Origin of the sequence: Streptomyces sp. NPDC026673 (genome assembly GCF_040638135.1) — a bacterium.
GTDB lineage: Bacteria > Actinomycetota > Actinomycetes > Streptomycetales > Streptomycetaceae > Actinacidiphila.
In genome coordinates this window covers 66745-120959 of sequence record NZ_JBEZXR010000019.1, presented here as the reverse complement: position 1 = coordinate 120959, position 54215 = coordinate 66745, and the positions used below count along the sequence as shown (strand labels likewise).

General features: G+C 72.7%; 53 protein-coding genes and 1 riboswitch (1 of these 54 running past the window's edge). Of the genes, 30 read left to right on the top strand and 23 right to left on the bottom strand.

Translation table 11 applies throughout. The annotated features are described in order from the left end of the window. Positions 1-703: 703 nt before the first annotated feature. The 3 genes from AB0F62_RS16280 (at position 704) to AB0F62_RS16270 (ending at position 3108) form a co-directional block, all read left to right on the top strand. Positions 704-1180 (top strand): hypothetical protein, encoded by a 477-nt coding sequence (locus tag AB0F62_RS16280; protein ID WP_361798233.1) that lies wholly within the window; start codon positions 704-706, stop codon positions 1178-1180. 179 nt (positions 1181-1359) lie between these two features. Further along, complete coding sequence (locus tag AB0F62_RS16275; protein ID WP_361798230.1) at positions 1360-1725, top strand: YciI family protein; 366 nt, start codon at positions 1360-1362, stop codon at positions 1723-1725. 60 nt (positions 1726-1785) lie between these two features. Next, positions 1786-3108, top strand: a complete 1323-nt coding sequence (locus AB0F62_RS16270; RefSeq protein ID WP_361798227.1) for an RNA polymerase sigma factor — start codon at positions 1786-1788, stop codon at positions 3106-3108. A 75-nt stretch (positions 3109-3183) separates the two neighbouring features. On the opposite strand, the gene AB0F62_RS16265 is transcribed toward AB0F62_RS16270, so the two are convergent. Then, the gene (locus tag AB0F62_RS16265) at positions 3184-3501 is read right to left on the bottom strand and encodes a hypothetical protein (RefSeq protein ID WP_361798224.1); all 318 of its coding nucleotides are present in this window, start codon (positions 3499-3501) and stop codon (positions 3184-3186) included. 375 nt (positions 3502-3876) lie between these two features. Here AB0F62_RS16265 and AB0F62_RS16260 point away from each other — a divergent pair, with 375 nt between their 5' ends. Both AB0F62_RS16260 and AB0F62_RS16255 read left to right on the top strand, forming a co-directional pair. Next, positions 3877-4503 carry a histidine phosphatase family protein gene (locus AB0F62_RS16260; protein ID WP_361798221.1) on the top strand — a complete coding sequence of 209 codons (627 nt, stop codon included), beginning with the start codon at positions 3877-3879 and terminating at the stop codon, positions 4501-4503. 176 nt (positions 4504-4679) lie between these two features. Further along, positions 4680-7400: a SpoIIE family protein phosphatase gene (locus tag AB0F62_RS16255; protein WP_361798268.1), complete on the top strand. Its 2721-nt coding sequence runs from the start codon at positions 4680-4682 to the stop codon at positions 7398-7400. A gap of 66 nt (positions 7401-7466) precedes the next feature. Here AB0F62_RS16255 and AB0F62_RS16250 read toward each other — a convergent pair whose 3' ends face one another. Then, positions 7467-8447, bottom strand: coding sequence for an acyl-CoA dehydrogenase family protein (locus AB0F62_RS16250; RefSeq protein WP_361798218.1), 981 nt, complete (start codon positions 8445-8447; stop codon positions 7467-7469). Then, positions 8444-9592, bottom strand: a complete 1149-nt coding sequence (locus AB0F62_RS16245; RefSeq protein WP_361798215.1) for an acyl-CoA dehydrogenase family protein — start codon at positions 9590-9592, stop codon at positions 8444-8446. The genes AB0F62_RS16250 and AB0F62_RS16245 overlap by 4 nt, the downstream gene beginning before the upstream one ends. Before the next feature lie 47 nt (positions 9593-9639). Here AB0F62_RS16245 and AB0F62_RS16240 point away from each other — a divergent pair, with 47 nt between their 5' ends. From AB0F62_RS16240 to AB0F62_RS16230, 3 genes are all read left to right on the top strand, one after another. After that, a complete protein-coding gene (locus AB0F62_RS16240; protein WP_361798212.1) occupies positions 9640-10425 on the top strand; it encodes an SDR family oxidoreductase in 786 nt (261 codons plus the stop codon). A gap of 76 nt (positions 10426-10501) precedes the next feature. After that, complete coding sequence (locus AB0F62_RS16235) at positions 10502-11137, top strand: TetR/AcrR family transcriptional regulator (RefSeq protein WP_361798265.1); 636 nt, start codon at positions 10502-10504, stop codon at positions 11135-11137. A 34-nt stretch (positions 11138-11171) separates the two neighbouring features. After that, positions 11172-12329, top strand: coding sequence for an acetyl-CoA C-acetyltransferase (locus AB0F62_RS16230; RefSeq protein WP_361798209.1), 1158 nt, complete (start codon positions 11172-11174; stop codon positions 12327-12329). Between the two features lie 79 nt (positions 12330-12408). On the opposite strand, the gene AB0F62_RS16225 is transcribed toward AB0F62_RS16230, so the two are convergent. Beyond that, the gene (locus tag AB0F62_RS16225; RefSeq protein ID WP_361798206.1) at positions 12409-13374 is read right to left on the bottom strand and encodes an SDR family oxidoreductase; all 966 of its coding nucleotides are present in this window, start codon (positions 13372-13374) and stop codon (positions 12409-12411) included. 17 nt (positions 13375-13391) lie between these two features. Continuing rightward, a complete protein-coding gene (locus AB0F62_RS16220) occupies positions 13392-14168 on the bottom strand; it encodes an SDR family oxidoreductase (protein ID WP_361798203.1) in 777 nt (258 codons plus the stop codon). Between the two features lie 54 nt (positions 14169-14222). On the opposite strand from AB0F62_RS16220, the gene AB0F62_RS16215 reads away from it, so the two are divergent. The 9 genes from AB0F62_RS16215 to AB0F62_RS16175 all read left to right on the top strand — a co-directional run bounded on the left by AB0F62_RS16215 (position 14223) and on the right by AB0F62_RS16175 (position 22444). Further along, on the top strand, positions 14223-15020 hold the full coding sequence (locus AB0F62_RS16215; protein ID WP_361798200.1) for an enoyl-CoA hydratase family protein: 798 nt from the start codon (positions 14223-14225) through the stop codon (positions 15018-15020). After that, positions 15017-15847: a CoA-transferase gene (locus AB0F62_RS16210; protein WP_361798197.1), complete on the top strand. Its 831-nt coding sequence runs from the start codon at positions 15017-15019 to the stop codon at positions 15845-15847. Before AB0F62_RS16215 ends, AB0F62_RS16210 begins: the two co-directional genes overlap by 4 nt. Next, positions 15793-16575 (top strand): CoA-transferase, encoded by a 783-nt coding sequence (locus AB0F62_RS16205; RefSeq protein ID WP_361798194.1) that lies wholly within the window; start codon positions 15793-15795, stop codon positions 16573-16575. Before AB0F62_RS16210 ends, AB0F62_RS16205 begins: the two co-directional genes overlap by 55 nt. Next, positions 16575-17636, top strand: coding sequence for a nitronate monooxygenase (locus AB0F62_RS16200; RefSeq protein WP_361798191.1), 1062 nt, complete (start codon positions 16575-16577; stop codon positions 17634-17636). The genes AB0F62_RS16205 and AB0F62_RS16200 overlap by 1 nt, the downstream gene beginning before the upstream one ends. 253 nt (positions 17637-17889) lie before the next feature. After that, positions 17890-19407 carry a hypothetical protein gene (locus tag AB0F62_RS16195; RefSeq protein WP_361798188.1) on the top strand — a complete coding sequence of 506 codons (1518 nt, stop codon included), beginning with the start codon at positions 17890-17892 and terminating at the stop codon, positions 19405-19407. Positions 19408-19423: 16 nt separating this feature from the next. Next, the gene (locus AB0F62_RS16190) at positions 19424-20314 is read left to right on the top strand and encodes a pyridoxal-phosphate dependent enzyme (RefSeq protein ID WP_361798185.1); all 891 of its coding nucleotides are present in this window, start codon (positions 19424-19426) and stop codon (positions 20312-20314) included. Between the two features lie 10 nt (positions 20315-20324). Then, positions 20325-20834: a GNAT family N-acetyltransferase gene (locus AB0F62_RS16185; protein WP_361798182.1), complete on the top strand. Its 510-nt coding sequence runs from the start codon at positions 20325-20327 to the stop codon at positions 20832-20834. A gap of 205 nt (positions 20835-21039) precedes the next feature. After that, entirely contained in the window at positions 21040-21453 is a 414-nt protein-coding gene (locus tag AB0F62_RS16180) for an anti-sigma regulatory factor (RefSeq protein WP_319138557.1), read from the top strand. Positions 21454-21568: 115 nt separating this feature from the next. Continuing rightward, positions 21569-22444 (top strand): RNA polymerase sigma factor SigF, encoded by an 876-nt coding sequence (locus tag AB0F62_RS16175; RefSeq protein WP_361798262.1) that lies wholly within the window; start codon positions 21569-21571, stop codon positions 22442-22444. Positions 22445-22495: 51 nt separating this feature from the next. Here AB0F62_RS16175 and AB0F62_RS16170 read toward each other — a convergent pair whose 3' ends face one another. After that, positions 22496-22918, bottom strand: a complete 423-nt coding sequence (locus AB0F62_RS16170; RefSeq protein WP_361798177.1) for a hypothetical protein — start codon at positions 22916-22918, stop codon at positions 22496-22498. A 74-nt stretch (positions 22919-22992) separates the two neighbouring features. On the opposite strand from AB0F62_RS16170, the gene AB0F62_RS16165 reads away from it, so the two are divergent. Further along, a complete protein-coding gene (locus AB0F62_RS16165; RefSeq protein WP_361798174.1) occupies positions 22993-23961 on the top strand; it encodes a diacylglycerol kinase family protein in 969 nt (322 codons plus the stop codon). Positions 23962-24279: 318 nt separating this feature from the next. Beyond that, positions 24280-24537 (top strand): WhiB family transcriptional regulator, encoded by a 258-nt coding sequence (locus tag AB0F62_RS16160; protein ID WP_018563321.1) that lies wholly within the window; start codon positions 24280-24282, stop codon positions 24535-24537. Between the two features lie 147 nt (positions 24538-24684). Here the strand turns inward: AB0F62_RS16160 and AB0F62_RS16155 are convergent, their stop codons facing one another. The 6 genes from AB0F62_RS16155 to AB0F62_RS16130 all read right to left on the bottom strand — a co-directional run bounded on the left by AB0F62_RS16155 (position 24685) and on the right by AB0F62_RS16130 (position 32402). Continuing rightward, complete coding sequence (locus AB0F62_RS16155; protein WP_361798259.1) at positions 24685-26133, bottom strand: histidine kinase N-terminal domain-containing protein; 1449 nt, start codon at positions 26131-26133, stop codon at positions 24685-24687. 396 nt (positions 26134-26529) lie between these two features. Continuing rightward, positions 26530-27600, bottom strand: a complete 1071-nt coding sequence (locus tag AB0F62_RS16150; RefSeq protein ID WP_361798171.1) for an SIS domain-containing protein — start codon at positions 27598-27600, stop codon at positions 26530-26532. A gap of 47 nt (positions 27601-27647) precedes the next feature. Beyond that, a complete protein-coding gene (locus AB0F62_RS16145; protein WP_361798168.1) occupies positions 27648-29171 on the bottom strand; it encodes a glycoside hydrolase family 3 protein in 1524 nt (507 codons plus the stop codon). Further along, positions 29168-30055, bottom strand: coding sequence for a carbohydrate ABC transporter permease (locus AB0F62_RS16140; RefSeq protein ID WP_361798165.1), 888 nt, complete (start codon positions 30053-30055; stop codon positions 29168-29170). The genes AB0F62_RS16145 and AB0F62_RS16140 overlap by 4 nt, the downstream gene beginning before the upstream one ends. Positions 30056-30060: 5 nt before the next feature. Beyond that, a complete protein-coding gene (locus AB0F62_RS16135; RefSeq protein ID WP_361798162.1) occupies positions 30061-31026 on the bottom strand; it encodes a sugar ABC transporter permease in 966 nt (321 codons plus the stop codon). Between the two features lie 98 nt (positions 31027-31124). Beyond that, positions 31125-32402, bottom strand: a complete 1278-nt coding sequence (locus AB0F62_RS16130) for an extracellular solute-binding protein (protein ID WP_361798159.1) — start codon at positions 32400-32402, stop codon at positions 31125-31127. A gap of 224 nt (positions 32403-32626) precedes the next feature. Between AB0F62_RS16130 and AB0F62_RS16125 the strand changes: the two genes are divergently transcribed. From AB0F62_RS16125 to AB0F62_RS16105, 5 genes are all read left to right on the top strand, one after another. Beyond that, positions 32627-33406: a GntR family transcriptional regulator gene (locus AB0F62_RS16125; protein ID WP_361798256.1), complete on the top strand. Its 780-nt coding sequence runs from the start codon at positions 32627-32629 to the stop codon at positions 33404-33406. 131 nt (positions 33407-33537) lie between these two features. After that, entirely contained in the window at positions 33538-33795 is a 258-nt protein-coding gene (locus AB0F62_RS16120; protein ID WP_361798156.1) for a DUF3311 domain-containing protein, read from the top strand. After that, the gene (gene mctP, locus AB0F62_RS16115) at positions 33792-35423 is read left to right on the top strand and encodes a monocarboxylate uptake permease MctP (RefSeq protein WP_361798153.1); all 1632 of its coding nucleotides are present in this window, start codon (positions 33792-33794) and stop codon (positions 35421-35423) included. Before AB0F62_RS16120 ends, mctP begins: the two co-directional genes overlap by 4 nt. 214 nt (positions 35424-35637) lie before the next feature. Further along, a riboswitch (cobalamin riboswitch) is annotated at positions 35638-35807 on the top strand. Positions 35808-35936: 129 nt separating this feature from the next. Beyond that, on the top strand, positions 35937-38318 hold the full coding sequence (locus AB0F62_RS16110; protein ID WP_361798150.1) for a ribonucleoside-diphosphate reductase subunit alpha: 2382 nt from the start codon (positions 35937-35939) through the stop codon (positions 38316-38318). After that, entirely contained in the window at positions 38318-39328 is a 1011-nt protein-coding gene (locus AB0F62_RS16105; RefSeq protein ID WP_361798147.1) for a ribonucleotide-diphosphate reductase subunit beta, read from the top strand. Before AB0F62_RS16110 ends, AB0F62_RS16105 begins: the two co-directional genes overlap by 1 nt. A 60-nt stretch (positions 39329-39388) precedes the next feature. Here the strand turns inward: AB0F62_RS16105 and AB0F62_RS16100 are convergent, their stop codons facing one another. From AB0F62_RS16100 to AB0F62_RS16060, 9 genes are all read right to left on the bottom strand, one after another. Then, positions 39389-40177 carry a hypothetical protein gene (locus tag AB0F62_RS16100; protein ID WP_361798144.1) on the bottom strand — a complete coding sequence of 263 codons (789 nt, stop codon included), beginning with the start codon at positions 40175-40177 and terminating at the stop codon, positions 39389-39391. Positions 40178-40240: 63 nt separating this feature from the next. Beyond that, the gene (gene def / locus AB0F62_RS16095) at positions 40241-40861 is read right to left on the bottom strand and encodes a peptide deformylase (RefSeq protein WP_361798141.1); all 621 of its coding nucleotides are present in this window, start codon (positions 40859-40861) and stop codon (positions 40241-40243) included. A gap of 73 nt (positions 40862-40934) precedes the next feature. Further along, on the bottom strand, positions 40935-41906 hold the full coding sequence (locus tag AB0F62_RS16090; RefSeq protein ID WP_361798138.1) for a tetratricopeptide repeat protein: 972 nt from the start codon (positions 41904-41906) through the stop codon (positions 40935-40937). A gap of 232 nt (positions 41907-42138) precedes the next feature. Further along, entirely contained in the window at positions 42139-43347 is a 1209-nt protein-coding gene (locus AB0F62_RS16085; RefSeq protein ID WP_361798135.1) for an HD domain-containing phosphohydrolase, read from the bottom strand. Continuing rightward, a complete protein-coding gene (locus AB0F62_RS16080) occupies positions 43344-44660 on the bottom strand; it encodes an HD-GYP domain-containing protein (protein ID WP_361798253.1) in 1317 nt (438 codons plus the stop codon). The genes AB0F62_RS16085 and AB0F62_RS16080 overlap by 4 nt, the downstream gene beginning before the upstream one ends. Before the next feature lie 105 nt (positions 44661-44765). Further along, positions 44766-45086, bottom strand: a complete 321-nt coding sequence (gene rsrA, locus AB0F62_RS16075; RefSeq protein WP_361798132.1) for a mycothiol system anti-sigma-R factor — start codon at positions 45084-45086, stop codon at positions 44766-44768. After that, the gene (locus tag AB0F62_RS16070; RefSeq protein WP_361798250.1) at positions 45083-45742 is read right to left on the bottom strand and encodes a sigma-70 family RNA polymerase sigma factor; all 660 of its coding nucleotides are present in this window, start codon (positions 45740-45742) and stop codon (positions 45083-45085) included. Before AB0F62_RS16070 ends, rsrA begins: the two co-directional genes overlap by 4 nt. Positions 45743-45974: 232 nt before the next feature. After that, positions 45975-46607 (bottom strand): alpha/beta family hydrolase, encoded by a 633-nt coding sequence (locus tag AB0F62_RS16065; protein ID WP_361798247.1) that lies wholly within the window; start codon positions 46605-46607, stop codon positions 45975-45977. Positions 46608-46645: 38 nt separating this feature from the next. Further along, positions 46646-47461, bottom strand: coding sequence for an SOS response-associated peptidase (locus AB0F62_RS16060; protein WP_361798129.1), 816 nt, complete (start codon positions 47459-47461; stop codon positions 46646-46648). Between the two features lie 54 nt (positions 47462-47515). On the opposite strand from AB0F62_RS16060, the gene AB0F62_RS16055 reads away from it, so the two are divergent. From AB0F62_RS16055 to AB0F62_RS16040, 4 genes are all read left to right on the top strand, one after another. Further along, on the top strand, positions 47516-48211 hold the full coding sequence (locus tag AB0F62_RS16055) for a M50 family metallopeptidase (protein ID WP_361798126.1): 696 nt from the start codon (positions 47516-47518) through the stop codon (positions 48209-48211). An 86-nt stretch (positions 48212-48297) separates the two neighbouring features. Further along, positions 48298-49644, top strand: a complete 1347-nt coding sequence (aroA, locus tag AB0F62_RS16050; RefSeq protein WP_361798123.1) for a 3-phosphoshikimate 1-carboxyvinyltransferase — start codon at positions 48298-48300, stop codon at positions 49642-49644. A 3-nt stretch (positions 49645-49647) separates the two neighbouring features. Then, on the top strand, positions 49648-50649 hold the full coding sequence (gene rsgA, locus AB0F62_RS16045; RefSeq protein ID WP_361798120.1) for a ribosome small subunit-dependent GTPase A: 1002 nt from the start codon (positions 49648-49650) through the stop codon (positions 50647-50649). A 64-nt stretch (positions 50650-50713) separates the two neighbouring features. Further along, positions 50714-51037: a multidrug efflux SMR transporter gene (locus AB0F62_RS16040; protein ID WP_361798116.1), complete on the top strand. Its 324-nt coding sequence runs from the start codon at positions 50714-50716 to the stop codon at positions 51035-51037. Between the two features lie 74 nt (positions 51038-51111). Here AB0F62_RS16040 and AB0F62_RS16035 read toward each other — a convergent pair whose 3' ends face one another. After that, the gene (locus AB0F62_RS16035) at positions 51112-51753 is read right to left on the bottom strand and encodes a TetR family transcriptional regulator (RefSeq protein ID WP_361798113.1); all 642 of its coding nucleotides are present in this window, start codon (positions 51751-51753) and stop codon (positions 51112-51114) included. A 161-nt stretch (positions 51754-51914) separates the two neighbouring features. Here AB0F62_RS16035 and hisN point away from each other — a divergent pair, with 161 nt between their 5' ends. After that, positions 51915-52712 (top strand): histidinol-phosphatase, encoded by a 798-nt coding sequence (gene hisN / locus AB0F62_RS16030; protein WP_361798110.1) that lies wholly within the window; start codon positions 51915-51917, stop codon positions 52710-52712. 142 nt (positions 52713-52854) lie between these two features. Then, a complete protein-coding gene (locus AB0F62_RS16025) occupies positions 52855-53244 on the top strand; it encodes a CBS domain-containing protein (protein ID WP_361798107.1) in 390 nt (129 codons plus the stop codon). Between the two features lie 92 nt (positions 53245-53336). Here the strand turns inward: AB0F62_RS16025 and AB0F62_RS16020 are convergent, their stop codons facing one another. Then, positions 53337-54215, bottom strand: the 3' portion of a protein-coding gene (locus AB0F62_RS16020; protein ID WP_361798104.1) for a catalase. 582 nt of this gene lie beyond the right edge of the window; only the last 879 of its 1461 coding nucleotides appear in the window; its start codon lies off the right edge, out of view; its stop codon occupies positions 53337-53339.

The window sequence follows — 54215 nt, the reverse complement described above, 5'->3', positions numbered from 1 at the left end:
GACACCACCCCGCCGCGCCACCTCACCGTACGACCAGCCCCGCTGCTCCAGCCGGCGCTTGATCAGTTCCTGCAGTGCGTTCACCACGGGATGGATTCTTCCTGCTAGCACGTCGGTTGACCCGTCCGAGTGAGATCGAGTCTACAGCGGTCCCACCCGCCCGACCCGGACCCACACCCCCTCACCTGCACCTTCACCTCGACGCAACGCGCCGGGCGGACCGAACTGCCGCGAAGTGCTTGCCGCGAGGCGCCCCAGGGGCTAGCGTCCAATGTCATCAGACAACTCGTCCGATGGCCATGGACGACGCGGCGCGGACCCGCTTCCGCCCACCCGCCCCACCGGGTTCTCCCGTGAAGGCGGTCCGCATCCCGGAATCCTGACAGTGATTCTGCGCTTCCCGGGGCGGTTTTATCCAGCCTCGACAAAACTGCCCTCCCTCCTCCGAAACCCGTACCTTCAACGCGCCGGGACGCGGCGCGTCACGCCCGGCGCCGGTCACATCGGACGGAATCTAGAGGTGATCATCGCCACCGAAACCCGGTTGCCCAAAACTGGCCGCTTTTGCCCCATCCGATCAAGTGATTCAACGTCATGGGCCTTGCTCTCCGCACATGCCGACAGCAGATATATGCATCGCCGGCGGCCCCGAACCGGACACCGTCCGAACACCGATCACTTGCAGCAGAACCCCGGGAGTGCCATGTGCGACGAATTCTGCGGGCCCGCCCTCGCGGCATGGCTCGCCCGTGCGGCCGGTGAGCCACAGCGGTGCCTCGACGAGTGGGAGCTCGCCAAGAACAGGGTGATGCTGTTGCCGGCCGGCGCGGACTGGGACGCCGTCCGGATCCCCGAACGGCCCGGCCACGAGGTGCTCGCGCGCCTGCGGGACGGCTCCGCACCCGTCGGGCCGGTCATGTGGGACCGGCGCTGCGGCTTCCTCTACTTCCTGGTGCCGCCCGGCTCCGAGGACGTCTGGTCCCCGCTGGGACTGCGCTTCCTCACCCGCGGCGGATGGCTGGCGGCCGCCGACCCCCGCCGGCCGGTCCGGCATCCGGCGCAGTGGCTCTACTCCAGGGACGCCGTGCGGCTCACCGCCCCGGCATATCTCTACATCGCCTGCCTGGGAGTGCTCACCACCGGCGCCCGCCCCCTGCCGCGCGTTCCCGCCCCCCTCTGACGCGGCCGCGGGCCGCCCGGTTCGGCGTCCGGTCCGGGGCGCGGGGCGGACCCCGGCGCGACGTGCGAGAAATTCTTCGGCCGACGTGTCGATCCTCGCGCCGCCCGTTCGACGCGTAGGCAGGAGCGGGGAGGATCCCCGCCGCGAGAAGCACGAAGAACGTCGAGTAGGAGAGCGCGATGCGTTTCATGTCCCTGATCCGGATCAACGAGGACAACGTTCCCGAGGGCGGCCCCGACGAGCGGCTGATGGAGGAGATGGGCCGGCTCATCGAGGAGATGTCCAAGGCCGGCGTCCTGCTGGACACGGCCGGCCTGCGGCCGACGTCCGAGGGGACGCGGCTCCACTGGGACCACGGGAAGCTCTCCGTCGTCGACGGGCCCTTCACCGAGTCCAAGGAGTTCATCGGCGGCTACGCGATCATCCAGGCGAAGTCGAAGGAGGAGGCCGTGGAGTGGACCAAGCGCTTCCTGCGGATCCACGGCGACGCCTGGGAGATCACCTGTGAACTGCGGCAGGTCGAGGAGGCGCCGGAGCTCTCCTGAGCCCCGCCACCCCCGGAGGCCGGTTGCCCCCGCCGGGAGCGGCTGCTCTGATGGGTGGCTGTGACGGCTTCTGCTTCGGCCAGGGACGACGCCCGCCGGACGATCGAGGCGGTGTGGCGGATCGAGTCGGCCCGGGTGATCGCCGGTGTCGCGCGCATCGTGCGCGACATCGGCGTCGCCGAGGAGCTCGCCCAGGACGCCCTGGTCGCCGCACTGGAGCAGTGGCCGGGGGCCGGCGTCCCGGACAACCCCGGCGCCTGGCTGACGGCCACGGCCAAGCACCGCGCGATCGACCTCGTCCGCCGCAGGGAGGTCTTCGCGCGCAAGCTCCGGGAACTGGGCCACAGCCTGGAGGACGGCGGGGCGTACGAACCGGACTTCGCGGCGGCGGAGGCCGCCGCCGACGGCGACATCGAGGACGACCTGCTGCGGCTGGTCTTCACCGCCTGCCACCCCGTGCTGTCCACCGAGGCTCGCGTGGCGCTCACGCTGCGGCTGCTCGGCGGCCTGACGACCTCCGAGATCGCACGCGCCTACCTGGTCCCGGAGGCGACGGTCGCGCAGCGCATCGTTCGTGCGAAGCGCACGCTGGCGAAGGCGGGTGTGCCCTTCGAGCAGCCGCACGGGCCCGAACGGGTCGAGCGGCTCTCGTCCGTCCTGGAGGTCATCTACCTGATCTTCAACGAGGGCTACTCGGCGACCGCGGGCGACGACTGGATGCGCCCGGCCCTGTGCGAGGACGCGCTCCGCCTCGCCCGGGTCCTGGCGGGGCTGATGCCCAAGGAACCCGAGGCCCACGGCCTGGCCGCGCTGCTGGAGATCCAGGCCTCCCGCGCGGCGGCCCGCACCGGCCCGGACGGGCGGCCCGTCCTGCTGGCCGACCAGGACCGGCGGCGCTGGGACCAGTTGCTGATCCGCCGCGGCTTCGCCGCCCTGGCACGCGCCGAGGCGACGGGCGGTCCGCCCGGGCCGTACGCGCTGCAGGCCGCCATCGCCGCCTGCCACGCCCGGGCCCCGCACGCCGCGGACACCGACTGGCGGCGGATCGCGGAGCTCTACGGAACACTGGCCCGGCGCACGCCGACACCGGTCGTGGAACTGAACCGCGCGGTGGCCGTCACCATGGCGTACGGACCGCGGGACGGACTGGCGCTCGTCGACCGGCTCACCGGCGAGCCCGCACTGCGCGGGTACCACCTGCTGCCGAGCGTCCGCGGTGATCTGCTGGAGCGGCTCGGCCGGTACACCGAGGCCCGGGCCGAGTTCCTGCGCGCCGCCTCCCTGACCCGTAACGAGCGTGAGCGCGCCCTCCTGCTGGAACGCGCCGCCCGGGCGAGCCTGGCCGCCCGGGACGACGGGGGAGCCCCCGCGTCCGGGAGCTAGGAGGAAGGCGGCGCGGAGCGCCGTTGACCGACGACGGGCAACGGCGGGCCGGGGACGCCAGGCCGCACGGACCCGTCAGCCGGGCCCCGGCTCCCGCGGTCCGGACGGATCGCCGGGTCCCCGGGGCACGACCGCGGAGCCGGACCCCCGGACGCGGACGGCACCGCCGGCGGCGGTGGTGGTGTGGAGGGCGCCGAAAACGGGGTGGCGATGGGCCTCGGAGCCCCGCAGCGCGTGCAGCATGACGAGCATCAGCAGGGGGCCCACCAGGGCCACGGCGAGGATGAAGACCGCGCCGATCGGCACACCGAGACCCACCGCGACCACCACGCCCGCTGCCACCACGAGCCCGTACATCCCGTAGTGGCGGCCGTTCGCCCTCGTCATGCCCATCGCGGCCTCCCGCGGTCTCCCGACGGCGTGGTCTTCATCGTACGACTCGTGGCGCACGCCGCATCCGCACGCCAACCGCCCGCGCCCGCGCGTCCGGTGAGGAACCGGGGCCGCGGCCGGCGTGCGCCCGCGGTGTCCCGCGCGGGCCTCCGCGCGCGCATGGCGAGCCGTCGTGGAACGGCCGTACACATGACCCGCTCATGGCATCATCCTGCCGGGGCGCGGCCCCCGTACCGCGGGAACCGCGACCGCCCGGAAGGCGTCGCCCCATGCGACCGCCGCGGGTCGCCGGCGTCCGGGGCACCCCTCCCGTACGGCCCCGTGCGAGGCGCGCGCAGCGCCACCATCGTCGTCGACACCCGAGAGGGGCCGTGCATGACCGGAACGGCGAGCCGCTACCTCTATCTCACCCGGCACGCGGAGACACTGCCCGACGGCTCCGGCCTGACCGAGCACGGGTTCCGGCAGGCCGGGCTCCTGGGCGAGCGGCTGGGGGCGTCGCCCGTCTCCGCCGTCCACCACAGTCCCCTGCCCGGGGCCGCGCAGTCCGCGGCGCTGATCGGCGAGCGGCTGGGAGGCGGGGTGCCCGTGGCGGCCGACGAACTCGCGGGGGACTACCCGCCCTACTTCCCGCCGGACTCCGAGCTGCCGCCGGACAGCGCCTACTACCTCTCCCGCTTCCTCGACCGCTTCGGTCCCGAGGAGCGGACGTGGGGGCCGCAACGGGCCCGTGAGGCGCTGACCCGGTACGCCGGGCCGATGGCGGCGGGCAAGGCGGTGCACGAGCTGGTGGTGACGCACGACTTCCTGATCGGCTGGCTGGTCTCGGCCGCGCTGGACGCGCCACGCTGGCACTGGCTCAGCATGAGCCACGCGAACGCGGCCCTGACGGTGATCCGCTACACGCCCGGCCGCCCGAACTCCGTGCTGCTCTTCAACGACATGCGGCATCTTCCGGAGGAGCTGCGCTGGACCGGTTTCCCCGCCGAGCTGCACTTCTGACGGCGCCCGCCGCGTTCCGCCCGGGCGGCGGGCCCCGGCGCCGGGACGGCCGCGCCGCCGGGGTCCCCCTTCCCGGGACCGCGTCCCTGTGGCCTATGGAACGTCCCGTGCGGCAGTGTTAGAAATGTCGGCATGGTCGACGTTTCCGACCGAATCGGGGCGTATCGGTGCGATCACTGACCGAGAAGAGCCCGCGGAGCGTCGCCGGACAGGTTTTCATCCTGCAGGTGGCGATCGTCGTGCTGCTTGTGGCCTGCGGCGTCATCGCCCTTGTGCTGCAGTCCCGGCACGACAGCGAGCGTGAGGCCGTCAACCGCTCGATCGCGGCGGCCGGCACCTTCGCGCGCTCCCCGGGCCTGGTCGACGTGCTGAAGGAACCGGATCCCTCCAAGACCCTCCAGCCCATCACCGAGCTGGCCCGCAAGGAGGCCGGGGTCGACTTCATCGTCGTGATGGACACCAACGGGATCCGCTACACGCACCCGATCCCCGACCGGATCGGCAAGAAGTTCGTGGGCACCATCGGGCCGTCCCTGGAAGGCAAGGTGTACACGGAGAGCGTGCACGGCCCACTCGGCCACGAGGTCCAGGCCGTCGTGCCCGTCTTCGACCCCGTCGACGACCCGCACGGCCAGGTCGTGGCCCTGGTGTCGGCGGGCATGAAGGTGAAGAGCGTGACCGGCCTGGTGTCCCGGCAGCTGCCGATCATCCTCGGCGCCGGGGCCGCCGCGCTCGCCCTGGCCATGGGCGGCACGGCCCTCGTCGCCAAACGGCTGCGGCGGCAGACCCACCGCCTGGACGCGGCCGAGATGACCCGGATGTACGAGCACCACGACACGGTGCTGCACTCGGTCAGGGAGGGCGTGCTCATCGTCGGGGACGACGGACGGCTGCTGCTCGCCAACGACGAGGCCAAGAGGCTCCTCGACCTCGCCCCCGACGCCGAGGGCCGGCGCGTCGGCGACCTGCCCGGACTCGATCCCGACACGGTCGAGCTGCTGACCTCCCGCCGGGTGGCCACCGACGAGGTGCTCCCGGCCGGGGAGCGCCTGCTGGCGGTGAACCAGCGCCCCACCAACAGCCACGGCGGCCCCAAGGGCTCGGTCATGACCCTGCGGGACTCCACCGAACTGCGCGCGCTCTCGGGTCGCGCCGAGGCCGCCAGGGAACGCCTGAAACTGCTCTACGACGCCGGCCTGGGCATCGGCACCACCCTCGACGTGGTGCGCACCGCCGAGGAGCTGGCCCAGGTCGCCGTGCCCCGCTTCGCCGACTTCGTCACCGTCGACCTGGCCGACCCCGTACTGCGCGGCGAGGAGCCCAGCGGCACCGCGGGCTCCGACATGCGCCGCACCGCCGTCAACGGCATCCGCACCGACGCCCCGCTCTACCCGCTCGGCAAGCTGATCGACTTCCTGCCCTCCACCCCGCAGGCGCGCGGCTTCGGCAGCGGCCGCTCGGAGGTCGTGGCCGATCTCTCCACCGATCACGGCTGGCTCGCGCAGGAGCCGGAGCGCACCCGCAAGATCATCGAGTACGGCATCCACTCGCTGATCGCCACCCCCCTCAAGGCCCGCGGCGTGGTGCTGGGCATCGCCAACTTCTGGCGGTCGGAGAAGCCGGAGCCGTTCGACGAGGAGGACCTCTCCCTCGCCGAGGAACTGGTCGCCCGCGCCGCGATCAACATCGACAACGCGCGCCGCTACACCCGCGAGCACGCCCTGGCCGTCACCCTGCAGCGCAGCCTGCTGCCGCGCGCGCTGCCCGAGCAGAGCGCCCTGGACGTGGCCCACCGCTACCTGCCGGCCCAGTCCGGGGTCAGCGGCGACTGGTTCGACGTGATCCCGCTCCCCGGCAACCGCGTGGCGCTGGTCGTCGGCGACGTCGTCGGCCACGGGCTGCACGCCGCCGCCACGATGGGACGGCTGCGTACCGCGGTGCACAACTTCTCCACCCTCGACCTGCCGCCCGACGAGCTCCTCGGCCACCTGGACGACCTGGTCGGCCGCATCGACCAGGACGAGTCCGGCACCGGCGTCGGGGCCGGGGTCATGGGCGCCACCTGCCTGTACGCGATCTACGACCCCGTCTCGCGGCGGTGCGCGATGGCGCGGGCCGGGCACCACCCGCCCGCCCTGGTCCGCCCCGACGGCAGCGTGGAGTTCCCGGACCTGCCCGCGGGACCGCCGCTGGGGCTGGGCGGCATGCCGTTCCAGACGGCGGAGCTGGAGGTGGCGGAGGGCACCCAGCTGGTCCTGTACACCGACGGGCTGATCGAGGACCGCACCCGGGACCTCGACGTCGGCATGGAGATGCTGAAGCAGGCCCTGGCCGCCCACCCCGACCGGCCGCCCGAGGAGAGCTGCCAGGCCGTGCTGCAGGCGCTGCTGCCGGGCCGGCCGAAGGACGACGTGGCGCTGCTGATCGCCCGCACCCGGGCCACCCCCGCCGACCACGTCGCGGAGTGGGACGTGCCCGTCGACCCCGCGGCCGTCTCCGGGATGCGGGCCGCCGTGGCGGAGAAGCTGGAGGAGTGGGGCCTGTCGGAGCTGGCCTTCGGCATGGAGCTGGTGCTCAGCGAGCTGATCACCAACGCGATCCGCTACGGCTCGGCGCCCATCGGGGTCCGGCTGCTGCTGGACCACACCCTGACCTGCGAGGTGTCCGACGGCAGCAGCACCTCGCCGCATCTGCGCTACGCGGCCACCACCGACGAGGGCGGCCGCGGGCTGTTCCTCGTCGCCCAGCTCGCCGAGCGCTGGGGCACCCGGTACACCGCCGAGGGCAAGGTCATCTGGGCGGAGCAGTCGCTGCCCCCCTGGACGGAGGGCGCGGAGGACGCCGAGGACGCGAACGGCGCGCGGCTGACGGACGCGGTCGACGCCGCGACGCGCTGAGCGCACGGTCCGCCGGGACCGCCGTTGGGACCGGTGGGCCCGGTGGGCCCGCCCTGACCGCCGTGCTCAGACGGGTGTCTCCGCCAGGACGCGGGCCCGGCACTGCGCCGGCGAGCCCCAGGCGGAGCGCAGCGCGCGGGCCTTGGTGAGCCACAGGGACAGCTCGTACTCGGCGGTGTAGCCGAGGGCGCCGTGCAGTTGCAGCGCGGTGCGCGCCGCGGTGTACGCGGCCTCGCCGCAGGCGGCCTTGGCGGCGGCGATGTCGGCCCCCGTACCGGTCACTGCGGCGCCGTGCAGCAGCGGCCGGGCGAACTCGAGCGCGATCAGGGTGTCGGCCAGCCGGTGCTTGACGGCCTGGAAGGAGCCGACCGGGACCCCGAACTGCCGGCGCCGCCGTACGTGCCCGACCGTACGCGTCAGCAGCGAGAGGCCGACACCGAGGGCCTGGGCGGCGGTGACGAGGGCGGCCCGGTCGGCGGCGAGGGCGGCCGCGGCCCGGACGGCGGGCCCGGCGGCGAGCACCGCCGCGGTGCCGGGCTCCGGGCGGGCCAGTCGCCGGGCGGGGTCGAGCGAGGCGCGGACGGGACCGTGACCGCGGGCCAGGAGCAGCCGGTCGCCGGCCACGAGCAGGGCGGCGTCGGCGGCGTCGGCGTCGAGGGCGTGGCCGCCCTCCGGCGCCGCGAGGGTCAGCACGGCCCGGCCGGTGGCGACACGGGGCAGCCACTCCTTGGCCGGACCGGGATCCGGGAGCGCGTCCAGGAGGGCGGCGGCGGCCACCGTCTCGGCGACGGGGCCGGGGACGGCGTGCCGGCCCAGTTCGACGAACGCGAGGGCGAGCTCGACGGGCCGCGGCCCGTAGCCGTCGTACGCCTCCGGGACGGCCAGCGCGAAGAGCCCGGCCTCCGCCAGCCGGTCCCACAGGCGACGCCCCGGGGCGTGCTCCCCCGCGGCCCAGGCCCGGGCGGTCTCCGGCGTGCCGGCGGCGCCGAGCATGCGGTCGAGGGTGCGGGTGAAGTCGGCCTGCTCGGCGGTCGGCAGGAACCTCATGGACGGCGTCCCTTCGGCAGCCCGAGCAGCCGCTCGGCGATGATGTCGCGCTGGATCTCGTTCGTGCCGGCGTAGACGGGCCCCGCGAGGGCGAAGACCCAGCCCTGCGCCCAGGGGCCGTCGGCGGCCTCCCCGAGCGGGCCGAGCAGGTCGAGCGCGGTCTCGTGCAGCGCGATGTCCAGCTCGGACCAGAAGACCTTGGTGAGGCTGGATCCGGCGCCGGGCGCCTCTCCCGCCGCCCCGCGCGCGGCGCCCTCGTAGGCCGCCAGCTGGTAGGCGCGCGCACCGATCAGCGCGTCCGCGACGCGGTCCCGGGCGGCCGGGTCGGCGTCCATGCCGCCCTCCCGCCACAGGGCTGCCAGACGCCGGGCGGCCGCGGTGAAGCGGCCGGGGCTGCGCAGGGTGAGACCTCGCTCGTCGCCCGCCGTGCTCATGGCGACCCGCCAGCCGTCGCCGGGGGCGCCGACGACGTCGGCGTCGGGAACGAAGACCTCGTCGAGGAAGAGTTCGGCGAAGGCCGGTTTGCCGTCCAGACGGCCGATGGGGCGCACCGTCACACCGGGCGCGTCGAGACCGAACATCAGATAGGTGAGGCCCTGGTGCGGGCGTGGTGCGTCGGGGTGGCTGCGGAACAGCCCGAAAGCGCGGTCGGCGAAGGCGGCACGGGAGGACCAGGTCTTCTGGCCGCGCAGCAGCCAGCCGCCGTCGGTGCGGGTGGCGGTGGAGCGCAGCGACGCCAGGTCGGAGCCCGCCTCCGGCTCGGACCAGGCCTGCGCCCAGACGACCTCGCCGCGCGCCATGGGCGGCAGGAGCCGTTCGCGCTGCTCCTGGGTGCCGTGTTCGAGGAGGGTCGGGCCGAGCAGGGCGACGCCGTTCTGGCCCACCCGCCCGGGGGCCCCCGCGGCGTGGTACTCCTCCTCGAACAGCAGCCACTGGACGAGCGAGGCGTCCCGTCCCCCGTAGGCGGCGGGCCAGGAGACCACCGACCAGCGGTCCGCGGCCAGCCGGCGCTCCCAGGCCCGATGGGCGGAGAAGCCCTCGGCGGTCTCCAGGGAGGGCAGCGGGACGGCGGGGACGTGCGCGGCGAGCCACTCCCCGGCCAGCTCCCGGAAGGACCGTTCCTCCGGGGTGAGGTCGAGATCCACCCGCTCCCCCTTCCCTAACAAGTGTTTGGTAGATTAACGTCGGTGGCGTGACTCCACCACCCCCGTACGAGCCGGGCCACGCGCTGCTGGCGGACCGCACCGCGGTCGTCACCGCCGCCGCGGGCGCCGGCATCGGCGGCGCGACCGCCCGGCGCCTGCTGGAGGAGGGCGCCCGGGTGGTGCTGGGCGACGCCCACGAGCGGCGGCTGAAGGAGTGCGCGGCGGCGCTCGCGGAGGAGTTCGGCGCGGACCGGGTCGCCGGGCTGCCCTGCGACGTCACGGACGAGGCCCAGATCGCGGCCCTCCTCGACCTCGCGGAGCGGCGGCACGGACGGCTGGACATCGTGGTCAACAACGCCGGTCTCGGCGGCACCGCCGAGCTGACCGAGATGACCGACGGCCAGTGGGCGAGGGTCCTGGACGTCACCTTGAACGGCACCTTCCGCTGCACCCGCGCCGCCCTGCGCCGCATGAAGGCCGCCGGGACCGGCGGGGTCATCGTCAACAACGCGTCCGTCGTGGGCTGGCGCGCCCAGGCCGGACAGGCGCACTACGCCGCGGCCAAGGCCGGGGTCATGGCGCTCACCCGCTGCGCGGCGGTGGAGGCGGCGGCGTACGGGGTGCGGGTCAACGCCGTCTCCCCCAGCCTCGCCATGCACCCGCACCTGGTGCGGGTCACCACCCCCGAACTGCTGGAGGAGCTGACCGCGCGCGAGGCCTTCGGGCGCCATGCCGAGCCATGGGAGGTGGCCAACGTGATCGTCTTCCTGGCCTCCGGCTACTCCTCCTACATGACCGGGGAGACCGTCCCCGTGAGCAGTCAGCACGCGTGAAGCGAGAATGATCCCCGTGCCGAAGACCACGCCGAAAACCACGCCGAAGACGACGTCGAAGACCCCGCCGAAGACCATGTCACCCACCACGCCGAAGAGCGCCAAGGGCCCCGCGGGCGCCGGGGCGCCCTCCGACGGGCGCCGTGCCGAACTCCTCGCGACCGCCGCCGGGGTGTTCGCCGCGCAGGGCTACAACGCCACCACCGTCCGGCGGATCGCGGACGAGGCGGGGATCCTCGCGGGCAGCCTCTACTACCACTTCGACTCCAAGGAGTCGATGCTGGACGAGATCCTGTCGGCCTTCCTCGACGAGCTGTGGGCCGGGTACGACAGCGTGCTCGCGGCCGGCCTCGGTCCCCGGGAGACCGTGGAGGCCCTGGTCACCGAGTCCTTCCGGGAGATCGACCGGCATCTGGACGCCGTCGCGATCTACCAGCGCGAGGCCCGCCAGCTGGCGGCGTCCCAGCCGCGCTTCGCCTATCTCGCCGAGTCGCAGCGCAGGTTCGAGCGGCTGTGGCTCGGAACGCTCGAACGCGGCGCCGCCGACGGGGTGTTCCGCACCGACCTCGACCCGCGGCTCGCGTACCGCTTCATCCGCGACACGGTCTGGGTCGCGGCGTCCTGGTACCGGCCGGGCGGGCAGCACAGCCCCGAGGAGATCGCCCGGCAGTACCTGTCGATGGTGCTGGACGGCGTCGCCGTCCGGGAATGACAGAGCGACACCCGGTCGACACGGAGGAGCAGTCATGACCGAGGCCTACATCGTCGAAGCGGTCCGCACCCCCGTCGGACGGCGCGGCGGCGGGCTGTCCGCGGTCCACCCGGCCGACCTCGGCGCCCACATCCTGACGGCGCTGATGGAGCGCTCGGGCGTCGACCCGGCCGCCGTCGAGGACGTCGTCTTCGGCTGCCTCGACCAGGTCGGCCCGCAGTCCGGCGACATCGCCCGCACCAGCTGGCTGGCGGCGGGACTACCCGAGGAGGTTCCCGGCGTCACCGTCGACCGCCAGTGCGGCTCCTCCCAGCAGGCCGTCCACTTCGCGGCCCAGGGCGTGCTGTCGGGCACCCAGGACCTCGTCGTGGCGGGCGGCGTCCAGAACATGTCGGCCATCCCCATCGGCTACGCCAACCACCGGGCCGTCGAGCCGCTCGGCATGACCGACGGCCCCTTCGCCGGCTCGGAGGGCTGGCGCGCCCGCTACGGGTCCACCCCGGTGAGCCAGTTCCACGGCGCGGAACTGATCGCCGGGAAGTGGGGCATCACCCGCGAGGCCATGGAGGAGTTCGCGCTGCGCTCCCACCGGCGCGCGGTCGCCGCCATCGACGGGGGCCGCTTCGACCGCGAACTCGCCCCGTACGCGGGCGTCGCCGTCGACGAGGGCCCGCGCCGTGACACCTCGGCGGAGAAGATGGCCGGCCTCAAACCCCTGGTCGAGGGCGGCCGGCTGACCGCGGCCGTCTCCTCCCAGGTCTCCGACGGGGCCTCGGCCATGCTCATCGCCTCCGAGCGCGCGCTCCGCGAGCACGGGCTCACCCCGCGGGCGCGCGTCCACCATCTGTCGGTACGCGGCGAGGACCCCATCCGCATGCTCTCCGCGCCCATCCCGGCGACCGCGTACGCCCTGAAGAAGACCGGCATGACCATCGACGACATCGACCTGGTCGAGATCAACGAGGCGTTCGCGCCCGTCGTCCTCGCCTGGCTGAAGGAGACCGGCGCCGACCCCGGCCGGGTGAACGTCAACGGCGGCGCCATCGCGCTGGGCCACCCGCTCGGCGCCACCGGCGTGAGGCTCATGACCACCCTGCTGCACGAACTGGAGCGCACCGGCGGGCGCTACGGCCTCCAGACCATGTGCGAGGGCGGCGGCCAGGCCAACGTCACGATCATCGAACGGCTCTGAGCGCCGCGGGACCGGGACGGCGGCCGATCCAGGGGCGGGGCGATCCGGGGAGGCGGGCGGGGCGCCTACCCCGCGGCGCCTACCCCGCCGCCGCCCGCGCCCCGTACACCGGCCCCGGGGGCTCCGCCGCCGCCAGCAGCTTCGCGGCGGCCTCCCCCGCCTCCATGGGCGTCCAGCGGGCGCCCCGGTCGGCGGTGGGGCCCGGCCGCCAGCCCTCCATGACCGTCAGGCGGCCGCCCTCGGCCTCGAAGACGCGCCCCGTCACACCGGCGGAGCCCGCGGACCCGAGCCAGACGACCAGCGGTGAGACGTTCTCCGGCGCCATGGCGTCGAAGGCCCCGGCGCCCGGCGCGGCCATGGCGTCGGCGAACACCGTCTCGGTCATCCGGGTCCGGGCCGCCGGGGCCACGGCGTTGACCCGCACCCCGTACCGCGCGAGTTCGGCGGCGGCCACCAGCGTCAGGCCGACGATGCCGGCCTTGGCCGCCGCGTAGTTGCCCTGCCCGACGCTGCCGAGCAGTCCGGCCCCGGACGTGGTGTTGACGACCCGCGCGTCAGGGGTGCGGCCCGCCCGCGCCTCCGCGCGCCAGTACGCGGCAGCCTGCCGGAGCGGCAGGAAATGCCCGGTCAGATGGACCCGCAGGACGGCGTCCCAGTCGTCCTCGTCCAGGTTGACGAGCATGCGGTCGCGCAGGAAGCCCGCGTTGTTGACCAGGGTGTCGAGCCGCCCGAACGCCTCCAGGGCGGTGGCGACCAGTGAGGCGGCGCCCGCGGGGGTCGCGATGTCGCCGTCGTGCACGACGGCCGCACCGCCCCCGGCGCGGATCTCGGCGGCGACCCCGTGCGCGGGGGCGGCCGATCCCCCGGCGCCGTCGGGACCGACGCCGAGGTCGTTCACCACGACCGCGGCGCCCTCGGCGGCGAAGGCGAGGGCGTGCGCCCGCCCCAGCCCGCGCCCCGCGCCGGTCACGGCGACCACCCGTCCGGCGCAGATGCCCCTCGTCCCGCCGTCCCCGCCGGTCGCCCCGCCGCCCTCTGTGGTCATCCCGTCTCGCTCTCCCGTCATCCCGCTCCGCCTACGTTCCGGGCCGCGGCGAGGAACGCCGGGGGCTCCCCTCCGCCGTGCAGATGCAGACTGGCGCCGCTGACGTAGCGGGCGCGCTCGGAGGCGAGGAAGACGCAGGCGTCGCCCACCTCCCCCGGCTCCGCGAGCCGTCCGAGCGGCACGGTCCGCTCCACCGCGGCGACGCCGTCCTCGTCGCCGTAGTGCAGATGCGCCGACTCGGTACGGACCATGCCGAGCACAAGGGTGTTGACCCGGATCAGCGGGGCCCACTCGACGGCCATGGAGCGCGCCAGGCTCTCCAGGCCGGCCTTGGCGGCTCCATACGCGGCGGTGCCCGGTGAGGGGCGGCCCCCGCTGACGCTGCCGATCATCACGATCGCGCCGCCCTCCGGTTGACGGCACATCACCCGGTACGCGGCAAGGGAGGCGTTGAGCGGCGCGAGCAGATTGAGCTCGACGACGCGCGCGTGCCGTTCGGGCCCCGCCTCGCCGAGCAGCCGGTACGGGGTCCCACCCGCGTTGTTGACCAGGACGTCGATGCGCCCGTATGCCTCCGCCACCGCGCCGAGGACCTCCGCGGTGGCGCCCGGATCGCGCAGGTCCACGGCGCGGAAGTCGGCTTCGCGAGGCGGTGGTTGGGGTGGCGGACGGCGGGCGCAGACCACGACGCGGGCACCGGCCTCGGCGAAGGCGCGGGCGATGCCGGCGCCGACACCGCGCGTCCCGCCGGTGACGACGGCGACCCGGTCCGACAGATCGACAGTCATGCTCACGCCGGAGTACCTTTCCCCTAACAAACGTTTGGTGGAAAGGTAGCTGATCCTCGCATGACTGTCTCCACCTCGCACCCCGAACCCGGCGTCACCGCCGTGACCGTGGACCACCCGCCGGTCAACGCCCTCCCCGTACAGGGCTGGTACGAACTGGCGGACAGCGTGCGCGCCGCCGGCCGCGACCCGGACACCCGTTGCGTCGTCCTGCGCGCCGAGGGCCGCGGCTTCAACGCGGGCGTCGACATCAAGGAGATGCAGCGCACCGCGGGGCACACGGCCCTGATCGGTGCCAACCGCGGCTGCTACGAGGCCTTCGCCGCCGTCTACGAATGCGAGGTGCCGGTCGTCGCCGCCGTGCAGGGGCACTGCCTGGGCGGCGGTGTCGGCCTGGTCGGCAACGCGGACGCCGTCGTCGCCGCCGAGGACGCCTCCTTCGGCCTGCCCGAGCTGGACCGCGGCGCCCTGGGCGCGGCCACCCACCTCGCGCGGCTGGTCCCCCAGCACTTGATGCGCACGCTCTACTTCACCTCCCGCACCGTCACCGCCGCGGAACTCCACCGCCACGGCTCGGTCTGGCAGGTCGTGCCGCGCGGCGAACTCGACACCGCGGCCCTCGCCCTCGCCGGCGAGATCGCGGCCAAGGACGGCGAGCTCCTCCGCCTCGCCAAAGCCGCCATCAACGGCATCGACCCCGTCGACGTCCGCCGGAGCTACCGCTTCGAGCAGGGCTTCACCTTCGAGGCCAACCTCAGCGGCGTCGCCGACCGCCACCGCGACACCTTCGTGTCCGGTTCCGGGTCCGGATCCGGGTCCGGATCCGCGGCCGCGTCCGCGTCCGGGGGGCGACGATGAGCGGCAAGGTCATGACCGCGGACGAGGCGGCCGCCGGGCTCCGCTCCGGCATGACCGTCGGCATCGGCGGCTGGGGCTCCCGCCGCAAGCCGATGGCCCTGGTCAAGGCCGTCCTCAGGTCCGGCGTCACGGACCTGACGGTCGTCTCCTATGGGGGACCCGACGTCGGTCTGCTCGCCGCGGCGGGCCGGATCCGCAGGCTGGTCACCCCGTTCGTCACGCTGGACTCGATCCCCCTCGAACCGCACTTCCGCGCCGCCCGGCAGAGCGGCGCCCTCGAGCTCACGGAGCTGGACGAGGCCATGATGATGTGGGGTCTGACGGCCGCCGCGCACCGGCTGCCCTTCCTGCCGGTCCGCGCGGGGCTCGGCTCCGACGTGATGCGGGTCAATCCCTCGCTTCGGACGGTCACCTCGCCGTACGACGACGCGGAGGAGCTGGTCGCCGTGCCCGCGCTGCGTCTGGACGCCGCCCTGGTCCACCTCAACCGCGCCGACGCCCGCGGCAACGGCCAGTACCTGGGCCCCGACCCGTACTTCGACGACCTGTTCTGCGAGGCGGCGGACGCCGCCTATGTGTCGTGCGAACGCGTCGTCGACACCGCCGAGCTGCTCAAGGCGGCCGGGCCGCAGTCCCTCCTGGTGAAGCGGCAGTTCGTCACCGGCGTCGTCGAGGTGCCGCACGGCGCGCATTTCACCTCCTGTGTGCCGGACTACGAGCGCGACGAGGCGTTCCAGCGGGAGTACGTCCGGGCCGCGGCCGACCCCTGCGCATGGGCGGCGTTCTCCGGGCCCCTGGTGTCCGGCGAGGCGGAGGAGCGGTCGTGAACCCCACCCGTGCCGAGTACGCCGTCGTCGCCTGCGCCGAGGCGTGGCGGGGCGACGGCGAGATCCTGGCCAGCCCCATGGGGCTGATCCCGTCCCTGGGCGCGCGGCTGGCCCGGCTGACCTTCTCGCCGGAACTGCTGCTCACCGACGGCGAGGCCCTCCTCCTGGACGCATCGGGCGAGGTGGAGGGCTGGCTCCCCTACCGGCAGCACCTGGCGCTGGTCACCGGCGGGCGGCGGCACGTGATGATGGGCGCGAGTCAGCTCGACCGCCACGGCAACCAGAACATCTCCTGCGTCGGCGACTGGCACCGCCCCGCCCGGCAGCTCCTGGGGGTGCGGGGCGCGCCCGTCAACACGCTGAACAACCCGACCAGCTACTGGGTGCCGCGGCACTCGCCCCGGGTCTTCGTGGAACGCGTCGACATGGTGTGCGGCGTCGGCCACGACCGGGCGGCGGCCGCCGGGCCGTCCGCCACCCGGTTCCACGACATCCGCCGCGTCGTCAGCGACCTCGGCGTCTTCGACTTCGAGACCGCCGACCGCACGATGCGCGTCCGTTCGCTGCACCCCGGGGTGAGCCCGGCGGCCCTCCAGGAGGCCACCGGCTTCCCCCTCCCGGTGCCCGCGGACCCGCCGCGCAGCCGCGAGCCCCGCCCCGAGGAACTCCGGCTGATCCGCACCGTCCTCGATCCGGACGGGCTGCGGGAAGGGGAGGTGCGGGCCTGATGGAGACCGCGCTGACCCGGCTCACCGGAGTCCGGCACCCCCTGGTGCAGACGGGCATGGGCTGGGTCGCGGGTCCCCGCCTGGTGTCGGCGGCGGCCAACGCCGGCGCGCTCGGCATCCTCGCCTCGGCCACGATGAGCCCCGAGCGGCTCCGTGAGGCCGTGCGGGAGGTGCGGGAGCGCACCATGGGCGCGCCTTTCGGGGTCAATCTGCGCGCGGACGCCGGCGACGCCGCCGAAAGGGTGCGCATCGTCATCGAGGAGGACGTCCGCGTCGCCTCCTTCGCGCTGGCCCCCTCCCGCGAGCTCATCGGCCGTCTCAAGGACGCCGGGGTCGTCGTCATCCCCTCCGTCGGCGCGCGGCGGCACGCCGAGAAGGTCGCCGCCTGGGGTGCGGACGCCGTCCTGGTGCAGGGCGGCGAGGGCGGCGGCCACACGGGGGACGTCGCCACCACGGTGCTGCTGCCCCAAGTGGTGGACGCCGTCGGCATCCCGGTGATCGCGGCGGGCGGCTTCTTCGACGGCCGCGGCCTGGCGGCCGCCCTCGCCTATGGTGCGGCGGGCGTCGGTATGGGCACCCGTTTCCTGCTCACCTCCGACAGCCCGGTGCCGGACGCGGTCAAGGCCCGCTATCTGGCCGCCTCGGTGCGGGACGTCGTCGTCACCGACCGCGTCGACGGGCTGCCCCACCGCATGCTCCGCACCGACCTGGTGGCCTCTCTGGAGCGCTCGGGCCGGGTCGCGGCCCTGCTGCGCGCGGTACGGCACGCGGCCGCCTTCCGGCGCGTCTTGGGGATGAGCCCGCGCGCCATGGTCCGCGACGGACTCGCGATGCGGCACGGCAGGAGGCTGACCTGGAGCCAGACGCTGCTCGCGGCCACCACGCCGATGATGCTGCGGTCCGCCATGGTCGACGGCCGCCCGGACCTGGGGGTGATGGCCGCCGGGCAGGTCGCGGGCGTGATCGCCGACCTGCCCTCCTGCGCGGAGCTCGTCGGTCGCGTGATGGCCGACGCCGAGCGCGCCCTCGCCCGGCTGGCCGCGCTCGGCCCGCCCGCCTGATGGCCCGTGGCGTGCTGTGGCGGGCCGCACCGCCCTCCGGGACGGCCCGCTCGACGCCCCGGGCGTCCCCCAGCGCCCCTCGGCGCCGGAGGCGGCCTCCGAGGCGGCCGGGCCCCGGCACGGCAGGCCGGCCGCGGACGGGACGGTGCCCCGCGGGCGGGTCCCGAAGCACTCACTCCACCCGGTCGAGCTGCCCCCGGGGAGCGGCGCGCCGCCTTGATCGCGTGCGTCCCGGCTGTTGCCATGACGCACTATGGCGACGACGCATGAAGTGACGTCACCGGCTGCCCGGCACCGCGCGCGCCACGCCGCGCCGCCGCGCAGCCGCCCGCACTCCGAGGTCCTTCTGCTCGCCGCACTGGCGGCGCTCTTCACCGTGATCCAGCTCCTGCTGGTCGTCGCGCCCGGCATGGACCTCGGCTGGGACGAGTCGGTCTACGTCAGCCAGGTCTCCCGGGACATCCCCGCGGCGTTCTTCAGCGCGCCGCGTTCCCGCGGGGTGTCGGCGCTCGTGGCGCCGGTGGCGCTGCTCACCGCGTCGACGCTCGCGCTGCGGGTGTATCTCGCGGTCCTGTCGGGCGCGGCGCTCTTCCTCGCCCTGTGGCTGTGGCGGCCGCTGCTCGGCACCCGGGTGGTGGCGGCGGCCGCGGTGCTCTTCACCTCGCTGTGGGTGACCCTGCTGTACGGGCCCCAGGCGATGCCCAACCTCTGGGTGGCGCTGGTGGCCCTGATCGCCGTGGGCTGCTTCCTTCACGCGGCGGCGCCCGGCCGCACCGCCCGGGGCGCGCTCACCGGCCTGGGCCTGGCCTTCGCCGCCCTGACCCTGCTGCGGCCGCACGACGCCGCGTGGCTGGCGCTGCCGCTGGGCGTCGCCGCGCTCTTCCTGCGGGGCCGGCGCCGCCTCCTGCTGCTCGCGGTCATCGCGGCCGGGGTGGTGCTCGGCGGCGCCCAGTGGGTCGTGGAGGCGTTCACGAGCTACGGGGGCGTCCTCGCGCGCATGGACCGCGCGAACGCGATCGAGGGCGGCCTCGGCTGGCATCTCGCCTTCGCCGACCAGCTGAGCACCCTGGACGCCTCCCACACGCTGTGCCGCCCCTGCGACGCCGTCTGGCGGCACAAGGGCGACGCCGTGTGGTGGTTCGCGCTGCCCGTCCTGGTGGCGGCCGGGGTCGCCCTGGCGCCGCGGCGCGCGGGGCAGGCGCCCGGGGCGCGGTTCCTGCCCGCGGCCTGCGGCCTGTCCCTGGCGCTGCCGTACCTGGTGCTCATCGACTACGCCGCGCCCCGGTTCCTGCTCCCCGCCTACGCCCTGCTGGCCCTGCCCGCCGCCGAGTGCCTGGTCCGGCTGCCCGCGCGGGTGCGGCCGGCGCTGCGCCCCGCCGTCACCGGTGCCGTGATCGCGATCGTGCTCGCACAGCTGGTCACCCAGCAGATCGTGCTGCACCGCGCGGTGCGGATCTCGACCATCGGGAACGAGGACTACGTCCGCATCGCCGCGGAGCTGCACCGGCTCGGCGTCCGCCCGCCGTGCCTGGTCACCGGGCCGATGGCCACGCCCGTCGGCTACCAGGCGCGCTGCGCCTCCGGCCAGACCGCCGGCCACAACGAGAACCTGACCCCGGACGGCGTCCTGCGGCTCGCACGCAGCCGGCCGGTGGCCGTCCTCACCCCGCGGGGCGGCCGGCCGCCCGCGTACGCGAGCGACTGGCCCTCCCGGCCGCTGCCGAACCTGAGCTACCACCAGGGCTACCGGGTCCATCTGTCACCCAGGTGACGGCCACAATGGACGGGTGATCCCGGACGTCCGCCTGCCCTCCCCGCTGGTCGAGCTGCGCGACGACGAGCGGCTGAGCGGGCGCGGCATCCGGATGCTGGTCAAGAGGGACGACCTGATCCACCCCGACCTGCCCGGCAACAAGTGGCGCAAGCTGCACCTGAACCTGCGGGCCGCGGTCGACGCCGGCCACCGGTCCCTGCTCACCTTCGGCGGCGCCTACTCCAACCACCTGCGCGCCACCGCCGCCGCGGGCCGGCTGCTCGGACTGGCGACCACGGGCGTCGTCCGCGGGGACGAACTCGCCGGCCGCCCGCTCAACCCCTCCCTGGCCCGGGCCGCCGCCGACGGTATGCGGCTGCACTTCGTCGACCGGGCCACCTACCGGCGCAAGGACGAGCCGGAGGCGCTCGCGGCCCTCCTGGACCGCCTGGGCCCCGCCTACGTCATCCCCGAGGGCGGCAGCAACGCGACGGCCGCACACGGTTGCGTGGCGCTCGGCGAGGAGTTGCGCGGCCGGGCGGACGTCGTGGGCGTGGCCTGCGGCACGGGCGGCACTCTGGCGGGTCTGGCGGCCGGGCTGGCCCCGGGGCAGTGCGCGATAGGGTTCCCGGTCCTCAAGGGCGGCGGATTCCTGGCCGAGGAGATACGGCGGCTCCAGGAGGCGGCCTTCGGCGGGCCGCGCGGGCGGTGGCGGCTGGACGACCGCTTCCACCACGGCGGCTACGCGCGCACCTCGCCGGTGCTCGAGGCGTTCGCCGAGGATTTCGGCGCGCGCCACGGCTTCGTCCCGGACTCGGTGTACGTGGCGAAAATGCTCCACGGCCTCTTCTCACTGGCCGAGGAAGGCGCCTTCGCGCCCGGGACGACGGTTGCGGCCGTCGTGACCGGGCGGCCGACCGGTTAGCCTTGCTGGCATGATCCGAGCCGCGACACCTGCCGACGTCCCGGAGATCCACGCGATGATCCGCGAACTCGCGGAGTACGAGCGGGAGCCGGACAGCGCGCGGGCGACCCCGCGACAGCTCCACGACGCGCTCTTCGGTCCGGATCCGGCCGTCTTCGCGCTCCTGGCCGAGGACGACACCATGGGTGCGCCCGTGGGCTTCGCCCTGTGGTTCCGGAACTTCTCCACCTGGACCGGGACGCATGGTGTGTACTTGGAGGACCTGTTCGTGCGCCCCCAGGCGCGCGGGGGAGGCCACGGAAAGGCTCTGCTCGCCGAACTCGCCGCCATATGCGTCGAGCGGGGCTACGAACGCTTCGAATGGTCCGTGCTGGACTGGAACGAGCCGTCCATCGCCTTCTACCGTGCGATGGGCGCCCGTCCCCAGGACGAATGGACGGTGCAACGACTGACCGGCGAGCCCCTGCGTGTCCTCGCCGAACAGGCACGTGTCAACAAAGCGACATCTCTTTCGAATTGAGACCGCAGACCACTAGCCACGTTGCGTGCTCGTGCGCCTACTATGGGTGACAGCCGTGGGGCGCCGGGTCAGGGCTCATTCATGGCGGCGACCGTGCTCCGTCCGGGCGACACCGGGGTACGGATCGCGATAGCGTCGCTGGCGAACCGAACCAGATCAGTGCAATGCCGATGAGGGCAGTGCGTGTGCCACCTTGGAGGTGAGGGTGTCCCAGATCGCAGGCGAGCCCGGGTCGAAGGACTTCGTCGAGGTCCGGCTGCCCGCGGCAGGGGCCTATCTGTCGGTGCTGCGTACGGCGACGGCAGGACTCGCGGCCCGCTTGGACTTCACCCTCGACGAGATCGAAGACCTGCGCATCGCCGTGGACGAGGCGTGCGCCATCCTGCTCCAGCAGGCCGTCCCGGGGTCCGTGCTGAGCTGCGTCTTCCGCCTGGTCGGGGACGCCTTGTGGGTGACCGTGTCGGCGCCCACCACCGACGGTCGCGCCCCCGAGCGCGACACCTTCGCCTGGACGGTGCTGTCGGCACTGGCCGGCGAGGTGGACTCCAGCGTGGCCGACGACAAGACCGTGAGCATCGCCCTGCACAAGAAGCGCGGTGCCGGACCGGGACAGCTGTAACGGGGGAATCGCCGTGAACGATCTGGAAGGCAGCACGCCGGGGGTGCGGGGCCGCCCCGTACCCGCCCCTGCGGCGCGGCGCCACGAGGCGCGGCCGCACCCCGGCACCGGGCCCGTGCCCGGCCTCGGGGGCAGTGACGCGGCCGGGCAGACGGATCAGGCGGATCGGGCGGATCGCATGGCGCAGGAACAGCAGGAGCAGCAGGAGCGGCGCGAGGAGCGCGGGCACGACGCGGCCCATGACAGGGCCGGGGCCCGGGCGCTCTTCGTGGAGCTCAGCAAGCTCCCGCCGGGCTCCCCCGAGCGCGCCGAGCTGCGCAACAGACTGGTCCGCATGCACCTGCCGCTCGTGGAGCACCTCGCCCGGCGGTTCCGCAACCGCGGCGAGCCGCTGGACGACCTCACCCAGGTCGCCACGATCGGGCTGATCAAGTCCGTGGACCGCTTCGACGTGGACCGCGGGGTGGAGTTCTCCACGTACGCGACCCCGACCGTCGTCGGCGAGATCAAGCGGCACTTCCGGGACAAGGGCTGGGCGGTGCGCGTCCCGCGCCGCCTGCAGGAGCTGCGGCTCGCCCTCACCACGGCGACGGGCGAGCTCTCGCAGCAGCACGGGCGGGCCCCGACGGTGCACGAGCTGGCCGAGCATCTGAAGATCACGGAGGAGGAGGTCCTGGAGGGCCTCGAATCCGCCAACGCGTACAGCACGCTCTCCCTGGACGTCCCGGACACCGACGACGAGTCGCCCGCGGTCGCCGACACCCTCGGCGCCGAGGACGACGCGCTGGAGGGCGTGGAGTACCGGGAGTCGCTCAAGCCGCTGCTGGAGCAGCTGCCGCCGCGCGAGAAGAAGATCCTGCTGCTGCGCTTCTTCGGGAACATGACCCAGTCGCAGATCGCCCAGGAGGTCGGCATCTCCCAGATGCACGTCTCCCGGCTGCTGGCCCGCACGCTGGCCCAGCTGCGCGACAAGCTCCTGGTCGAGGAGTGACGGGAAGAGGAGCGACGGGAAGGTGACGGCGGCGCCCCCGGGCGCCGCGGTTCACTGCTCGGCGGTGCGCCCGATCCCGAGGGCGTCCGTGGCCGCCGGATGGACGAGAAGCACCAGTTCGGCGATGGCGGCCGCGCCGAGCACGGCGCCCGCGGCGATCATCACGCCGCCCGCCTGCACCATGGTCCAGGCGACGGGGAGCGCGACGAGCTGGATGATCAGCACGGGGCCCCGGCTCCAGCGGCGGGCGTGCCAGAGCCCGTAGGCGGCCGCCAGCGGCATCGCCGCCAGCGCGAGGACGGTCACACCCCCGGCCTCCGCCTGGCGCGGGCTGTCCGGGTCGCCGAGGATCCCCACGGCAAGCATCGCGATCCCCCAGGCCGCCAGGGCGGCGCCTTCCAGTGCCGCGACCGCGGCCGCCGCCGCGAGGCGGCGCGTACGGCCCGGCTGCGCGGGCTTCTCGTTGCCACTCACCCCAGCAGGGTATCGGCCACATCTTGTCCACCACGGGTGCGGCCCGGTACCGCCCGGTAGGTACGCTGGCGGACATGCGCGCCCTTCTCGTGGTCAATCCAGCCGCCACCACCACCAGCGCCCGGACACGTGACGTGCTCGCGCACGCGCTCGCCAGCGACCTGAAGCTGGAGGTGGCCGCCACCGAGTACCGCGGCCACGCCCGCGACCTCGCACGGCAGGCCGCGGAGGGCGGGGAGATCGAGCTGGTCGTGGCCCTGGGCGGGGACGGCACGGTCAACGAGGTGGTCAACGGGCTGCTGCACAACGGCCCCGACCCGGACGGCCTGCCGAAGCTCGCCGTCGTGCCCGGCGGATCCACGAACGTGTTCGCGCGCGCCCTGGGCCTGCCCAACGACGCCGTGGAGGCGACCGGCGCCCTGCTGGACGCGCTGCGCGAGCGCAGCTCCCGCACGGTCGGCCTGGGCCTGGTGAGCGGCACGCCGGGAACGGAGGACGAAGGGGTGCCGTCGCGCTGGTTCACCTTCTGCGCCGGACTGGGATTCGACGCCGGTGTCGTCGGCCGGGTGGAGCAGCAGCGCGAGCACGGGAAGCGCTCCACGCACGCGCTCTACATACGCCAGGTCGTGCGCCAGTTCCTCGCCGAGCCCAACCGCCGCGCCGGCGCGATCACCCTGGAGCGGCCGGGCGAGGACCCGGTGACCGACCTCGTCCTGGCGATCGTCTGCAACACCGCGCCGTGGACCTATCTGGGCAACCGGCCGGTCTACGCCTCGCCGCAGGCCTCCTTCGACACCGCCCTCGACGTGCTGGGACTGTCCCGGCTGTCCACCGCCGCGGTCGCCCGCTACGCCACCCAGCTGCTCCGTTCGACCCCGGAGCGCGGACCCCAGGGCAAGCACGCGACCTCCCTGCACGATCTGACGGACTTCACCTTGCATTCGCAGGCGCCACTGCCGTTCCAGGTGGACGGAGACCACCTGGGACTGCGAATGAGCGCAACCTTCACAGGCGTTCGCCGTGCACTGCGTGTGATTGTGTAAGCAGAAGGACATAAAGTCCTTTCACTCGAACGTTTAGGCTGCCCTGCACCCCATGGAAGTACGGCTGTGACGGAGCCGACACCGAGGATTCAAAAAAAACTTTCCGGAAGGGGTTGTATCCGCAGCCCAGGTTTGCGAGGCTCTTCCTGGCGATCGGGACAGCCGCTCATCGGGCGTCCTCAGTAGCCGGAATCCTCACCACACCCCAGCGGGACCGCACCCAGGAGACTGGGCGATGTCCCGTGTCGTGTCCGGGGATTCGTGAAAGCGTTCACATTCACAAGCAACTTGCATGCAACACAAGGAGATGGAGCAGCCATGGACTGGCGTCACAACGCCGTTTGCCGCGAAGAGGACCCCGAGCTCTTCTTCCCTATCGGCAACACCGGTCCTGCGCTGCTGCAGATCGAGGAAGCCAAGGCCGTCTGCCGCCGCTGCCCCGTCATGGAGCAGTGCCTGCAGTGGGCGCTGGAGACCGGCCAGGACGCCGGCGTGTGGGGTGGCCTCAGCGAGGACGAGCGTCGCGCGATGAAGCGCCGCGCCGCCCGCAACCGCGCCCGCAACGCCAGCGCCTGACGCACTCGCTTACCCCCGAGCCGCAGCGCGCAGCACCTCCGAACCGCGCAGCATCGCGACGCGAAGAGCCCCGGCCGCTCCCCGAGCAGCCGGGGCTTCGGCGTTCCCGGATCCTGCCCGCCAGGTGGGCAAGCGGGCCGGCGGGCGTCAGCCTTCCAGGGGCAGTTCCAGGACCACCCTCGTCCCGCGCCCCTCGGCCGGGACCATGTCGAAGGTTCCGCCCAACTCCCCCACCACCAGGGTCCGTACGATCTGCAGTCCGAGGTTGCCGGCCCGCTGCGGGTCGAACTCGGCGGGCAGTCCGCGCCCGTCGTCGCGCACCGCGATCCCCAGCTTCTCCCCGAGCCGCTCGGCGGACACCTCGACCGTGCCCTGCTCGCCCGGCCCGAAGCCGTGCTCCAGGGCGTTCTGCAGCAGTTCGGTGAGGACCATCGACAGCGGGGTGGCGACCTCGGCCGTCAGGATCCCGAACCGCCCGCTGCGCCGCGTGCTGACCCTGCCCGGGGAGATCTCGGCGACCATCGCCAGCACGCGGTCGGCGATCTCGTCGAACTCCACGCACTCGTCGAGGTTCTGCGACAGGGTCTCGTGGACGATCGCGATCGAGCCGACCCGGCGCACCGCCTCCTCCAGCGCCTCCCGGCCCTTGTCGGAGTCCATCCGCCGGGCCTGCAGCCGCAGCAGCGCGGCGACCGTCTGCAGGTTGTTCTTCACCCGGTGGTGGATCTCCCGGATGGTGGCGTCCTTGGTGATCAGCTCGCGCTCCCGGCGGCGCAGCTCGGTGACGTCCCGCAGCAGTACCAGGGAGCCGCTGTGGGTGCCCTTGGGGCTCAGCGGGATCGCCCGCAGCTGGATGACGCCTCCGTTGCCCTCGATCTCCGTCTCGCGCGGCGCCTTGCCGCCGGCGACGGTCACCAGGGCCTCGTGGCTCTTGGTCCGCGAGGGCGCGAGCTCGGCGGAGACCGAGCCCAGGTGGTGGCCGACGAGGTCGGCGGCCAGTCCGAGCCGGTGATAGGCGGAGAGCGCGTTGGGGCTGGCGTACTGGACCACACCCTCGGCGTCGAGCCGGATCAGGCCGTCGCCGACGCGCGGCGAGGCGTCCATGTCGACCTGCTCGGAGGGGAACGGGAAGGTGCCCGCCGCGATCATCTGCGCCAGGTCGGAGGCGCTCTGCAGATAGGTGAGCTCCAGGCGGCTGGGGGTCCGCACGGTGAGCAGATTGGTGTTGCGGGCGATGACCCCGAGGACCCGGCCGGATCTCCGCACGGGGATGGACTCGACGCGGACCGGGACCTCCTCGCGCCACTCCGGGTCACCCTCCCGGACGATCCGGCCCTCGTCGAGTGCGGCGTCCAGCATCGGGCGGCGGCCCCGCGGTACGAGGTGGCCGACCATGTCGTCCTGGTACGAGGTCGGGCCGGTGTTGGGCCGCATCTGGGCGACGGACACATAGCGGGTGCCGTCACTGGTCGGGACCCACAGCACGAGGTCGGCGAAGGAGAGGTCGGAGAGCAGTTGCCACTCCGATACCAGCAGATGCAGCCACTCGAGATCGGAATCGTCGAGATCCGTGTGCTGGCGTACGAGATCGTTCATGGAGGGCACGCAAATGAGCGTACCCGCGCTCATGGCAAGCGCTGCCATCCAGTCCCCATAAAGGCCTTCGACGACCTATGATCTGACTGCGCCATCTTATGGACAGGCATTAGTGGTCTAGTCCAGAATTGACGCACAGAACCGAACTTCCATCCTTCCCGCACAGAAGGATGGAGCGAGGCCCGGGCGCTCTCTGCCCTGACTGCGCCAGGCCTCATGGTCGGCCCTGACGGGCCGCGGGAACCGCACATCCCGCGCGCCACGGGCCGACGGCAGCTCCGGGCTGCGGTGCTGGGCGGGTTGAGGGTCCCGTCCCGGCGCCGCGGCCCGAAGTGGTGTCAGGGCCTTTTCCGGCCCGTTCCCCGCTCGGCCCCGCTCGGCCCCGCCGACGGACGCTCAGCGCGTCTCGGTCACCTTCGCCAGAGCGCGCGGCGCGTCGGGGTCCTGACCGCGGGCGATGGTGACCTCGTAGGCCAGCATCTGCAGCGGAAGGATCTCCAGGATCGGCTGCACCTCCTCGGCGACGCCCTCGGTGGGGAGGACGAAGCCCGCGGAGGCGGCGTCGACGGACGCCTGGTTGCCGATGACGACCAGGTCGGCTCCGCGGCCGCGGAGCCGGTCCAGGACCGGCTGGAGTGCCTCGCCGCCCTTGCCCTCGGTGACGATCGCGATGACCGGGGAGACGTTGTCGACCATGGCCAGCGGACCGTGCAGCAGGTCGGCACCGGAGAAGGACAGCGCCGGGATGTAGCTGGTCTCCATCAGCTTCAGCGCGGCCTCCTTCGCGGTCGGGTAGCCGTAGCCGCGCGAGGTCAGCACCAGGCGCTCGGCGAAGCGGTAGCGCGCGGCGAGCGCCTTGACCTCGTCCTGCCGGGCGAGGATCCGCTCCGCGAGCTCCGGCAGCACCTTGGCCGCGCCGCCGTCGCCGCCCCGCAGCCCCTCGACGAACAGGTAGAGCGAGAGCAGCTCGGCCGTGTACGTCTTGGTCGCCGGCAGCGCCTTCTCCGGACCGGCCAGGACGTCGATGTGGAACTCGGAGACCTCGGCCAGCGGCGAGTCGGCGTTGTTGGTCACGGCCAGGGTGATCGCCCCGGCCTCGCGCGCGGCCCGGGTGGAGGCCACCAGGTCGGGCGAGCCGCCGGACTGGCTGACCGTGACGACCAGGCAGTCCGTCAGGTCCGGGCGCGCGCCGTAGGCGGTGGTGGTCGACATCGACGTGAGCCCCGCCGGCTTGCCGAGCACCACCTCGACCAGGTACTTCGCGTACAGGGCGGCGTTGTCGGAGGTGCCGCGCGCGGTGAGCAGGACAAAGCGCGGACCGCGCGCGGCCACCCGCTCCGCGATCTCACGGATCCGCGGGGCGCCCTCCTCGAGGATGCGGCGCAGCACCGCGGGCTGCTCGGCCATCTCGGCGGACATGATCCGGCCCGGCATCGGCTGCTGCCGGGCCGGCGGCGTGGCGGACATTCTCTGGCCCTCCAGGTCGGTCTGGAACGGATGTGCCGCGCGGGCCCTCAGTCGCCGGCCTCCTTGCCCGCGATGACCTCCGCGGCCGCTCGCCCGCACACACGGGCCGCGCCATGGGTCGCGATGTGCAGCGCGCCGGAGGGCGGCGCCTGGGGAACGCCCATCTCCACCACCACCGTGTCCGGGCGGGCGGCGAGCAGCGAGCCCAGCGCCTCGGCCATCCAGGGGTGGCGGTGCACGTCGCGGACCACTGCGACGATCCTACGGTCGCCCGCCGACCGCAGCACATGAGCGGTCAAGGCGTCACCTTCGCGAAAACCGCCGGTCACCGTGCCCGGGAAGATCCGGTCGAGCTCGGCGGCGACGCCCCACGGGGTCTCCTCGCCGACGGCGATGTTGGCGACCGGGGTGAAGGCCGCGACATAGGGCGCCTCGGCGATCGGCAGGTACGCGTCGGTGTGGGTCACACGCAGTGCGCGGCGGGCCGCGACCAGACCGATCCCGGGGTCCGGTACCTCGGTCGCCGGCGTCGTGGCACGCTCGGCGGCCCAGGCGGCCAGCGCCCGCACCCGTCCGGCGGCGTCGGCGAGGCGGGCGCGCGGCAGGTCGCCGGCGCGTACGGCGGCGACGATGGCGTCGCGCAGGGCGACCACCGTCTCCTCCTCGGCGAGGCCGCCGCCCACGCAGATGGCGTCGGCGCCCGCGGCGAGCGCGAGGACGGTGCCCCGCTCGATGCCGTAGGCGTCGGCGATGGCGCGCATCTCGATGCCGTCGGTGACGATCAGGCCGTCGTAGCCGAGTTCGTCGCGGAGCAGCCCGGTCAGTACGGCGGGGCTGAGGGTGCCGGGGCGGTCCGGGTCGAGGGCGGGCACGAGGATGTGCGCGCTCATGACCGCCTTGGTGCCGGCGGCCAGGGCGGCGCGGAACGGGGCGAGTTCCCGGGAGTGCAGGGTGTCCAGGTCCACGTCCACCCTGGGCAGGGCGTGATGGGAGTCGACGGAGGTGTCGCCGTGCCCCGGGAAGTGCTTGGTGCAGGCGGCGACCCCGGCCGACTGCAGGCCCTCGACGTACGCGGCGGTGTGCCGGGCCACGAGCAGCGGCTCGGAGCCGAAGGAGCGCACGCCGATGACCGGGTTGCGGGGGTCGGAGTTGACGTCGGCGGAGGGCGCCCAGTTGAGGTTCACCCCGCACTCGGCCAGCCGGCGGCCGAGCTCGGCGGCCACGTCGCGGGTGAGCGCGGTGTCGTCGACGGCGCCGAGGGCGAGGTTGCCCGGGAAGGAGGAACCGGTGCGGGCCTCCAGCCGGGTCACGTCACCGCCCTCCTCGTCGGCGGCGATCAGCACGTCGGGCCGTACCGCGCGCAGCTGCGCGGTGAGCGCGGCGAGCTGCCCGGGGGACTCGATGTTGCGGGCGAACAGGGCGACGGAGCCCAGCCCTTCGGCGAGCCTGCGCAGCAGCCACTCCGGGGCGGTGGTCCCGTGGAAACCCGGCTGCAGGACGGTGAGGGCGTCGCGGACGAGGTCGCCCGAGTCCGCGGTGCCGTCGTGGATCTGGCTCAAGGTCTCGGTCATCCCTTCACCGCCCCGGCGGTCAGTCCGGCGGCGACCTTGCGCTGCACGATCAGGAAGAAGATCACCACGGGGATGCCCATCATGGTCGAACCGGCCATCATCGGCGCGTAGTCCGTGCCCCGCGAGGTGACGAAGTTGCCGAGCCACACGGTGGCCGTCTGGTGCTCCTGGCTCATGATCAGCATGGCGTACAGGTACTCGTTCCAGGCCTGGATCAGCGCGTAGATCGAGGTGGCCACGAGTCCCGGGGCGAGCAGCGGCAGGATGATCCGGAAGAACGCGCCCATGCGCGTGCAGCCGTCGACCATCGCGGACTCCTCCAGCTCCTTGGGGATGTTGACGATGAAGCCGCGCAGCGTCCACACCGTGAAGGGGAGCACGAAGGTCAGGTACGTGATGATGAGCCCGGAGAGCTTGTCGATCTGGTCGATCTGGTTGAGCAGCAGGAAGACCGGGATGATCATCGCGACCAGCGGCACCATCTGCACGGCGAGGATCGCGACGATCACCGCCTTGCGGCCGCGGAAGACGAACCGGGAGATGGCCAGCGCCGCCAGCAGCCCGATGACCAGGCCGAGGCCGACCGTCGAGCCGGAGACGATCAGGCTGCGGCCGACCGACCCCCAGAAGTCGCCGACGTCGAGCGCGTCGGAGAAGTTCTGGAAGGACAGGCTGGTCGGGAAGAGCTTGGGGTCGGGGTCGATGGCGTCCTTGGCGGGCTTGAACGCCGTGTTCAGCATCCAGTAGACCGGGAAGCCGCCGACCACCACGACCAGCAGGCCGAGCAGGTTGTAGAGCGTCCGCCCCTTGCGGCGGGGACGCCGGGCCGCGCGCACGGCCGGAGCGGGAGCGGGCGCCGTCTCGGCGGGAGCCGTGTCGAGCATGGTCGTCACTCCACCTCTCCGATCTTGAGCATCTGACGCATGTAGACGGCCATCACACCGAGGAGGAGCAGCACGGTGATGACGGCGATGGCCGCGCCCGCGTCGTAGTCGTTGGCGACGAAGGCCTGGTCGTAGGAGTAGGTGGTGAGGACCTGGTAGGCGGGCTCGGGGTGGCCGTCGCGCATCAGGAAGACCTGCGGGAAGACGCCCATGTCCCAGATGACGGACAGCGTCGTCAGCATGACGATGATCGGCTTGAGGACCGGGAGGGTGACGTGCCGGAAGACCTTGACCGGGCCCGCGCCGTCCATGCGGGCGGCCTCCTCCAGTTCCCTGGGCACCTGGGTGAGACCGGCGTGCAGGGTGATGGCGACGAACGGGATGGCGCCCCACACCACCATGAGGGTGATGACGAGGAAGCCCTGCTTGGTGTCGGTGAACCAGTTGTGGCCGCTGAGGTCCACCCCCGGCAACCGGCTGAGCAGCCAGTTGAGGACGCCGTAGTCGCTGTCGAACATCCACTTGAAGATGGTGATGGCCACGACCACGGGCATCGCCCAGCTGGCCACCAGCACGATGTTGATCAGCGCCTTCACCCAGGGCGAGACCCGCTGGAGCAGCAGGGCCACGCCCATGCCCACGACGAGCGTGAGCAGCACCGCCGCGAGGGTGAAGAGCAGCGTGCGCAGGACGACGCCCCAGAAGACCGAGTCCCCCAGGACGTGCGTGTAGTTGGCCAGCCCCTGCCAGTCGCCGGGCAGCCCCTGCCAGAGCTCGGCCTGCCCGAACTGCTTGAAGGACAGGGTGATCAGCCGGACCAGCGGATAGCCGAGGACCAGCAGCAGGACGCCGATGGTCGGCGCGAGCAGCGTCCACGGGAGCGCGGCTCCGCCGAAGCGGCGCGGTCTCCGGCCCGGTCCCGCCGGCCGCGGACGCGGCACCTTGTCGAGCGGTGTGTCAACGGCACTCATCATGTGCTCCTCGGGTACTCCAGTCCCTGGCGTCACGCCGGGGCCGGCCGCCCTGGGGCGGCCGGCCGACGTCGATCACCGTGTTGCCCGCGCGCCGGTCAGCCGGCGTTGATCACCGCGTTGATCTGCTCGTCCGCGGCCTTGGTCGCGTCCTCGATGGACGCCTTGCCGACCGCGATGTCGTTGAGCATGTTCTGCAGGATCTGCTTCTTCTCGACCTGCAGCCAGCCCGGGGCGGTCGGGACGAACCAGGTGTTCTCGTTGGCCCGGGCGGAGGCGGCCGTCTTCGGGTCGTCCTTCAGCGGGGCGAGCAGCGACTTGGCGTTGGGCAGGTTGCCCTTGGCGATGAGGACCTTCTGGGCGGCGCTGTTGGTGAAGGCGTCGATCCAGTCGGCGGCGAGGTCCTGCGCGGCGGACTTGGCCGGGATGACCAGGTCGGAGCCGCCGATGAAGTTCGGCAGCAGGTCGCCGTTGGGACCGGGCAGCGCGAAGGTCTCCAGGGTGTCCTTGAGCTTGCCGGTCTTGTCGGTCTTCGGGTCGGCGGCGGCGGAACCCTCCCAGCTGGCGCCGTAGATGAGCGCGGACTTGCCCTGGCCGTAGACGATGTAGCGGTCCGACTCGTCCTTGTTCTTGTCACCGTGGAAGTACGTGTCGAGGACGCCCTTCCAGGTCTTCAGGCCCTCGATGGACTTGGGGTCGGAGAGGGTGGCGGTCCACTTGCCGCCGTCCTCCTTGGCGACGTCGCCGCCCGCGTCCTTGACGAAGGCCAGCGCGGTGTACCAGTCGCGGCTGGGCTGGTACCAGGCGGAGAACTTGTCGCCGTTCTTCTTCTGGATCTTGTCGAGCGCGTCCGTCAGCTCGGCCCAGGTGGTCGGGGGCTTGGTGACGCCGGCCGCCTTGGCGACGTCCTTGCGCCAGGTCCCGACGCGGGCACCGGCGTAGTAAGGCACGCCGTAGGTCTTGCCGTTGTAGGTGACCGATCCCTCGAGGGCGTCCAGCCAGTCCCCGGAGTTCTCGAACTTGCTCTTGTCGATGGGGGCGAAGGCGCCCTTCACCAGGTAGCCGAGAGTCTCGGTGTTGCCCATCTCGACGACGTCCGGCACCTTCTTGGTGGCGAGGACTGCGTCGAGCTTCTGGTTCTTGGCCGTCCACTCGTAGTACTCGTGACGGACCTTCACGCCCTTGTGCTCGGCCGCGAAGGCGTCGTCCGCCTGCTTGACCAGCTCGGGCCAGTTCTTCTGTGCGTCGACCGTCAGCCAGACGGTGATCTCCTTCGGCGCCGAGGCCTTGTCGGAGCCCTTGTCGTCCGAACCGCAGGCCGCAACGCCGGCGACCATGACGGCGACACCGATCGCCGCGATCAGCTTGCGCTTCACAACACCCTCCCCAGGGCAGTGAGTCCAAGTGGTGTAGACCAGTGCCCGAAGCTTGGCCTAGACCTTTGGGGGTGTCAAGGGTGTATAAGAGCACCGGACGCGTCCGTTACCGGACCGACATCTGGGCTCGTAACGCGATATGAGCCCGGGCCGTGCCACGATGTGAGCCGCGAATGACGGAGGAGCCGGTGACGGCAGCACGACAGCACTCGGGAGCAGAGGCGATGGAGACCGAAGGCGATGCCGGCACGGCGGTGACCGGGACCGCGGAGGCAGCCGGAACCGTCGCCGGGCGGACCGCGCGGGTGCCCAAGTACTACGGCCTCAAGCGGCATCTGCTGGAACTGACGCAGACGATGCCCCCCGGCTCCCCGGTTCCGCCGGAGCGCACCCTGGCCGCCGAGTTCGACACCTCGCGCACCACCGTGCGGCAGGCGCTGCAGGAACTGGTGGTCGAGGGTCGGCTGGAGCGCATCCAGGGCAAGGGCACCTTCGTCGCCAAGCCCAAGGTCTCCCAGGCGCTGCAACTCACCTCGTACACCGAGGACATGCGCGCCCAGGGTCTGGAGCCGACCTCCCAGCTGCTGGACATCGGCTACATCACCGCCGACGACCGGCTGGCCGAGCTGCTCGACATGAAGGCCGGCGGCCGCGTGCTGCGCATCGAGCGCCTGCGCCTGGCGAACGGCGAGCCGATGGCCATCGAGACCACCCACCTGTCGGCCAAGCGCTTCCCGGCGCTGCGCCGCAGCCTGGCGAAGTACACCTCGCTCTACACCGCGCTCGCCGAGGTCTACGACGTCCGCCTGGCCGAGGCGGAGGAGACCATCGAGACCTCGCTCGCCACCCCGCGCGAGGCGGGCCTGCTGGGCACGGACGTCGGGCTGCCGATGCTGCTGCTGTCCCGGCACTCGATCGACACCGGCGGCGAGCCGGTGGAGTGGGTGCGCTCGGTCTACCGCGGCGACCGCTACAAGTTCGTCGCGCGCCTGCAACGACCCTGACCATCGCGAGGTTCCCGGCCCGGTAGATCGTTTCCATACCGCAATGCGGGCGGGTAGTGACGCGCCTGCCGTCCTGACCTAGATTGCCTGCGCATTACACAGGAGTAAGAGATCAGGACGGAGCCGTAGCAATGTCCGAACCATCCGGAACCTCCGGCCGGCCACCGGTGGTCACCCCCACCCGGGTGATCGCCGGTGTCTGCCTCGTCATCCCCTTCGTCGCCATGCTCTGGGTCGGCTCGTACGCCAAGCTGACCCCGGAGTTCATCGGCATCCCGTTCTTCTACTGGTACCAGATGCTGTGGGTGTTCCTGTCCTCCGGACTGACGTACGCCGCGTACGTCATGGTCCGCCGTGAGGAGCGGGCACGGAAGGAGGTGGCGAAGTGAAGGACGGAGTCAACGGCGTCGCGCTCGCCGTCTTCATCTTCTTCTTCCTGGTCGTCACGGTCCTGGGCTTCCTGGCCGCGCGCTGGCGCAGAGCCGAGAACGCCCTGCACCTCGACGAGTGGGGCCTGGGCGGCCGCAGCTTCGGCAGCTGGATCACCTGGTTCCTGCTGGGCGGCGACCTGTACACGGCCTACACCTTCGTGGCGGTGCCGGCGGCGGTCTACGCGGCGGGCGCGGCCGGCTTCTTCGCCGTGCCGTACACGATCCTGGTCTATCCCCTGATCTTCACCTTCCTGCCCCGCCTGTGGTCGGTCTCGCACAAGCACGGCTACGTCACCACCTCGGACTTCGTGCGTGGGCGGTTCGGCTCCAAGGGCCTGTCGCTGGCCGTCGCGGTCACCGGCATCCTGGCCACCATGCCGTACATCGCGCTGCAACTGGTCGGCATCCAGGCCGTCCTCGACGTGATGGGCGTGGGCGGCGGCGAGTCGTCCAACTGGTTCATCAAGGACCTGCCGCTGCTGATCGCCTTCGGTGTCCTGGCGGCGTACACCTACTCCTCCGGCCTGCGGGCGCCGGCGCTGATCGCGTTCGTCAAGGACACGCTGATCTACATCGTCATCGCGGTGGCGATCATCTACATCCCGATCAAGCTGGGCGGCTTCGACGACATCTTCGCCAAGGCCGGCGACGCCTACTCCCAGATCAACCCGGCCACGGGCAAGCCCCGCGGATCCCTGGCACCGGGCGACACCGCCCAGTGGGCCTACGGCACCCTGGCGCTGGGCTCGGCGCTGGCGCTGTTCATGTACCCGCACTCCATCACCGCCGTGCTCTCCAGCCGCAGCCGTGACGTCATCCGCCGCAACACCACCGTGCTGCCGCTGTACTCGCTGATGCTGGGCCTGCTGGCGATGCTCGGCTTCATGGCGCTGGCCAGCGGCGTCGGGGCCGGGGTCAAGGGTTACAACGGCCAGCTGGCGATCCCGCAGCTGTTCGAGAACATGTTCCCGTCCTGGTTCGCGGGCGTGGCCTTCGCCGCGATCGGCATCGGTGCGCTGGTGCCGGCCGCGATCATGTCGATCGCCGCGGCGAACCTCTTCACCCGCAACATCTACAAGGACTTCCTCAAGCCGGACGCCACCCCCGCACAGGAGACCCAGGTCTCCAAGGTGGTCTCGCTGCTGGTCAAGGTCGGCGCCCTGGTCTTCGTCCTCACCATGGACAAGACGGTCGCGATCAACTTCCAGCTGCTCGGCGGCATCTGGATCCTGCAGACGTTCCCCGCCCTGGTCGGCGGCCTGTTCACGCGCTGGTTCCACCGCTGGGCACTGCTGGCCGGCTGGGCGGTCGGCATGATCTACGGCACCTGGGTGGCGTACGGCGTCGCGAGCCCGGCACAGAAGCACTTCGGCGGCTCCTCCGACACCATCCCGGTGATCGGGCAGATCGGCTACATCGGCCTGACCGCCTTCGTGCTCAACGTGGTGGTCACCGTCGTCCTCACCTTCGTCCTCAAGGCCCTCAAGGCCCCCGAGGGCGTGGACGAGACCGCCGAGGGCGACTTCACCGCGGACGCCGACGACCCGGGCGTCCGGAAGGACCTGCCGGTGGGCGCCGGTCACTGACCGCCGCTCCGGCCACGGATCACGGCCGCCGCCCTGGGACGGGGCGGCGGCCCGTCGTCGTGCCGTACGGGCCGGCTCCGGGCGGCGGAGGGTACGGCGGTACGGCTGCGGGCTGGTGTCCGCCCCGCGGGTGAGCCGGTGGCGCGCGGTCGCCGCGTCGCCGAAGCCGGCGCGGCCGCGACCGGCACGCCCGAACCCGTCGCTCTGTAACCGCATCGACACAACATCTGGTGGCGTCACGGACGGGCGCCACTAGATGTATGCTCAACTCCGCTGTCGCCGCAGGGGAAGCCGGTGGGAATCCGGGACTGCCCCGCAACGGTGTGCGGATGCCTTGAGGCATGCCCGCGAGTCCGAGTACCTGCCGACGGCACCGTCCGGCACGCCGCCCGGACGGTGAAGTGTCCGGGCCTCGCGGGTTGGGCCGGCGGACGCGCCGCGGCATGCCCTGCCCTGCCCTGCGTGCGCACCGTCGCTCCTCCGCGTCGCCGCCGTACGAGGGAGAGAGCACACGTGACCATCGCGCCCGCCGCACCCGCCACCGCATCGGAACCCGCCTCAACCGGAGCCGAGCTGCTGCGCGTTCTGACGGAACTGACCGCAGACCTCCCCGACACCGACCCCGGCCGGGTCGCCGCCGCCGCCCTGCGGGGCCGCAGCGCGGCGGCGGACGAGGCGGAACTGCGGGCGCTGGCCACCGAGGCCGCCGCCGGGCTGATCGCGGAGGACCCGCAGTACTCGCGGCTCGCCGCCCGTCTGCTCACCCTCGCCATCGCCGACGAGGCGGCCGGCCAGGGCGCGGTCTCGTTCTCCGCGTCGATCGCGGTGGGCCACCGCGAGGGCCTGATCGCCGACGGCACCGCCGCGTTCGTGGCCGAGCACGCCGCGCGTCTGGACGCGCTCGTCGACGGGGCGCTCGCCGGCGGCGCCGACGACCGCTTCGGCTACTTCGGCCTGCGCACCCTGCACAGCCGCTACCTGCTGCGCCACCCGATCACCCGCCAGGTCATCGAGACCCCGCAGCACTTCATGCTCCGTGTGGCCGGCGGCCTGGCCGAGGACCACTCCGTCCGCTCCGTGGACGAGGTCGAGGCGCTCTACGGCCTGATGAGCCGGCTGGACTACCTGCCCAGTTCACCCACACTCTTCAACTCCGGCACCCGGCACCCGCAGATGTCCTCCTGCTACCTGCTGGACTCCCCGCTGGACGAGCTGGACTCCATCTACGACCGCTACCACCAGGTGGCGCGGCTGTCGAAGCACGCCGGCGGCATCGGCCTGTCCTACTCCCGGATCCGCTCCCGCGGTTCGCTGATCCGCGGCACCAACGGCCACTCCAACGGCATCGTCCCGTTCCTGCGCACCCTCGACGCCTCCGTCGCCGCCGTCAACCAGGGCGGCCGCCGCAAGGGCGCGGCCTGCGTCTACCTGGAGACCTGGCACGCGGACATCGAGGAGTTCCTGGAGCTGCGCGACAACACCGGTGAGGAGGCGCGCCGCACCCACAACCTCAACCTGGCCCACTGGATCCCGGACGAGTTCATGCGCCGCGTCGACGCCGATGCCCCGTGGTCGCTCTTCTCCCCCGCCGACGTGCCCGAGCTGGTCGACCTGTGGGGCGAGGAGTTCGACGCCGCCTACCGCAAGGCCGAGGCATCGGGGCTGGCCCGCAGGACCATTCCGGCGCGCGAGCTGTACGGCCGCATGATGCGCACCCTGGCGCAGACCGGCAACGGCTGGATGACCTTCAAGGACGCCTCCAACCGCACCGCCAACCAGACCGCCGAGCCCGGCCGCGTCATCCACTCCTCCAACCTCTGCACGGAGATCCTGGAGGTCACCGACGACGGCGAGACCGCGGTCTGCAACCTCGGCTCGGTCAACCTGGGCGCGTTCGTCGTCGAGGACGGCGGCGTCGGGGAGCAAGCCATCGACTGGGAGCGGCTGGACGCCACCGTCCGCACCGCCGTCACCTTCCTCGACCGCGTCGTGGACATCAACTTCTACCCCACCTCCCAGGCCGCCGCCTCCAACGAGCGCTGGCGCCCGGTCGGCCTGGGCGCGATGGGCCTGCAGGACGTCTTCTTCAAGCTCCGGCTGCCCTTCGACTCCGCCGAGGCCAAGGCGCTCTCCACGAAGATCGCCGAGCGCATCATGCTCGCCGCGTACGAGGCCTCCTGCGACCTCGCCGAGCGCCACGGCCCGCACCCGGCCTGGTCGCAGACCCGCGCCGCCCGCGGCGTGCTGCACCCGGACCACTACGACACCGAGGAGAACTGGCCCGAGCGCTGGGAGGCGCTGCGTGCCCGCGTCGCCGCCACCGGCATGCGCAACTCGCTGCTGCTGGCGATCGCCCCGACCGCCACGATCGCCTCGATCGCGGGCGTGTACGAGTGCATCGAGCCGCAGGTCTCCAACCTCTTCAAGCGCGAGACGCTGAGCGGTGAGTTCCTGCAGGTCAACTCCTACCTCGTGGCCGACCTGAAGAAGCTCGGCGTCTGGGACACGCAGACCCGTGACGCGCTGCGCGAGTCCAACGGCTCCGTCGAGGGCTTCAACTGGATCCCCGCGGACGTCCGCGAGCTGTACCGCACCGCCTGGGAGATCCCGCAGCGCGCCCTGATCGACATGGCCGCGGCCCGCACCCCGTACCTCGACCAGAGCCAGTCGCTCAACCTCTTCATGGCCTCGCCCACCATCGGCAAGCTCAGCTCGATGTACGCGTACGCCTGGAAGCAGGGCCTGAAGACGACGTACTACCTGCGCTCCCGCCCGGCCACGCGCATCGCGCAGTCCGCCCGCGCGGCGGCCCCGATCCCCGTGCAGGCGACGCCCGACGCGGACGCGATCGCCTGCTCCCTTGAGAACCCCGAGTCCTGCGAGGCCTGCCAGTAATGAGCTCCACCAAGAACCTGCTCGACCCGGGCTTCGAGCTGACCCTGCGTCCGATGCGCTACCCGGACTTCTACGAGCGCTACCGCGACGCCATCAAGAACACCTGGACCGTGGAGGAGGTCGACCTCCACTCCGACGTCGCCGACCTCGCCAAGCTCTCCCCCGGCGAGCAGCACATGATCGGCCGGCTGGTCGCGTTCTTCGCCACCGGCGACTCGATCGTGGCCAACAACCTCGTGCTGACCCTGTACAAGCACATCAACTCCCCCGAGGCGCGGCTGTACCTGTCGCGGCAGCTCTTCGAGGAGGCCGTGCACGTCCAGTTCTACCTGACGCTGCTCGACACCTACCTCCCCGATCCCGACGAGCGCGCCGCCGCCTTCGCGGCCGTCGAGAGCATCCCCTCCATCCGTGAGAAGGCGCAGTTCTGCTTCCGCTGGATGGATTCGGTGGAGTCCATCGACCGCCTGGAGACCCGGGAGGACCGCCGCCGCTTCCTGCTCAACCTGATCTGCTTCGCGGCGTGCATCGAGGGCCTGTTCTTCTACGGCGCCTTCGCCTACGTCTACTGGTTCCGCTCCCGCGGGCTGCTGCACGGGCTCGCAACCGGCACCAACTGGGTCTTCCGCGACGAGTCGATGCACATGGACTTCGCCTTCCACGTCGTGGACACCGTCCGCCAGGAGGAGCCCGACCTCTTCGACGAGGAGATGGGCAAGCAGGTCACCGCCATGCTGGAGGAGGCCGTCGAGGCCGAGCTGCAGTTCGCCCGCGACCTGTGCGGCGACGGCCTGCCCGGCATGAACACCGACTCCATGCGCGAGTACCTGCAGTGCGTCGCCGACCAGCGGCTGGTCCGGCTCGGCCTGCCGGCCCGCTACGGCTCGGAGAACCCGTTCTCCTTCATGGAGCTGCAGAACGTCCAGGAGCTGACCAACTTCTTCGAGCGCCGCGCCTCCGCGTACCAGGTGGCGGTCGAGGGCACGGTCTCCTTCGACGACGACTTCTGATCCGCGCGCACCGCGGCTGACGAGCGGGGCCCGGCCGGATCGGCCGGGCCCCGCTCGCGGTCACTTCAGGACGACCGCGTCGGCGGCCGAGGCCACCTGGGCCGTCGTGGTCGTGCCCGGGAAGAACCAGCGCCAGCTGCCCGCCGCGGTGGCGGTCACTTTGGCGCTCAGGCCACCGGAGCTGTTCGTGGTGGCCGTCTTGACGGTGTTCCACTTCGTGGAGCCCGCCTTCTTGAACTGCAGTTGCACGGGCTGCCCGGCGTAGCCCCCGTACTTCAGGCTCTGCCAGCTCGCCCGCGTGAGCTTGCCCTTGACGGTGAGCGTGCCGCCCTTGGCGACCGGCTCGGGCCCCGCGTCGGTGGTGAGCACCGATGCGCGCTTCACCTTGAACCGGGCGATGCCGTCGCTGATCCAGTAGTCGCCGTCGTTCGCGTGGACCGTGGCGTCGACCCGCCACCAGCCCGCTACCTGATTGGCGTTCCAGTCCGGATCACCCACCACCGACGAACGGATCGACGTCGGGTCGATCAGCAAGGTGGCCGTGCACACCGACGTGGTGGCGCTCTTCTTCTCGCAGCGGGTGTCGAACGCGTCGCTGGGGCCCCACCCGTTGGCCGTGTTGAGCGCGCCCACCCGCGAGACCTTCTTGACCCCCGAGTTGTCCCTGATCGTCATGACGATCGGGAACTCGATGGCCTTCTTCGTCCCGACGATCACATTGGTGCCGTGGTCCACCACCGTCTTGATGACCCGGATGTCGCCCCGGCCCTCCGCGTGGGCGGCCGGCGCCGTCAGGACCACCATCGCCGCGGCACCCGCCGCGGCGGCCGTCAGCACTCTGTGTCGCATAACCCTCCCCTGTTCGCCCCGGCATGATCATGCCGGGGCGAACAGGTTAACGGCAGGGATCGATCACTCGTTCGGCACGGTCTCGTACTTCGGCGTGAGCTCCGCCATCTGCTTCAGCGCGTCCTTGCGGTCCCGCTTGGAGAGCCGGTCGATGTAGAGGTAACCGTTGAGGTGGTCGGTCTCGTGCTGGAGGCAGCGGGCGAAGAACCCGGAGCCCGCGACGACGATGTCGTTGCCGTGCATGTCCTGCCCGCGGCAGACCGCGTAGTCGGGACGCGGCAGCTCGGCGTAGGCACCCGGCACGGACAGGCAGCCCTCGTTGCCGTCGTCGAGGACGCGGCGCTCGGCGGGGAGGTCGTCGACGACGGGGTTGACCACGTGGCCGACGTGGCGGACGCCGTCGTCGTCCGGGCAGTCGTATACGAAGACCCGCAGGGGGACGCCGATCTGGTTCGCCGCGAGGCCGACGCCCTCGGCGGCGCGCTGGCTGGCGAACATGTCATCGATGAGCGCGGCCAGCTCGTCGTCGAAGGACGTGACCGTCTGGCACGGGTGGTGCAGCACCGGGTTGCCGACGACCGTGATCGGGCGGGCCGTGCCGCGCGCGCGGTGCGCGGCCTCGCGCTCCTCCGCGTCCGTCACGTCGTCGGTGAATGCGGTCTGCTCGGTCTCCTGCTGCGACATGGTCCGTCGTACGCCTTCCTCGGGCCTTCTCCAAAGCTCAATAGCCCATCAAGGGTACGTGCCCGCGACGGTGTCAGCAGACCTCTTCGAGATCACGCCAGTCCCGGGTGTCCGGACTGTCGGCGACCCAGCTGTCCAGCAGACCGCGCACCAGGCCGACCGGGGCGGCGATGCCGCACTCGCGCTCGGGGGCCCACAGGGCGCCGGGGGTGCGGTGGCTGAGGTGGCCCGGGTGGCCGGGTTCGCCCTGGTCGTGCGGGTCGCGGGAGGCGTCGGAGCCGTCGTCGGTCGGCATCCGGCTCTCGGAGCAGGTGCGGCAGAGCAGCCGGACCGAGGACGACCAGTCCTCGGCGGCGTAGCCGGCGTCGGCGGCCAGCTGCTCCAGGGCGTCGCGGTCGGACTCGGTGGCCGCCTCCAGCAGGACGAGCCAGGTCGGCACCGGGGACGGCGCCCACAACTCGATCTCGTCGAAGACGGGGTAGGTCGCGCCGTCGGCGGTGCGCCGCTCGCCGTGCGGCACGCCGTCGTGGAGCACGACCTCGCCCCAGCGGCGGCCGGAGGACGGCAGCGGGATGCTCAGCACCTCGATCCGGGCCGGATCGATCCGGCGGCCCCAGACCACCTCGGCCTCGCCCTCCGGGGAGAGCCGTACCGCCGAGCTGCCCAGCTGCATCGTCACCGGGCCGGTCCCGGCGGCGTCGGGCCTCAGGCCGTACGCCTGCCAGGCGCGGCGGGCCAGCGGCCAGTCCTGCAGCGCGGTGGCGGCGATGCCGACGTTCCACCAGTCGGGGGCGCCCGGCGCGCGGTCCAGCAGGGCGACGGCCCGCAGCCCGGTGGTGCGAGCCTGCTCCCAGTCGTGCCGGAACTTGTGGAGCAGCGCGAGGTTGTACCAGGACTCCGAGCGCCACGGCTCGAGGTCGGCGGCACGGATCAGCAGCGCGCCGGCGTCCTCGTACCGCCCGTCGCTGATCAGCGTGAACGCCTGATCGGTCGCCTGCCGCCAGGTGGCGGAGGGCCGATGGCGCGCCCTGCCGAAGATCCTCAACGTGTCCCGCCTGCCGCTCGCGTTCGCTGGTGCTCCACGGTGCCCCGTCCGTTCCCCCACGTCCCGCGCTCAGCGGTGCTCATCAGTCCTCCTTGCCATCGGCAGGGCCTGTCACACACGGCCGGGCTTGTCGTTTTGGCAGCATCGGCGCCATGGTGTGCCTCTTGAGCGCTCTGCGCCCCTGCGGGCATCCAACCATGCCCCTTGGTACGCCCGCTCATTACCGGCGGGTTCACTGCCCGGCCCTGGCAACGACCCTGGTCAGCGCCTCGACCACCCGGGGGTCGTATTCGTGCGCGGTGTCGAGGCGCAACCGCTCCAGCGCCTGCAGCCCCCGGCCCACGGCCGTACCGCCCCCGGCCAGGTCCTCGTAGGCGTTGGCCGTACGCACGATGCGTCCGGCGAGCGGCTGGTCCCGGTACGGATCGGCCTGGCCCTCCACGATCCGCGCGACTTCCTCGGGGGCACCCGTACGGCGTACGACCTCCGCGCCGAGCAGGGCGATGCGCCGGCGTTCCACCTGATCGAGGGACGAGGTGGCGCCCCCGGGGACGGGGTCGACGAGGGAGAGCTGGCCGATGTCGTGCATCAGCGCCGCGTGCTCCAGGGCCGCCAGCGCCCTTCCGCCCAGGCCCAGTTCCCTGCCCATGGCGTGGCTCAGCGCGCTGACCCGGCGGGCGTGCCCCACCGGGGTGTAGCCGGCGACCTCGGTGGCCCGGGCGAGCGAGGTGATCGTCTCCCGGTGGGTGGCCCGGATCGCGGCGTGCCGGCGGAAGGCCGTCTGGGTCAGCAGCAGGGGCACCCCGCACACGGGCAGCGCCCAGAGCCCGGCGGCCTGCTCCGCCTGCGCCAGCACGACCCCGCCGGCGCACACGGCCGAGCCGACTCCGGGCAGGGCGGCCAGTTCGTCACGCAGGACGGAGGCGAAGGGGTGCCGTTCGCGGGCGGCGCCGAGCATCGCGGCGAGCACGGCGTCGCAGAGGATCGTGCTGGCCAGCAGCAGCACGGCGTAGCCCGGATGGCCGCCGCTGCCGCCGTACAGCGGCTGGGCGGTCGCCGCGGCGAAGGCGACCGTCAGCACGCGCCGCGCCGCCGCGTCCCGTGGCGCCCCCCGCAGTTGTCCGGCGACCACCGCGGCGACGGACACGGCCACGACGACCGCCACCGCCTCCGCCGCGAGGAGCGCGTACGCCAGGGCCCCGGCGAAGGCCACGGGGGCCGCCTCGCGGCCCTCGGGTTCCGGGATGCGGAAGGCCTCGCCCACGACGATGAGCGCCCCGAACGCGGCGGCGGCCGCGGGATCGGCGACACCGCGGGCCGCCGTCCAGCCCAGGCCCGCGGCGCCCACGGCCAGCGCGAGGCCGTGGACGGTGAGGACGGCGGGCGGCGTGCGTCTGCGATGGCGCCGGTGGTCGCCGCCGCGGCGGCCGGATGCGCTCACGGGCGCGGCTCGGGCGTACGGCGGGATGTGGCGTCCCGGCGGGCGTGGCGCCGGGCCTGGACGGGCGGGAAGGGCTCCGGCTCGTCCGCGGTGACCGCCGGGTTCCATCCCTCCCGGCGGACGGCGCGGACGAGGGCCTGGACCATGAGGGGGTCGAAGTGGGTGCCGGCGCAGCGCCGCAGCTCCCCCAGCGCGTCGTCGACCCCGCGGGTGACCTGGTAGGCCCGCGTGGAGGTCATCGCGTCGAAGGCGTCGGCCACGGCTACCAGGCGCGCGGACGACGGGATGGCCTCGCCGGCCAGGCCGTACGGGTAGCCCGAGCCGTCGAGGCGTTCGTGGTGGTGCAGGATCGCCGTGCGGGCGTCGTCGAGGAAGGCGATGCCCCGCACCATCTCGTGCCCGTAACCGGGGTGCAGCTCGATGATCCGCCGTTCCTCGGGGGTCAGTGGGCTGTCCTTGCGCAGCACGCGGGTGGGCACGCCCAGCTTGCCGATGTCGTGCAGGATGCCGGCCAGCCGCAGCGCCTCCACCCGTTCGGGAGGCATGCCGATCTCGCGGGCGATCAGCGCCGACGCCCGGCCCACGCGTTCACTGTGGCCGCGGGTGTAGCGGTCCTTGATCTCCACGGCCTGCACCAGCGCCCGCACCGTCGCCTGGTGCGCGGCCCGCTCGCGGCGCGCCTGGCCGACGGCCCAGTGGGCGATGTGCGTCGGCAGCAGGGCGAGGACGGCGGCCACCGCCCCGTACGGCCCCTGCCAGAGCACCGCGGCCATGAGGCCCACCAGGCCGTAGGTGAGCTGCGACGCGAGGGGACCGAGCAGGGCCTCCCGCCAGGCGGCGGCCGGGGCCGTCCGCTCGGCGGTGATCAGCACGCCGGAGGTGAGCGCCGCGGAGACCAGGCAGAAGGCGAGCACCGCCGCGAGCGCGGGCACCAGCAGTCCCGGCAGCCGCGCGAAGGGGCCGTCCCCGAAGGCCGCCCGGGCCTGCGCCGCGGCGTCCGTCGCCAGGGCGAGCTGCGCGGCGTGCCACACGCGGCGCACCGGGCGCGGTTCGCCCCGGACCGGGGCGACGAGGCCGCCGGGCACGGCGACGAGTGCGGCCGCGCCAGGGGGAAGCAGGAGCGCGGCCGCGAAGAGCACCGGGGGTAGGGACGCCCCCGTCCGTTCCCCCGCGGCGTACAGCGCCGCCAGCGCCGCGGCGGTGAGCCAGGGGGTGTCCCCGTGGGGGCCGGTGACGAGCGCGCCGCACGCCGACACGACGACGACCGGGATGTAGACCCGTGCCGCCGGTGGGAGCACCCGGACCGCCCGCATCGCACGCACCCCACCGAGGCTAGGGGCGCGGCCGCCGCACGGTGGGCGAGCGGCCGCGATTCCCGCCTTCGGGTGATCCCGGGTGACCTGCCGGCGCGGTGTGCGTCAGGTGGCCGGCGAACCGGTCGGCGTGCTGTCGCCGTCCGCCGGTTCCGGAACCGGCGCGACCTCGCCGGCGCGGATCAGCTCGATCCGCGTGAGCACCTTGGAGCGCAGGTCGGTGGGTACGTCGTCGTGCCCGCAGCAGCGCTTGACCAGTTTCTTGACGGCCTGCTCGAGGCCGTACTTCTCCAAGCAGGGGTGGCACTCGTCGAAGTGCTGCTTGAACTTGGCGCAGGCGTCGTCGGACATCTCGTTGTCCAGGTACTCGTAAAGGTGTTCGAGTACCTCGGAGCAGTCCGTCTCATGGGGGTTGCCGCAGCTCATGTGCCCGAGCCCTTCTCGTCTCCCGCGCCCGCCGGGACCAGCCCGCGCTCCCGCGCGTAGTCCTCCAGCAGCGAACGCAGCTGCCGCCGCCCCCGGTGCAGACGGGACATCACCGTACCGATGGGCGTACCCATGATGTCGGCGATCTCCTTGTAGGCAAAGCCCTCGACGTCCGCGAGATAGACCGCGATCCGGAATTCCTCCGGGATCGCCTGCAGCGCCTGCTTCACATCCGAGTCGGGCAGGTGGTCCAGGGCCTGGGACTCCGCGGAGCGCAGACCCGTGGACATGTGCGACTCGGCGCGCGCCAGCTGCCAGTCCTCGATCTCCTCCGTGCCGCTGCGCTGGGGCTCGCGCTGCTTCTTCCGGTAGGAGTTGATGAAGCTGTTGGTGAGGATGCGGTAGAGCCACGCCTTGAGATTGGTGCCCTCACGGAACTGGTGGAACGACGCGTACGCCTTCGCGTACGTCTCCTGCACCAGGTCCTCGGCATCGGCCGGGTTGCGGGTCATGCGCAGCGCAGCCGAGTACATCTGGTCCAGGTACTCCAGGGCATCCCGCTCGAAGCGCGCGCTGCGCTCGACGTCGGACTCCGGAGTCACCTGCGCCTCGTGCACCTCGGACGTGCTGTCGTCGTTGCCGCTGACCGGACCCACCTCCTCCACGACGGTCACGGGGCCGTAAGCGGACCCCACGCCATCGGAGGATATCCCGGGCGGGATCGGCGCGCTGTCCCGGTTCGCCCCGCCCATCGCCGGCCACTCCGGCCAGGACAGGTACGGCGCGTCGGCGCGGGCGCGGCACTCGGCTCTGACCATCCGGCTGCCTTCCTCACTGTGCGTACGTTCTTTCGTGTGGACGCCAGGCACAACACGGGCCGCGCACCGCTCATTCCCGAAGCGGGGGCAGTTCCTCCAGCCAGCCGAGCACCGCGTCGGTGATGACGCTCAGTGCCCCCTCCTGGGTGAGGTCCGCCGACTTCGGCACGGCGAATCCGTGGTCGCCGTACGGCACCTCGACGGGCTCGTACCCCTCGGGGAACTCCTCCGGCCGCCCGAAGGGATCGCGCCCGCCCTGCAGGACCAGTACGGGCACCCCGGCCCCGGTGAGCTCGTCGGCCCGGGACTTCTCCGGCTTGCCCGGCGGGTGCAGGGGGAAGGACAGCGCCAGCACCCCGACCGCGCCGAGCGCCTCCGCCGTACGACAGGCCACCCGCGCCCCCGCGCTGCGGCCGCCGGCGACGACCGGCAGGCCCGGCTCGGCCAGCGCGGGCCACAGCGCGGTCCAGGCGGTGTCCAGGGCCTTCGGCGCGGGCGCCACCTTCTTGCCGGCCACCCGCCACGGCTGCTCCACCAGGGCGACCGTCCAGCCGCGCGGCGGCAGGGCCGCGGCCAGCGCCCGCAGGTCGCGTGCCTCGATGCCGCCTCCGGCCCCATGGCCCAGCGCCACGACGGCGCGGGCGCGGCGGGCCCGGTGCCAGGTGACGCGGGCGTCACCCGCGGGGGTGGACACGGTGTCCATGATCTCGCTCACACCGGCCAGTCTGGCACCGCGGCCGGTCAGAACAGCGTCGCCTCTTCGGGGGCCTCGATCGCCTCGACCAGCTCGGGTCCGTTGTTGCGGACGTTGCTCACCTCGGTGCGCACGGGGTGCACACGCAGCAGGCCGGGCCGCGGCGGCGCGAGCAGTCCGCGCAGGTCCTCGACCTCGGTGCGCGCGGGATCGAGCCAGTCGTCCCAGTGGTCCGGGGTGATCCACAGCGGCATGCGCGGGTGGATCTCGGCCAGGGACCGCGGACCGCCGGGGCGCTCGTCGGCGTCGGCGAAGGGCTCGCTCCAGGCCTCCGTGGTGATGACGGTGCAGGTGACCCACCAGGCGCGCGGGTGCTCGTCGGGCAGGGTGCGGTCGCGCCAGAACTCGTACAGCCCGGCCATCGCGAAGACCGAGCCGTCGACGGGGGTGACGAAGTACGGCTGCTTGCGGGGCCGCTTCCTCTTCCCCTCCTCCTCCAGCTGCCGCTCCTCCCTGCCGGTGACCCACTCGAAGTAGCCGTCGGCGGGAAGCAGGCAGCGGCGCGAGGCGAAGGGGCGGCGGTAGGACGCCTTCTCGTGCACGGTCTCGGCCCGCGCGTTGATCATCTTGACGCCGACGTCGGGCGTCTTCGCCCAACTCGGCACCAGCCCCCAGCGCAAGGCGCGCAACTGGCGCACGATCTCGCCCGTCTCCTTGTCCGGCCGCTCCAGCACCGCGTAGGTGCTGTCGGTGGGCGCGACATTCCAGTTGGGGTCGAGCGCCTCCGTGGCATCCCATTTCCGCACGTCGAACACCTCGACGAGATCCTCGGGCCTCCGGCTCGCTGCAAATCGACCGCACATGAGTGCCAGATTGCCACGGCGCGGACACAGCCGGCCGTCGTATGGTGCGGAACCGTGCAGCTCATCGACTCCATCCTCGGCACCCAGCCCGCGCCCTCCCCCTGGCTGGTCGGCGTCACGGCCGCCGTCGCGCTGGCCGCGGTGCTGCCGCACGCCCTGTGGCGGCTGACCCGCAACGCGATCACCATCGCCCACGAGGGCGGCCACGGCCTGGTCGCCCTGCTGTCCGGACGCCGCCTCCAGGGCATCCGGCTGCATTCCGACACCTCGGGCCTGACCGTCTCCCGCGGCAAGCCGTACGGCCTCGGCATGATCCTCACCGCGGCGGCCGGTTACACCGCGCCTTCGCTGCTGGGTCTCGCCGGGGCGCTGCTGCTCGCCGCGGGGCACATCACGGCGCTGTTGTGGGGCGCGACGGCCCTGCTGCTGGTGATGCTGGTGATGATCAGGAACGCGTACGGGGTGCTGACCGTGTTCGTCACCGGCGGGCTCTTCCTGCTGGTGTCCTGGCTGACCGAGCCCGGGGTCCAGGCCGCGTTCGCGTACCTGGTGGTGTGGTTCCTGCTGTTCGGGGGTGTCCGGCCGGTCCTGGAACTCCAGCGCAAGCGGCGCGGCGGAGCGGCGCCGGCCTCGGACGCGGACCAGCTGTCCCGGCTGACGCACACCCCCGCCGCGCTGTGGATGCTGTTGTTCTACGCGGTGGCGCTGCTCTCGCTCCTCGGCGGCGGACGCTGGCTCACAGGTCTGTAGGCCTTGCGAGCGGGTATCTGTTTCCTTCAGGTTTCATGCGCTTTGTGAGCGATTCGCCCTCTCGTTGAGCCACTACGCTTGGGGCCATGACCGGTAACCCCGCGCACACCGCCCTTTGGCCCGCGCCGCTCGCGTCCGCTCCCGTCGACGCGACGGTCACCGTGCCCGGATCCAAGTCGGTCACCAATCGCGCCCTGGTGCTCGCGGCCCTCGCCTCGGAGCCGGGCTGGCTGCGCCGCCCGCTGCGCAGCCGCGACACCGTGCTCATGGCCGACGCGCTGCGCGCCATGGGCGTGCAGATCGACGAGGTGGTCAATCCCTACGGCGGCGAGGCCTGGCGGGTCATTCCGGCCGGGCTGCACGGCCCCGCCACCGTCGACGTCGGCAACGCCGGCACGGTGATGCGGTTCCTGCCCCCGGTCGCGGCGCTCGCCGACGGTCCGGTGCGCTTCGACGGCGACCCGCGCAGCCACGAGCGCCCCCTGCACGGGGTCATCGACGCGCTGCGCTCCCTGGGCGCCCGCATCGACGACGAGGGCCGCGGCGCGCTGCCGCTGACCGTGCACGGCGGCGGGGCGCTGGACGGCGGCCCGGTGTCGATCGACGCGTCCTCGTCCTCCCAGTTCGTCAGCGCCCTGCTGCTGTCCGGCCCCCGCTTCAACCAGGGCGTCGAGGTCCGGCACACCGGCCCGACCCTGCCGTCGCTGCCGCACATCAGGATGACGGTCGAGATGCTCCGCCACGCCGGCGCCAAGGTCGACACCCCGGAGAACGGCGGCGAGCCCGACGTCTGGCGGGTCGACGCCGGCGCGCTGCTCGGCGTCGACCTCACCGTGGAGCCGGACCTCTCCAACGCCCAGCCGTTCCTCGCCGCCGCGCTCGTCACCGGCGGCCGGGTGGTCGTCCCGGACTGGCCGCGGCGCACCACCCAGCCCGGTGACGCGCTGCGCGAGCTGTTCACCCGGATGGGCGGTTCCTGCGAGCTGACCGACGCGGGCCTGGTGTTCACCGGCTCCGGCCGGATCCACGGCATCGACGCCGACCTGTCGGACGTCGGCGAGCTCACTCCCGGCATCGCGGCGGTCGCCGCGCTCGCCGATTCCGAGTCCGTGCTGCGCGGCGTGGGCCACCTGCGCCTGCACGAGACCGACCGGCTGGCCGCGCTGAGCAAGGAGATCAACGAGCTCGGCGGCGACGTCACCGAAACCGAGGACGGTCTGCGCATCCGTCCGCGGCCGCTGCGCGGCGGGGTCTTCCACACCTACGACGACCACCGGCTGGCCACGGCGGGCGCCGTCCTGGGGCTGGCCGTCGACGGCGTGCGGGTCGAGAACGTCGGCACCACCGGCAAGACCCTCCCCGACTTCCCCGAGATGTGGACGGCCATGCTGGGCGCGGCGCCGGCGGCCTCCGCGTCCCCGGTGCGGGCCTGAGCCATGCGGCGCTACGGCAAGCACACCGACGAGGACGACGTCCGGGTCCGCCCGAACCGCAAGGGGAACCGTCCCCGTACGAGCATCCGGCCCAAGCACGAGGACGCCGTGGAGGGCTTCGTCCTCACCATCGACCGGGGCCGCATCACCTGCCTCGTGGAGGACCGCACGGTCACCGCGATGAAGGCCCGCGAACTGGGCCGCAAGGGCATCGCGGTCGGCGACCGGGTGGGCATCGTCGGCGACCTGTCCGGCGACAAGGACACCCTGGCGCGCATCGTGCGCGTGGAGGAGCGCAGTTCGGTGCTGCGCCGCACCGCCGACGACACCGACCCGTACGAGCGGGTGGTCGTCGCCAACGCCGACCGGCTGGCCATCGTCACCGCCCTCGCCGACCCCGAGCCGCGCCCCCGGCTCATCGACCGCTGCCTGGTCGCGGCGTACGACGCCGGGCTGGAGCCGCTGCTGGTGCTCACCAAGTCCGACCTCGCCCCGGCGGAGCCGCTGCTGGAGACGTACGCGCCGCTGGGCGTCCCCTATGTGGTGACCAGTCACGAGAACTTCGACGCCGGGGCGACGGAGGCCGTGCGCGAGCACCTCAAGGGCCGCATCACCGCCTTCGTCGGCCACAGTGGCGTCGGGAAGACCACCCTGGTCAACGCCCTGGTGGAACGTCAGCGCGCGACCGGCCTCGTCAACGCCGTCACCGGCCGGGGCCGGCACACCACGACCTCGGCGCTCGCGCTGCCGCTCAGCGGCGAGGAGGGCTGGGTCATCGACACCCCGGGCGTGCGCTCCTTCGGTCTCCACCACGTCGATCCGTCCCGGGTCATCCACGCCTTCCCCGATCTGGAGCCCGGCACGGAGGACTGCCCGCGCGCCTGCAGCCACGACGAACCCGACTGCGCCCTGGACGCCTGGGTCGCCGACGGACACGCGGAACCCGCCCGGTTGTTCTCGCTGCGGCGGTTGCTCGCGACGCGTGAGCGCAAGGAAGGGGACTGAGACGCCGTTTCCGGGCATGCTGTGTGATGATCGCTCATCGACAGACGGAACGGGAGGGCGCTCGATGGCCTGGCTCCTCGTGGTGGTCGCCGGACTGCTCGAAACCGGCTTCGCGGTCTGCCTCAAGCTCTCCCACGGGTTCACACGCCTGTGGCCGACCATCGCATTCTGCGCCTTCGCCCTCGGCAGCTTCGGCCTGCTGACGCTCGCCCTGAAGAAACTGGACGTCGGGGCCGCGTACGCGGTCTGGACGGGCATCGGGGCCTCCGGGACGGCCATCTACGGCATGGCCTTCCTCGGCGACGTCGTCTCCACCCTGAAGCTGATCTCCATCAGCCTGGTGGTCCTGGGCGTCATCGGGCTCCAGCTATCGGGCTCCACGCACTGACCCGGCGCTCTCCCGATGCGGCACTCTGCCACCCCGGTGTTCTCGCCCCGCGCCGGCACCCGGCCGCGCCTGGGTCACCAGCCGCGCTGCAGCAGCCCCCGGACCAGCCGGGCCACCCGCAGGCAGGCCTCCTCGTCGGAGGCCGCGGGAGCGACGACATAGGAGACGGTCAGGCGCACCGCGGCCTCGCAGGCCCAGCCGGTCTCGGCCTGGTCGAGTCGGGGGAAGCGCCGCCCCAGCGCCGCGGCGGCGCGCACCCGGACGGCGTCGAGAAGCTCGGCGGGGGCGAGCGGGCCGTCGTCCCCCCGCGACCTCCGTCCGGCCACGCGCGGCACGGGCACGTGCGGCACGGGCACGGGCACGATGGCCGCCGCCGGAACCCGGTCCCCGCGGCAGCCGGTCAGCGCCGCGCGCACGAGGGGGCTGCGGCGGGCACTGTGCAGGGTCCAGGCGGTCGCGGCGGCGAAGCAGTCGCCGGCGTCGGCGCCGTGCCGCGCGGCGGTGTCCAGGGCGCGCTCCACGCCGGCCAGGAACTCGTCCGCCGCCCTGCGGGCCAGGGCGCGCGCGAGGCCCTCCTTGCTGCCGAACTCGTTGTAGAGGGTCTGCCGCGACACCCCGGCGACGGCCGCCACATCGACCATTCTGATCGTCGCCCACGACCGGTCGCCCAGTGCGGACAGCGCCGCGTCCAGGAGTGATTCACGCGCTGTCGGCACGGTTGCCTCCAAGCGGTCTCAAGCGGTCTCAAGCGGTCTCAAGCGGTGCCGAGCGGCCTCGAGGGGCTGTGCGGCCAGAATTGACGCGCTGTCGATCCGTGTCAACCCTCCCCGTACACCTTGCGTGACCTCGACCTGCTGCGATCGATACTGTTCGCTCCATGCCGGACTTCAACGACGATCTGCGCCTCGCGCACATCCTTGCCGACGCCGCCGACGCCGCCACCATGGAGCGCTTCAAGTCCCTGGACCTCAAGGTAGAGACCAAGCCCGACATGACGCCGGTGAGCGAGGCCGACAAGCGCGCCGAGGAGCTGATCCGCAGTCAGCTCGGGCGGGCGAGGCCGCGCGACGCGGTGCTCGGCGAGGAGTACGGCACGGAGGGGACCGGTCCGCGGCGGTGGATCGTCGATCCGATCGACGGCACGAAGAACTACGTCCGCGGGGTGCCCGTGTGGGCCACCCTCATCGCGCTGATGGTACGCGGGGAGCAGGGCGACGAGGGCGTGGTCGGCCTGGTGTCCGCGCCCGCCCTGGGGCGCCGCTGGTGGGCGGTGAAGGGCGGCGGCGCCTACACCGGACGCAGCCTGGCCTCGGCCACGCGGCTGCGGGTGTCGCAGGTGAGCCGGCTCCAGGACGCCTCCTTCGCGTACTCCTCGCTGAGCGGCTGGGAGGAGCAGGGCCGCCTCGACGGCTTCCTCGACCTGACCCGGTCCTGCTGGCGGACGCGCGCCTACGGGGACTTCTGGCCGTACATGATGGTCGCCGAGGGCGCGGTGGACATCTGCGCGGAGCCCGAACTGAGCCTGTGGGACATGGCGGCGAACGAGGTCATCGTGCGCGAGGCCGGCGGGCGCTTCACCAGCCTCGACGGCACCGCGGGTCCGTACGGCGGGAACGCGGCGGCGTCCAACGGGCTGCTGCACGAGGACATGCTCGCCTTTCTGAACCGCCCGTAACCGCACTACCCCTCACACTACCGATCACCCTCCGCACGCCCCTTGCTGCGGACCGCGGTGCATGTGAACATGAGAATGCGTGAGCTTGTGCATTTGTGAAACGGTTCTCAAGACGGCCACGACGCAGCCCGAGGGGTATCCCATGCTCGTACGCGACGCCATGAGCACGGTCGTTCTCACGGTCGGTCCCGCTCACACCCTCCGCCAGGCCGCCCGGCTGATGTCCGCCCGACGGGTGGGCGCGGCGGTGGTACTCGATCCCGACACCTGCGGTCTCGGCATCCTGACCGAGCGCGACATCCTCAACGCCATCGGTGCGGGGCTCGACCCCGACCTCGAACTCGCCGCCGCCCACACCACCACGGACGTGGTCTTCGCCGCGCCCCAATGGACCCTCGAAGAGGCGGCCGCCGCGATGGTACGCGGCGGCTTCCGGCACCTGGTGGTGCTGGACGACCGCAACCCGGTCGGCATGGTCTCCGTACGCGACATCGTGCGCTGCTGGCAGCCGGCGCACGCCCTGGCCGGCTGACGGGCCGGACATGGATCGGAGGGGGCCGGGCGCCTGGACGCGCCCGGTCCCCTCCGGGTCTGTGGCGCGAGGTGCGCCGCCATGAGGGCCGGTCAGCCGCGCAGCGCGCGGACGGCGGCCTCCAGTCGCTTGCCGAAGTCCTCGTCGGCCCGGCGGAAGTTGCCGATCGCCCGCTCGGCGATGTCGTCGCGCGACACCTTGGCGATGAAGCCGGAGAGGTTGGCGACCAGACGCTCCTTCTCCTCGTCCGACATCAGCCGGTAGAGGTTGCCGGCCTGGACGAAGTCGTCGTCCTCGGCGTGCGAGGGCGCCTCGTGGTTGCCGGTGTACCCGGTGACCGCGGTGGCCGACCACAGCGGGCGGCCGGTCTGGTCGGGGCCGCCGAAGCTGTTCGGCTCGTAGTTCTTCGCGCCGCCGTGGCGGCCGTCGTAGAGGTGGCCGTCGCGGCCGTGGGTGCGCGCCTCGGTGGCGTGCGGGCGGTTCACCGGCAGGTGGTCGGCGTTGATGCCGACGCGGTAGCGGTGGGCGTCGCCGTAGGCGAACAGACGGCCCTGCAGCATCTTGTCCGGGGAGGGGCCGATGCCGGGAACGAAGTGCGCCGGGGAGAAGATCGACTGCTCGACCTCGGCGAAGATGTTCCGCGGGTTGCGGTTGAGCTCCAGCCTGCCGATCTCGATCGGCGGGTAGTCCTCGTGCGGCCACACCTTGGTGAGGTCGAACGGGTTGAAGCGGTAGGACGCGGCGTCCTGCGCCGGCATGATCTGCACCTGCACGGTCCAGCTGGGGAACTCGCCGCGCTCGATGGCCTCGCGCAGGTCGCGCTGGTGGGAGTCGGGGTCCTCGCCGGCGATCCTGTTGGCCTCGTCCTGGGTGAGGTTCCTGATGCCCTGGTCGGTCTTGAAGTGGTACTTGACCCAGAAGACCTCGCCCGCCTCGTTGGTCCACTGGTAGGTGTGCGAGCCGTAGCCGTT

Bases quoted from the DNA above. Each gene is read 5' to 3' on its own strand.
- AB0F62_RS16205 (WP_361798194.1), top strand. From the start codon at position 15,793: ATGGGCGGCGTTCTCCGGGCCCCTGGTGTCCGGCGAGGCGGAGGAGCG.
- AB0F62_RS16040 (WP_361798116.1), top strand. From the start codon at position 50,714: ATGGCCTGGCTCCTCGTGGTGGTCGCCGGACTGCTCGAAACCGGCTTC.
- AB0F62_RS16250 (WP_361798218.1), bottom strand. From the start codon at position 8,447: ATGAGGTTCCTGCCGACCGCCGAGCAGGCCGACTTCACCCGCACCCTC.
- AB0F62_RS16160 (WP_018563321.1), top strand. From the start codon at position 24,280: ATGGACTGGCGTCACAACGCCGTTTGCCGCGAAGAGGACCCCGAGCTC.
- rsgA (WP_361798120.1), top strand. From the start codon at position 49,648: ATGCGGCGCTACGGCAAGCACACCGACGAGGACGACGTCCGGGTCCGC.
- AB0F62_RS16065 (WP_361798247.1), bottom strand. From the start codon at position 46,607: ATGGACACCGTGTCCACCCCCGCGGGTGACGCCCGCGTCACCTGGCAC.
- AB0F62_RS16060 (WP_361798129.1), bottom strand. From the start codon at position 47,461: ATGTGCGGTCGATTTGCAGCGAGCCGGAGGCCCGAGGATCTCGTCGAG.
- hisN (WP_361798110.1), top strand. From the start codon at position 51,915: ATGCCGGACTTCAACGACGATCTGCGCCTCGCGCACATCCTTGCCGAC.
- AB0F62_RS16195 (WP_361798188.1), top strand. From the start codon at position 17,890: ATGGCGACGACGCATGAAGTGACGTCACCGGCTGCCCGGCACCGCGCG.
- AB0F62_RS16235 (WP_361798265.1), top strand. From the start codon at position 10,502: ATGTCACCCACCACGCCGAAGAGCGCCAAGGGCCCCGCGGGCGCCGGG.
- def (WP_361798141.1), bottom strand. From the start codon at position 40,861: ATGTCGCAGCAGGAGACCGAGCAGACCGCATTCACCGACGACGTGACG.
- AB0F62_RS16165 (WP_361798174.1), top strand. From the start codon at position 22,993: ATGCGCGCCCTTCTCGTGGTCAATCCAGCCGCCACCACCACCAGCGCC.
- AB0F62_RS16135 (WP_361798162.1), bottom strand. From the start codon at position 31,026: ATGAGTGCCGTTGACACACCGCTCGACAAGGTGCCGCGTCCGCGGCCG.
- AB0F62_RS16150 (WP_361798171.1), bottom strand. From the start codon at position 27,600: ATGTCCGCCACGCCGCCGGCCCGGCAGCAGCCGATGCCGGGCCGGATC.
- rsrA (WP_361798132.1), bottom strand. From the start codon at position 45,086: ATGAGCTGCGGCAACCCCCATGAGACGGACTGCTCCGAGGTACTCGAA.
- AB0F62_RS16105 (WP_361798147.1), top strand. From the start codon at position 38,318: ATGAGCTCCACCAAGAACCTGCTCGACCCGGGCTTCGAGCTGACCCTG.
- AB0F62_RS16215 (WP_361798200.1), top strand. From the start codon at position 14,223: ATGACTGTCTCCACCTCGCACCCCGAACCCGGCGTCACCGCCGTGACC.
- AB0F62_RS16100 (WP_361798144.1), bottom strand. From the start codon at position 40,177: ATGCGACACAGAGTGCTGACGGCCGCCGCGGCGGGTGCCGCGGCGATG.
- AB0F62_RS16185 (WP_361798182.1), top strand. From the start codon at position 20,325: ATGATCCGAGCCGCGACACCTGCCGACGTCCCGGAGATCCACGCGATG.
- aroA (WP_361798123.1), top strand. From the start codon at position 48,298: ATGACCGGTAACCCCGCGCACACCGCCCTTTGGCCCGCGCCGCTCGCG.
- AB0F62_RS16260 (WP_361798221.1), top strand. From the start codon at position 3,877: ATGACCGGAACGGCGAGCCGCTACCTCTATCTCACCCGGCACGCGGAG.
- AB0F62_RS16120 (WP_361798156.1), top strand. From the start codon at position 33,538: ATGTCCGAACCATCCGGAACCTCCGGCCGGCCACCGGTGGTCACCCCC.
- AB0F62_RS16200 (WP_361798191.1), top strand. From the start codon at position 16,575: ATGGAGACCGCGCTGACCCGGCTCACCGGAGTCCGGCACCCCCTGGTG.
- AB0F62_RS16080 (WP_361798253.1), bottom strand. From the start codon at position 44,660: ATGCGGGCGGTCCGGGTGCTCCCACCGGCGGCACGGGTCTACATCCCG.
- AB0F62_RS16225 (WP_361798206.1), bottom strand. From the start codon at position 13,374: ATGACCACAGAGGGCGGCGGGGCGACCGGCGGGGACGGCGGGACGAGG.
- AB0F62_RS16140 (WP_361798165.1), bottom strand. From the start codon at position 30,055: ATGCTCGACACGGCTCCCGCCGAGACGGCGCCCGCTCCCGCTCCGGCC.
- AB0F62_RS16145 (WP_361798168.1), bottom strand. From the start codon at position 29,171: ATGACCGAGACCTTGAGCCAGATCCACGACGGCACCGCGGACTCGGGC.
- AB0F62_RS16230 (WP_361798209.1), top strand. From the start codon at position 11,172: ATGACCGAGGCCTACATCGTCGAAGCGGTCCGCACCCCCGTCGGACGG.
- AB0F62_RS16155 (WP_361798259.1), bottom strand. From the start codon at position 26,133: ATGAACGATCTCGTACGCCAGCACACGGATCTCGACGATTCCGATCTC.
- AB0F62_RS16275 (WP_361798230.1), top strand. From the start codon at position 1,360: ATGCGTTTCATGTCCCTGATCCGGATCAACGAGGACAACGTTCCCGAG.
- AB0F62_RS16125 (WP_361798256.1), top strand. From the start codon at position 32,627: ATGGAGACCGAAGGCGATGCCGGCACGGCGGTGACCGGGACCGCGGAG.
- AB0F62_RS16210 (WP_361798197.1), top strand. From the start codon at position 15,017: ATGAGCGGCAAGGTCATGACCGCGGACGAGGCGGCCGCCGGGCTCCGC.
- AB0F62_RS16025 (WP_361798107.1), top strand. From the start codon at position 52,855: ATGCTCGTACGCGACGCCATGAGCACGGTCGTTCTCACGGTCGGTCCC.
- AB0F62_RS16280 (WP_361798233.1), top strand. From the start codon at position 704: ATGTGCGACGAATTCTGCGGGCCCGCCCTCGCGGCATGGCTCGCCCGT.
- AB0F62_RS16265 (WP_361798224.1), bottom strand. From the start codon at position 3,501: ATGGGCATGACGAGGGCGAACGGCCGCCACTACGGGATGTACGGGCTC.